Source organism: Gimesia aquarii (assembly GCF_007748175.1).
GTDB lineage: Bacteria > Planctomycetota > Planctomycetia > Planctomycetales > Planctomycetaceae > Gimesia > Gimesia aquarii_A.
The window spans coordinates 4024327-4081997 of sequence record NZ_CP037422.1 but is presented as its reverse complement, the minus strand read 5'-3'; the positions used below and the strand labels follow the sequence as shown (position 1 = coordinate 4081997).

The 57671-nt window shown below is 44.0% G+C and carries 30 protein-coding genes and 1 pseudogene (1 of these 31 running past the window's edge); 24 read left to right on the top strand and 7 right to left on the bottom strand.

Annotated elements, in window-relative coordinates; all coding sequences use genetic code 11:
* Positions 1 to 770, bottom strand: the beginning of a protein-coding gene (locus V202x_RS15615; RefSeq protein WP_145176746.1) for a DUF1549 and DUF1553 domain-containing protein. The gene continues 1741 nt to the left of window position 1, outside the view; only the first 770 of its 2511 coding nucleotides appear in the window; it begins with the start codon at positions 768 to 770; its stop codon lies off the left edge, out of view.
* Between the two features lie 306 nt (positions 771 to 1076).
* On the opposite strand from V202x_RS15615, the gene V202x_RS15610 reads away from it, so the two are divergent.
* Both V202x_RS15610 and V202x_RS15605 read left to right on the top strand, forming a co-directional pair.
* Positions 1077 to 2504 (top strand): DUF1501 domain-containing protein, encoded by a 1428-nt coding sequence (locus V202x_RS15610; RefSeq protein WP_145176742.1) that lies wholly within the window; start codon positions 1077 to 1079, stop codon positions 2502 to 2504.
* Between the two features lie 574 nt (positions 2505 to 3078).
* Positions 3079 to 7941 (top strand): glycosyl hydrolase family 8, encoded by a 4863-nt coding sequence (locus V202x_RS15605; RefSeq protein WP_145176739.1) that lies wholly within the window; start codon positions 3079 to 3081, stop codon positions 7939 to 7941.
* Positions 7942 to 8251: 310 nt separating this feature from the next.
* On the opposite strand, the gene V202x_RS15600 is transcribed toward V202x_RS15605, so the two are convergent.
* Positions 8252 to 11512, bottom strand: a complete 3261-nt coding sequence (locus tag V202x_RS15600; RefSeq protein WP_145176736.1) for a WD40 repeat domain-containing protein — start codon at positions 11510 to 11512, stop codon at positions 8252 to 8254.
* 641 nt (positions 11513 to 12153) lie between these two features.
* Here V202x_RS15600 and V202x_RS15595 point away from each other — a divergent pair.
* From V202x_RS15595 to V202x_RS15560, 8 genes are all read left to right on the top strand, one after another.
* Positions 12154 to 12927 (top strand): class I SAM-dependent methyltransferase, encoded by a 774-nt coding sequence (locus V202x_RS15595; protein WP_145176733.1) that lies wholly within the window; start codon positions 12154 to 12156, stop codon positions 12925 to 12927.
* 54 nt (positions 12928 to 12981) lie between these two features.
* Entirely contained in the window at positions 12982 to 14007 is a 1026-nt protein-coding gene (locus V202x_RS15590; protein ID WP_145176730.1) for a DUF1559 domain-containing protein, read from the top strand.
* Positions 14004 to 14870 (top strand): DUF1583 domain-containing protein, encoded by an 867-nt coding sequence (locus tag V202x_RS15585; RefSeq protein WP_197992906.1) that lies wholly within the window; start codon positions 14004 to 14006, stop codon positions 14868 to 14870. The genes V202x_RS15590 and V202x_RS15585 overlap by 4 nt, the downstream gene beginning before the upstream one ends.
* A gap of 101 nt (positions 14871 to 14971) precedes the next feature.
* Positions 14972 to 15838, top strand: a complete 867-nt coding sequence (locus V202x_RS15580) for a DUF1583 domain-containing protein (RefSeq protein WP_145176724.1) — start codon at positions 14972 to 14974, stop codon at positions 15836 to 15838.
* Between the two features lie 82 nt (positions 15839 to 15920).
* Positions 15921 to 17588 carry a hypothetical protein gene (locus tag V202x_RS15575; RefSeq protein WP_145176721.1) on the top strand — a complete coding sequence of 556 codons (1668 nt, stop codon included), beginning with the start codon at positions 15921 to 15923 and terminating at the stop codon, positions 17586 to 17588.
* 69 nt (positions 17589 to 17657) lie between these two features.
* Positions 17658 to 19088, top strand: a complete 1431-nt coding sequence (locus tag V202x_RS15570) for a lipopolysaccharide biosynthesis protein (RefSeq protein WP_145176718.1) — start codon at positions 17658 to 17660, stop codon at positions 19086 to 19088.
* A gap of 178 nt (positions 19089 to 19266) precedes the next feature.
* Entirely contained in the window at positions 19267 to 20316 is a 1050-nt protein-coding gene (locus tag V202x_RS15565) for a glycosyltransferase (protein ID WP_145176715.1), read from the top strand.
* A gap of 671 nt (positions 20317 to 20987) precedes the next feature.
* The gene (locus V202x_RS15560; protein ID WP_145176711.1) at positions 20988 to 22793 is read left to right on the top strand and encodes an ArnT family glycosyltransferase; all 1806 of its coding nucleotides are present in this window, start codon (positions 20988 to 20990) and stop codon (positions 22791 to 22793) included.
* Between the two features lie 89 nt (positions 22794 to 22882).
* Here V202x_RS15560 and V202x_RS15555 read toward each other — a convergent pair whose 3' ends face one another.
* Positions 22883 to 25033, bottom strand: coding sequence for a sulfatase (locus V202x_RS15555; RefSeq protein ID WP_145176708.1), 2151 nt, complete (start codon positions 25031 to 25033; stop codon positions 22883 to 22885).
* A gap of 832 nt (positions 25034 to 25865) precedes the next feature.
* Between V202x_RS15555 and V202x_RS15550 the strand changes: the two genes are divergently transcribed.
* The gene (locus V202x_RS15550; RefSeq protein ID WP_145176705.1) at positions 25866 to 26930 is read left to right on the top strand and encodes a DDE-type integrase/transposase/recombinase; all 1065 of its coding nucleotides are present in this window, start codon (positions 25866 to 25868) and stop codon (positions 26928 to 26930) included.
* Positions 26931 to 27286: 356 nt separating this feature from the next.
* Here the strand turns inward: V202x_RS15550 and V202x_RS15545 are convergent, their stop codons facing one another.
* Entirely contained in the window at positions 27287 to 32944 is a 5658-nt protein-coding gene (locus tag V202x_RS15545; RefSeq protein WP_197992905.1) for a DUF3320 domain-containing protein, read from the bottom strand.
* Positions 32945 to 33315: 371 nt separating this feature from the next.
* Between V202x_RS15545 and V202x_RS15540 the strand changes: the two genes are divergently transcribed.
* Entirely contained in the window at positions 33316 to 33645 is a 330-nt protein-coding gene (locus V202x_RS15540; RefSeq protein ID WP_145176699.1) for a hypothetical protein, read from the top strand.
* A 394-nt stretch (positions 33646 to 34039) separates the two neighbouring features.
* Here V202x_RS15540 and V202x_RS15535 read toward each other — a convergent pair whose 3' ends face one another.
* A complete protein-coding gene (locus V202x_RS15535; RefSeq protein ID WP_145176696.1) occupies positions 34040 to 35527 on the bottom strand; it encodes an EF-hand domain-containing protein in 1488 nt (495 codons plus the stop codon).
* Positions 35528 to 36026: 499 nt separating this feature from the next.
* Between V202x_RS15535 and V202x_RS15530 the strand changes: the two genes are divergently transcribed.
* The 12 genes from V202x_RS15530 to V202x_RS15480 all read left to right on the top strand — a co-directional run bounded on the left by V202x_RS15530 (position 36027) and on the right by V202x_RS15480 (position 56397).
* The gene (locus V202x_RS15530; protein WP_145176693.1) at positions 36027 to 37091 is read left to right on the top strand and encodes an integrase core domain-containing protein; all 1065 of its coding nucleotides are present in this window, start codon (positions 36027 to 36029) and stop codon (positions 37089 to 37091) included.
* An 826-nt stretch (positions 37092 to 37917) separates the two neighbouring features.
* Positions 37918 to 38250 (top strand): hypothetical protein, encoded by a 333-nt coding sequence (locus V202x_RS15525; protein WP_145176690.1) that lies wholly within the window; start codon positions 37918 to 37920, stop codon positions 38248 to 38250.
* Between the two features lie 105 nt (positions 38251 to 38355).
* Entirely contained in the window at positions 38356 to 41910 is a 3555-nt protein-coding gene (locus V202x_RS15520; RefSeq protein WP_232098522.1) for a glycosyltransferase, read from the top strand.
* A gap of 72 nt (positions 41911 to 41982) precedes the next feature.
* On the top strand, positions 41983 to 43755 hold the full coding sequence (locus V202x_RS15515; protein WP_145176687.1) for a glycosyltransferase family 2 protein: 1773 nt from the start codon (positions 41983 to 41985) through the stop codon (positions 43753 to 43755).
* 124 nt (positions 43756 to 43879) lie between these two features.
* The gene (locus V202x_RS15510; protein WP_197992904.1) at positions 43880 to 45085 is read left to right on the top strand and encodes a glycosyltransferase family 29 protein; all 1206 of its coding nucleotides are present in this window, start codon (positions 43880 to 43882) and stop codon (positions 45083 to 45085) included.
* Positions 45082 to 45906, top strand: a complete 825-nt coding sequence (locus tag V202x_RS15505) for a radical SAM protein (RefSeq protein WP_145176682.1) — start codon at positions 45082 to 45084, stop codon at positions 45904 to 45906. The genes V202x_RS15510 and V202x_RS15505 overlap by 4 nt, the downstream gene beginning before the upstream one ends.
* 137 nt (positions 45907 to 46043) lie before the next feature.
* A complete protein-coding gene (locus V202x_RS15500; protein WP_145176679.1) occupies positions 46044 to 46754 on the top strand; it encodes a hypothetical protein in 711 nt (236 codons plus the stop codon).
* A 58-nt stretch (positions 46755 to 46812) separates the two neighbouring features.
* A complete protein-coding gene (locus V202x_RS15495; RefSeq protein ID WP_145176676.1) occupies positions 46813 to 53004 on the top strand; it encodes an RHS repeat domain-containing protein in 6192 nt (2063 codons plus the stop codon).
* Between the two features lie 298 nt (positions 53005 to 53302).
* A complete protein-coding gene (locus tag V202x_RS15490) occupies positions 53303 to 54007 on the top strand; it encodes a hypothetical protein (protein ID WP_145176673.1) in 705 nt (234 codons plus the stop codon).
* Positions 54008 to 54027: 20 nt separating this feature from the next.
* On the top strand, positions 54028 to 54177 hold the full coding sequence (locus tag V202x_RS27560) for a hypothetical protein (RefSeq protein ID WP_197992903.1): 150 nt from the start codon (positions 54028 to 54030) through the stop codon (positions 54175 to 54177).
* Between the two features lie 256 nt (positions 54178 to 54433).
* A complete protein-coding gene (locus tag V202x_RS15485; protein WP_197992902.1) occupies positions 54434 to 55492 on the top strand; it encodes a leucine-rich repeat domain-containing protein in 1059 nt (352 codons plus the stop codon).
* Positions 55493 to 55680: 188 nt separating this feature from the next.
* A complete protein-coding gene (locus V202x_RS15480; protein ID WP_145176670.1) occupies positions 55681 to 56397 on the top strand; it encodes a hypothetical protein in 717 nt (238 codons plus the stop codon).
* Positions 56398 to 56683: 286 nt separating this feature from the next.
* On the opposite strand, the gene V202x_RS15475 is transcribed toward V202x_RS15480, so the two are convergent.
* Positions 56684 to 56890, bottom strand: a complete 207-nt coding sequence (locus V202x_RS15475) for a hypothetical protein (protein WP_145176667.1) — start codon at positions 56888 to 56890, stop codon at positions 56684 to 56686.
* Positions 56891 to 57130: 240 nt separating this feature from the next.
* Positions 57131 to 57671, bottom strand: a pseudogene (locus V202x_RS15470) (sodium:proton antiporter); the annotation flags it as partial.

The window sequence follows — 57671 nt, the reverse complement described above, 5'->3', positions numbered from 1 at the left end:
TATGCCATCACAATAAGCTGCTGTGTCGATTGTCTGGGGAGTACGCGATCTTTAGGGAAAAGTTCGAGTCGTTCCACAATCGGATCGTTGTCAGGATCGTATTTCATCCCTTCTTGAATCCAACGTTTAATCAGATTGTATTCTGCTCCATTTTTTTCAAATCGTTTTCCACCATTATGCGGAATACCTCCCGTGGCTTTACGGAGCAGTAAACTAGTTTCGGGTGCTGCTGGAGAAACGCGTCGTCCTTGTGATTCTTTGGTGATGAATTCAAAATCATTACGCGGTTCATAACCAAGCAATGAGAGACGGAAGTTATTTTTTCCAGCTGGTGTGCCATGGCAGGCACCACTATTGCAGCCGGCACGAGTTAGTTGAGGAATGACATCATTGTAAAAACTGACGGCCCGTTGTTTTTCAAATGAAGAAACTTGGACAGGAAAGACAAGGGGAGCGATTGAATTGAGCTGTGCGGTGATGGTTGCCTGCCCATTCGCAATTGGTGTCACGTAGCCTGTTTTACTAACACGAACAACTCCCTCTGGCTCAACATGATAGCGCACTTCACGAGTCACATCGCGAATGCCCCCTGATTTTTCTTTCAGAGTGATCAATAATTGCTGCCGCGCGTCCGGATCGTTGAAAACAATCGTTTTCGCCTGGTTTGGGAGAAAGCCTGCGAGCTGATCGGCATAGGTCAGCTGAGGGTTCAGAATCAATAGAGCCCCCAGACAGGGGATAAGCAATCGGATTGCGAATTTTGAATTCATGGATTTATTCACATTTTGGCAGGATCATTAAGGAGTCACGGATTCTTTTTTTAGAATGTGACCTTATGTATCGTATTTGGCTGGGAAAGAAAAACTCGAAACAAATAGTTTGAATTTGCCGTGAAGCTGTAGGATCTTTAAAAAATAGATTGTTTTGCTGTGAATATCAAAAATTAATCTTGGGAGATTGTTTAATTAAATTGAACTTGTGTTTCTATTCTAATCGATGGAGAATACATTACAATACGTTGATGTATTCTTATACGAAAAGCCATATGAGTTTTTTTGTCGATTGGGATGATTAGAATGAGTGTTAATTCCAATAATCGCCGCTGTGCGGGCCCTATGAAACGGCGAACGTTCCTTGAATTAGGGGGATCAAGCCTCTTAGGCTTAGGGATGGTTGATATTCTTCGTCAACAGGCAATCGCAAAGGCTGCCCGAGTTTCTTTAAATGATACTTCAGTGATATTCGTCTGGCTTCCCGGTGGTCCTCCCCATATGGAAACCTATGACATGAAGCCGGGCGCGCCGGCTGAATATCGGGGTGAACTAGGCCCGATCCACACAAATGTGCCCGGTCTCGATGTTTGTGAAATGTTACCACAACATGCCAAAGTAGCCGATAAATTTAATTTGATTCGTTCAATTCATCATGAGTTTGCCGATCATGGAGGCGGCCATAAGCGATTAATGACAGGTCGGGTTCCTGCGACACCGGTGGGAACTGTCAATGATGCACCTGCAGTCAGTAGCATTGTGAAAAAGATGTTACAAAAAAATGGCAATGAAATGCCGGTTTGTGTAAGTGAAGTCGATTCCTCTCGCGCCTCAATTGATACCTTTGCCATGGGGCCCGCTTATCTCGGTGCTTCAATGACTCCATTTATAGTGGCAGGAGATCCCAGTGCTCCTGATTTCAAAGTGCAAAACATCGGAGTCAAATCTTCGATGGAAGCCCGCCTGGACGATCGGATTGCCATGTTGAATGGCATTGATAATTTTCGGCGAGATGTTGACAAAAGCGGTTCGATGAAAGCAATGGACAGCTTCAATCGCCAGGCTGTCGATATGCTGACAAGTGAAAAAGTGCGTAACGCATTTGATCTCTCCAAGGAACCAAAAGAAATCCGCGATCGCTATGGTTGGAATGCTTATGGCCAGCGGGCTATTTTGGGACGACGACTCGTCGAATCTGGTGTGAGGTTTGTCACAATGGTTTGGGAGCATCCCTATCCTGGCAAAGGAACTCCCAAAACAGCTGCATATAACTGGGATTCTCACGCTGTCAATGCTCATCTGTTTAAAGACTGTGACTGGCGTTTACCACCTTATGACCAGGCTGTTTCAGCACTCATTGAAGATTTATATCAACGCGGACTGGACCGAAAGGTATTACTCGTAGTCACTGGCGAATTCGGACGAACTCCAAAAATCAATGTACAACGTGGAACACAAACGGGTGTGATGCAACCTGGTCGAGATCACTGGCCAAAGGCCATGTCTGTCCTTGTTTCCGGTGGTGGAATGCGAACCGGTCAAGTCATCGGCGCAACCAATCCCAGAGGTGAATATCCTGTTGAACGTCGAATGACCCCCAATGACCTTTGGGCCACCGTATATCGTCACCTGGGAGTTGATCATGAACATGTTTTACATGACCTCCAGGGGCGGCCCGTGGCGATCTTGCCCTTCGGCAAACCGATTCGTGAACTCTTGCCAACATCCGCCTGAATAACTGGTTAGAGACTTCTTTCTAACCTATACCCTGTGCCCAGTTTTGGTTCAAACAGACTCGCTTTCGGAGTAAAGCACGATCTTTTGTGGCAATTTGTGCGCATCTGATATTGATTCATGATTCTTAAAAAAGCTGCTTCAAGTGTGTGACCGATTCAGATGAAAGTCGTTTTCTTGAACCACACACTGAACGAAACAATCAGTCAATTCTGCTACTGATTCGTTGTTTTCCTGAAGAACGCATTCATTGCTCTCTTACCATCGGTTATCTGGTGCCTGCTTGGCAGTCCAAAAAAATAAGATGTGTAAAAAATCACATCTAGACACAGGGTACAGCTGCGTTGTTAAAATGAGAAAGTTCTGAGTTTGGAATGGTTCCAGACCCAACTCATATCAGAAACCATGGACATTGCTGTTTGACCTGGGCCGAAACAGCTTCCGCGCCAAGTTAATTCTGGGCACGTTAGTAGTAATCGGCCGCCTGTCTATCTTGCGGCTTTCTGCTCGCACCCGGTAATAGCAGTGTTACAGTGAGCCAAACGCGTTTCAGCATCATCTGGATCCTGATTTCGTGCCAACTCTATACTCTCCACACGCTGAATCTCAGCGTTATGGGGAATCACTGCCTTGGCACAGACTGAAAGGACTCTGCGTTCGCAGAGTTGATGAGATGAAACGACTTTACGTTAACCTTCTGCAATGGTTCGCTAAACGACACATCGCTCCCAGAAGCTCTCGCGCCCAGAACACACGACAAATCGAGTCGCTCGAAGTGCGAACAATGCTTGCGGCTCATCCGCTGGCTAACGCGCCTGATGTCCAATTTCAAGTCGAAAACGATTGGGGCTCAGGACGCACGGCTAGTTTGACTCTCACTAACGATGAAGCGACAGACTTCACAGACTGGCAACTCGAGTTTGATTATAGTGGCGAGATCCAGTCGCTCTGGAACGCTGAGGTCGAGAATCTCGGTGGCGGCCGTTATCGAATAACACCTCCAAATTGGGATAACACACTGGATGCTGGCGAGTCGTTGGCGATCGGCTTTGTTGCCGTTGGTAATCACAGTGAGCCAACAGGATTTGCTTTTCAGGGTAATGGGAGCCCGGGAGATCCCGACCCGGACCCGGATCCTGTAGAAGGGGCACCGAACAAGCCGAGTGTGAGCGTCCTTGCCGATTTCAATACGGGTGGTTTCCGTGTGACTCTGAATCTCTGGGCAGGAGATCCTGCCGATCATTGGAAATTATACGAGAATGGCGAACTGATTTACGAAGCCTCTTTGTCGGGAAGTTCGACTCCTCAAACAGATAGCCTGCTTATCACGAACAGAGACTATGGGGTTTTTCGGTATCAGGTCGAGGTCAGCAATGAGAGCGGCACAACTCTCAGCGATGAAATGGTCTATGTTGCTGGCGGTGCCAGTCCGATCGGCATTGAGGGAGTGGATGCGACCGAGCAAGCGCTGCAGGTCACCATTGACCAGGCGACTGTTGAATACACGCTCACTTCTTCCAGCGAATCCGCACAATTCAGCATTGCCACCAGCAACTCACGAGTGGTCCAGGCTGAAATTGTAAACGGTAATACGTTACGGATTACCGGCCTTGAAGCGGGACGGGCATCGATACGGATTACCGATGCCGAATCCGGCGAAGATCGCTTTATTGGGGTTCGCGTGCGCACAGAAAATGGTGAATTGCCGGGGTTACCAGACTATGTCACGATTGGTTCAGTAAGCGAAGATACCACAGGCGATCTGGCATTTTGGCAGGATTTCGATAGTAGCGATCCGTTGACGAACAAATATGTTGACTCGCGCTACATCTACCTCAACGGCGGTCCGATCAGTGGCTGGCGGAGTTGGGACCCGGACCGCGTGCATAGTTATCTCCGTGAAAGCCTCAAACTGGGAATGATTCCGCAATTTGTTTATTACAATATTCCCGATGCTGGCGAAAGCTATACGACGAATCTTGAGCATATCAACAGTCTGTCGTACATGGAAAACTATTTCCGTGATCTGAAATTTGTGCTGGATACCATCCGTACCGAAGCCGGTGACGAACTGGTGCAGATGATTCTGGAACCGGACTTCATCGGTTATCTGATGCAGAATGCGGATGCGCCAGCCAGTGCGATCTCTGCCATGACGAGCGCCGCTTATAGCAGTGGTGTGCTACAAGCGGGCGTCGATCCGCAGTTTGATAACTCGGCGGCAGGGCTCATTCAGGCAATCAATTACACGATTAGCAGTTACGCCCCGAATGTGGAGTTCGGCTGGCAGTTCAACCTCTGGGCTTCTCCCGGTATCGAAACACCAATCCCCATAACGGGAATTGTACATCTGACTGATACGCTGGGAATCAATGCGGGACGCGCAGCAATTGCCCGCGAAGCGGAACTAATTGCGCAGTATTACATGGATGCGGGAGTACTCAGCTACGGTGCGGACTTTATCTCTCTCGATAAATACGGATTAGATGCGGGGGCAGAGAACGGTGCGGCCAGCAACCCGGAAGCCAGCACATGGTTTTGGAACAACGATCACTGGCATAATTATTTACTGATTGTCCAGACCCTCACGGAAACGACGGATCGAGAAATGGTCCTCTGGCAGATCCCCGTTGGTCATATCAATAACAGCCTTGCGCAGAATCCCTACGATGCGAATGGAGTTTTTGATCCACTCACCAACACGACACGTCAATATGAAGACTCTGCTCCCACATTCTTCCTGGGAGATACCTTTACGGCAACCGGCGATCGTCTGGATTACTTCTCATCAAATGATTTCGGCGATGACAAGCTGACCGTTTCAGGCAATACTATCACCTGGGGTTCTCATATAGAAGAAGCACGTGCCGCCGGTGTGCGTCAGATTCTGTTTGGCGCCGGTGTGGGAATCAGCACCGATTCGATTGGCAGTGAACCCACAGACGATTACTGGTGGATTACCAAAGTGCAGGAATACTATCAAAATCCTGTTCCTCTGGATGTCGTTGTTGATCCTCCTGATGTAAAGCCTTTCGTCAGCATCAGTGGAGCGACTGTTGCCGAAGGGGATAGTGGATCGGTTCTGGCTACTTTGACGATCTCCCTTTCAGAGCCTGCGACTGAGGCAGTGACGGTCAACTACCAGACCTCCAATGGAACGGCCACCGCCGGCGAAGACTATGAAGCGGCCAGTGGGCAGGTTTCATTTGCCGTTGGAGAGACTTCGAAGACGGTCACCGTTCGCATCTTTGGAGACACAGACGTCGAACCTGATGAACAGTTCTATGTGACTCTGAGTAGCCCTGTGGGTGCCGTTCTCGACAACAGTCTTTCGGTTGCCACCAACACGATTACTAATGACGATGTTTCCTCGACCGAGACCGATGTGATGGTCACAACGCCATTCGAAACAGCCGTGACAATTCCCATTGGTACATCTACGGGAGGCGACCCAGACTTCGGCAGCCATGTGCAACAATATGTGAGTGGCACACTGTTTCCCAGTCAATACAGTCAAGAGCAACTCGACGCACTGGTCAGCAACTATTATGACCAATGGAAATCGGATTGGCTGCTTGTCGATCCCGGTGGCAACGGATACCGGGTTGCGATGGACTCACAAGGTCGTACCACATCCGAAGCGCAGGGATATGGCATGTTGATCCTGTCACACCTGGATGGTTATGATCCCAACGCCCAGGCGATTTTCGATGGTCTCTTCCGATATTCTCGTGCCAATCCGAGTGTGGGTAATCCAAATCTGATGGATTGGGCACAACCGGATCCTAACGGAAATAGTAGTGCCTTCGACGGAGACGCCGATATTGCCTATGCCCTGTTGGTGGCCGATGCCCAGTGGGGCAGTGATGGTGAGATCAACTACCTTCAGGAAGCGATCACGATCATCAACGCCATTTATGACTCGACCATTGGACCGGAAAGCCATCTGCCGATGTTAGGCGATTGGGTCAATCCCAATGGTAGCCAACACAGTCAATGGACCACTCGCACCAGCGATTTCATGTACGGTCACTTCCGCGCATTTGAAGCTGCCACACAGACCGGAGCCTGGAACGAAGTCATCGCTGCCACACAGGATGTGATGACGAAATTGCAGCAGCAATCAGGAACAGGGCTGGTTCCCGACTTTGTGATTGTTGATCCCGTGACCGGCTCTGTTTCTCCTGCTCCATCCGGGTTCCTGGAAGTCAATGATCAACATTACTGGTATAACGCGGGGCGCGTTCCCTGGAGACTTGGCACGGATGCCGTTTTGAGTGGCGATGCCGTCTCCGTGGCACAAGCGCAGATGTTGTCCGAGTTCTTTCAGCAATCTTCAGGTGGTAATCCCTCGCAGATTCTGGGGGGCTATGCTCTCAACGGAACACCTCTGAATAGCTGGAGCGATCCGTTCTTCCGCGCAGCGGTAGGCGTCTCTGCCATGACCGGCTCGGATGCGGCAGATCAGTCCTGGATGAACGCCGTCTTCGACAGTGTGGCCACCACGCATTCGAATTACTATGCAGATACTGTTTCCATGCTGACCATGTTGGTCATGTCGGGGAACTTTATCGATCCGTCGTCTACGGTGGGTGAGAGTGCAACACTGCAAACGTTCACGCAGCCTGATAATGGTCAGGTCGTTAACAATCAAGATGGCACACTCACCTACATGCCGAATACTGATTTCTCTGGAAACGACAGTTTTACTTATACGACGGTCGCAGAGTCAGGCAGTATCACAATCACGACGGTACACGTCACCGTGGAGCCTTTTGTTGTGGTTGTACCTGAGATCACCATTAACAATGTGACTGTTACAGAAGGTGACAGTGGTACTTCGCAAGCCGTGTTTATTGTCTCGCTGGATCAACCGACGACGGAGTTGGTTACTGTGCAGTTTGGCACACAGAACGGTGCCGCGATTGCTGGCCAGGACTATCAGGCTGTCAGCGGACAGTTGGTCTTTCAACCAGGAGAGATGACGAAAACGATCTCAGTATCGATTTTGGGAGATAGTGTGATTGAATCCAATGAGGAGTTCCGGGTTGTACTCAATCAAGTTGTTGGTGCCACGCTGGCATCGGCAACTGGTACCGGCACGATCCAGGATAACGATGCTCCGGCGCCCACAGCCCAAGTAGACTTTAATGTGGTAAATGCCTGGAACAGCGGGTTCCAGGGGGCGATCGAAATTAAAAACGAGAGCAATGAGTCTTTGGATGGTTGGACACTGGAGTTCACCTACGATGGCGAAATTACGGATATCTGGAATGCCGAAATCGTTTCTCGCGTCGGGAATACTTATGTGATTCGTGGTGCAGCCTGGAATCGAGATATTTCCGCCAACGGTACGACTTCGTTCGGCTTTATCGGTACAGCAAGCGGACTGCCGGATCCTTTGTCTGACTTCATGCTCAATGGAAGTCCGGTTTAAAGAGTCAGTTGAATTCACTTTAATAGGGAGCTCATGTAATGAGTAAAAAGTGTCTTACCGTATTGAATTAAAGTTCGAAATTCCAAGGAACAGCCGGAAGTTCGGACTAGCAAAGGCATAGTATTTGAACTAGTCGATTCGCTGAAATACGGAAGTGTGATTCTGCGCTGAAGACTGTTGAAATAAAGTTACATGGCTTATGAAAGATGATATGCGTAAACAAAAAATAATAAATAACTACTAAGACTCATCAAAAAGTGCGATTAAGAATCGTAGTGATGCCTAGATATTTTTGAAAAGCAGACCACTTTCACTTGCTACTTTCTGAATTAGATAAATGCCAAGTCTGTAATGATCCATTGATTCCGCTTGTGACGAACCAATTAGCGTCCCAGGCAGCTGCGACATCCTGAACGAGTGAGGTGGGTATCTGAAACTGGTTGCGAATCTTACCATTTTGAGTGTCGAGAACGAATCCTGAATTAGGAAACATGACACACGCTAGTAGGTGACCGTTGTCGAAGAATGTCATAGAGCGAATATTCTTATCATGTAAGACCTTGGCCCGGATGATCCATTTCTCTGTGTCCCAGATGCGGAGCACCTTGTCATATGATGCTGTGATGAGAAAACGTCCGTCTGGTGTCAGTAGCATATAAGTCGTCTGGCCTCGTATTCCATCTAATTGTTTTTTCTGTTTACCAGTGATGGCATTCCAGACACGAACTTGCCCTTGCAAATGCCACTGCTTCCAGTCACCAGTGGACGTGAGAATATGCTCTCCGTCTGGCATCCAAATAATACGAGTGACAGGTAGTTCCTGTTTCGGAATTGTGACTTCAGTTTTGAATCTTGGTAGAGTACGGATTAAGAGTGGTCCTGCCTCTTCCGATGAAGCGATACGTTTTTCGTTGGGTGAGAGCGCGACCGCTACGACCCTTGAACCGTGACCGTAACGTTTGGAAATCAGTTTCTGCTGCGGAAGATCCCATAGTTCAACGGCGCTGCTGTATCCACAAGTTGCGAGAAGATTGCCGGTCGACGTCATCGAACCGCGCGTCACGACACCAATACCACCCGTCAACGTTTTGACCGAACCTCCTGTTGTGGCATTCCAGATTTTGACTTTTTTATCTTTTCCACCACTAACAATTGATTTTCCATTAGGGGTTACCAAGACAAACTTCGCATCACCTTTATGTGCAGCGATTTCATGTTTCAGATGGACTGTCGGTAGCCAGGAAAATACATTACCCGTGTTTGATAAGACAAGCAGACGAGAATCTTCAGGTCTAACAGCCAGTGATACAGCAGGAATCGAAGTGTTAAGCGCGGAGTGTATTTTTGCTTCAGAACAATCAACTGTTACGATTTCAGAACCAGCTGAAACTAGAAGATATTGGCTTCCTGTTGAAAAACGCAATGCACCCACTTCCAAAAATGGATGTGTTTGGGAATCAAGTAAATTTGAATTGGAGTTAGAGCGGCGAAAAGCAGCTGTGGCTGGAACGGTTACTGTACCGGTTTTATTTACTTTGACTGAATCACTAGACTCACTGATATCCCAAAGGTTTACCTGCCCGTGAGAATCTACTACAGCCAGTTGATTTCCTACCGGAGCAAAGGCAACGGCTCTAATCACGGTTTTCTGTTTCTTTTGAGGTTTGGAGGATGTCAATATGTTTAATTTTTCGAGACTCGGCAAACGAATGAGTTGCAACTCTTTGGCTCCTGAGACTATAGCTGCCAATGTCCCCGCACTATTAATAGTGATCATGTCAACTCCGAGTTTTCCAACACTCACAGTTGTAACAACACGACCAGTCGAAAGATCAACGGCAACCAATTTTCCATCGGTCGTACCGGCAATGATTTTTTTTTGTTTTATTGCTAAAACGCTGATTGTTGATTTTACTGCATTAATGCGTAGAGCAGTCGAAGCAGCGTCTTTCAGGTTCCAGAGAGAGAGAACTCCATCTTGATATCCTGCAACGATTTGCTCTCCGCTCTCGTTTACTGCAAGAGACGTGATCTTCCCAGGAGGACCCCCAAGTCTGCGGCTCTTACGCCTTGATTCCAAATCAAGAACATCAATTTCACCGTCAATTCTAGGTAATACAGCGATGTGCCCGTCTGTCGAAAGTATAGACTTCTGAACTAGTGATGATGGACGAATTGAGTCTGTGGCGGGAAAGAGTCGCTTCTGCTCCGTCGCTGTTTCTACATCCCAGATGATCAGAGCGCCATCGTAGGCAGACGATGCCAGACGGCTGTTGTCTTGTGTAAATGACATCATCACTACCGGGGCTGTGTGCCCTTTCAGCGTGCCTAGTAATTTTCGCGTGACTGCTGACCAAATCATGATTTGCCCGGTGGTCGTCCCGCCTGCGACCAGATTTTTGTCAGGTGAGAAAACAACTGCATTAATCTTCATACTCTGAAGCGCGGCTTTCACATTGGAGTTTGTCTTGTTCACTGATTCCTCATCAGGTTTCGATTCAGGGGGGCGAATCGTTTTGGGCGCCGGTTCTGGAACCGTCTTTGTTGGTTCTGAACTCGGAAGCTCAAGACTCCCTATTTCTTTAGCAGTCGCTCCATCGAAGAGAGTCGCAGTTTGTTTCCCGTCCAGAGTAATAACGAGGCGACCATCGCGTGACGGATATTTCGGATAGCGAATTCCAATCTGGGGAAATATCGGATCGGGCATGAGCCGAGTCTTTCCGACCGTCCACCACTGGAGAGATCCATTGCTTCCACAAACTAGCAGTCGCATAGCATTGGATGTGAGCGTGGAACTCTGCTCACTCAGACCAATATCAAATGGTGTTTGTTCATGAACCCGAGTCCGAGTGATTATATTTCCTGAAGCGGTGTCCCAAACTCCAGCAGTTCTATCAAAACTCAGAGATACTAGTTGATCCCCATCTGCAGAATATCGCATGCGTCTAATATCACCAAGGTGACCGCTTAGGTGTAATTTACTCGTTCCATCACTTGAATTTATCAGAGTGATTTGGTCGTTTGAATTGGCAACTGCCAATTCACTTCCATCAGGTGAGACAGCCATTGAAGTCACACCATTGAGGATCCACTTCTCCCATAAAATCGAATCACCGATGATATTTTTAACGGAAAGACGCGTGTCTTTTTTTCGGTCTCCCTCAGCAATGACCAGTTTTTGGTTCCCATTCAGCCATTCAAACCAGATAACATTTCCATAATGTGAAAATACTTGTTGTCTGTTACCTCCCCATGAAAGTACCTTTTGAGTGTGAGAAGAAGCAGCGGGAAGTTGTTTTTTTATCGCTTCTGGTGGAAGCGGAATTAATGGAAGTGGATTTTCTTTCCACGGTAATTCCCTTAAATTCCTTGATGACTTGTCTGCAATCTTTACCGATTTGGACGGCTTAACTCTGTCAGATTCTTTCTTAGTCTTGACACTTTCTATCTGAGCTTCAGCGGATTCTGATAATAAAAACACTGATTGTTGATCCGCCTCTAAACTTGGTGACGACCATAAACTGAAAATCAGTATCAAAAAAGTAGAAGCTGACCAAAGAAAGTGATTCATAATGAAATCCTCGATGGTTATCTCTAGATTGAAAAATTTTTGGCGTTATTTAATCAATTCAATACTGCGATCACATAAAAAAATGTCTGAATCCACATTTGGTGATGTTTAATATTGCCTCCGATTATCCTGCCGGAATCAACCAGACAATTAATTTTGTGTACTAGTCCCGAATAGATCGTTGATAAAGAAGAATTACAGATATTCTGAAAATCGCAAATAAAGGATTTGATCATTTGTGATCTGATTGTATGATTATATCCAGAATGTACAAGAGATCTAAAGAAAAATGAGTATCTATGTCTCCTGACATCGAATGATAAGGATTTAATCATAACTTTTATTGGGATATTCAAAATAATAAGTAGAGCTTTGTTCTTTATGTAAACCAAAATCATGTATGAGATTATCAGAACGTGGTAACTCTTTTGAAATATAGATATTTAAAAGTTCCTCGACTCAAAACATATGGTGAAGTAATAATATTAGTCTGCCATCTTTTATCAGCACTTACTTTAGTTAGTGACTGGTATTTATCTGTATGGAGATTTTTATTGTCAGGCTAGTATGTTTTAGGGGGGCTCTATTCGAATAAATAAAGTAACAGCCTATCTTATTCTGGTTTGAGGTGTTCATATTTTATGACACAAAATTCATTGATAAACACATCTGAGATGATAAAAGTGGTGCCTGGAATTCCTGCTGAGTTTGAGGACTACATTGTCTCACGTCGGATTCGAATCATTTCTGACTTTCCTGGTTTCCTAGGAGACGAATTACGATTATTAGATGCCGGTTGTGGTAGTGGTTGTAGTCTGCTTCAACTTTGCAATTTTTTTAAAGATTGCCATGGCTTTGATGTAAATGAGGATTATATTCAACGTCTTCTAGAAGAAGTGGCAATCAGAAACATCGCAAATTGCTCTGCTTCAACAGGCGATCTTTGCAATTTAGAATTTGACTCAGAATCTGTTGATCGACTGATTAGTTTTGAAGTGATTGAACACTTACCAGATGAAAACGCAGGCGTAAAATCGATGTATCGGGTACTAAAACCTGGAGGATTAGCTGCTTTTTCAGTTCCTAATAAGTGGTGGGTTTTTGAAACGCATGGTGCCTACCTTCCTCTCCTTCGATGGGATCGAGTCCCTTTTTTTTCTTGGTTGCCAAAACCCATTCACGAGCGTTATGCAAAAGCGAGGATTTATACTAAGCAACGAATTGTAAAACTACTTGCAAGTGTAGGTTTCAAAGTCCTAAAAGTATCCTATGTTACTGCGCCAATGGATCGTTTAACGATAAAGCCCCTTCAAAAACTTGTGAAGAGTACAGTTCTTCGCAATGACACGACAAACATTCCAATGTTTTCAACCGCGATAATGGTCATTGCAGCAAAAGAAAATTCGAAAGCATAAACCTATGAAATCACTTTTTTAATCATTATCGCCAAAGAATTATGAGAGGTCACCATGCAAAGAGAGAAAGAAAAGAATTTTATTCATGGGGCAGGATTTACATTAATCGAATTACTAGTTGCCATCACTATTATTGCTTTGCTGATTGGAATTACGGTACCTGCAGTGCAAGCAGCGCGTGAATCTGCGAGAAAAATGCAATGCAATAATAATCTCAAACAAATCGGTATTGCTCTACATTCCTACCATGAGGCGCATAAAGTTTTACCATTTGGAGTTGGTCTTGACCATGATGGATCAGTGACTTCGTTAGGAACATTACAAGATCGAAGGTATTCCACTCACTCCATGTTGCTGCCGTATCTTGATCAGGTAAATGTTTATAATCTTTTAGATTTTAACGTTGCCCCCTTTACTCCATTTGTTAACGCCGGGAATGACGTGCAGGATCAGATTATTCCTCGCTTTAATGAAATAATAAATGGACCTGCTGCAATAGCTACGATACCAACATTTTTGTGTCCCAGCGATATCGATAATTTACAAAGTATTTGGGGGCATAATAATTACCGGTCTTGCAATGGAAGTAGCTGGTCGGGGCGAAATGGAAATGGAATGTTTGGCCAAATTAGTAGCGTTCAATTCAGTGATGTCACAGATGGCCTATCCAACACAGCTATGTTTAGTGAACGAGTCAAAGGAACCTGGAATAAATTACAACACGACTTAAAATCTGATTTATATGATTTGAATGGTGTCTGGACTGAGAACCAATTCAGGATTGCGTGTGGAGGTTTAACGCCTCAAACTGCACCCGCTTACATGCACGATATAGACGCGGGACAAACCTGGCTCGAAGGAAATATGAACTGGACGCGCTATAACCATACCTTAAATCCGAATCGAGTCAGCTGCAAAAATGGATTCACCTGGGATGGGGTTGTATTGCCCCCTTCCAGTCGTCACCCAGGCGGGGTGAATGTCCTTTTTGGTGATGGATCCGTTCGATTTATAAACGAGAACATAAGTCTCATTGTCTGGCAAGCTATGGGGACTATTTCGGGAGCGGAATCACTTTGACGAGTCGTAGATTAATACAACATATTCAAAAACAACTTACATTGCTGGTTTTATTTCTACTATTCCCGCTGCCATTAACAGGAGAAAGTCATCTCTCTGATACATACAGTGCTGATTTTCGAAGCAAGCAATTTGACAATGAAACACTTGTTCCTCTTAAGGCGGGTACAGTCAGGTTAATACTTCCGACTAACAAGGGAGTCTTGATGAAGAAGCCTGCAAAAGCGAACATCCCTGTAATCGGCTTTGGTACTCGTTTTCGAATTCATGGCGATTTTGAAATATCAGCATCTTATAAGATTCCATCGTGGACTCAACCTAAAAAAGGTTACGGCCAGGGGCCTAGCATTTATATCAGACTTAGTGATGAACCAGAAACAAGTGCATTAATCGGTAGATTACAACGCCCAAAAGAGGGTCACGTTTACAGCACGAGTCTTTCTAGAACAGTTGATGAAAAACGCAAGTATGACGTCAAATTATACAATACTAAGTTTAATTCAGGTGTACTGAGACTAACTCGCAATGACAAGACAATTTCGTTCTCTATTAAAGAGGAACAAAATAATGAATTTATAAAATTGCGCGAGGTCGAGTTTAGTGATGCCAACGTAGACCTGATTCGTATCGGACTTCAGCAGAGCGATACAGAGACACCGGTTCAAGTGATTTGGGAAACTTTAGATGTGAAAGCGGAGTCACTTCTTGATCTACCTTCAAAACTAGCGAAAGGAGAAAAACTGCATCAACCTAGTTACAATCCAATTCAAACAAAAACAAGTATCCCATTCTATTGGAGCATCATCTCCTGTGTCGCACTACTAATACTGGTAAGCGTCATGATCTGGTTTAAACGACGATAATTTTAAGAACAAGTTTCAGTGATCCCTTTTTCAATTAAAGATAGCAACCTTAGAGCCAGTCGCAATTTTAAAACATAAAAAAAGACATTTGTTAAATACTCATGGAAAATAATAACAATAGAAAGCTTATGTCAGTAAATATCAATTTCAAACATTTTAATTCCCTCATTCTGTTTTTTTTGTTAATCAGTAAAACGTCCCTTGCAGAAGAAAATCATATTCAGGACCAAATCACTCGGTTTGATTTTCTGGAAGAAAAATTTGATGATAAAACCTTGAAGCTTTATGGGAAACGCACTCATAGATTCATTCGGCCTACCAAAGAGGGGCTGAGAACGAAATTGTCTGACGAGGACAAGGTTGCTCCGATCGGGTTTGGTCCTCATTTTGAAATCCCCGGTGATTTTAGAATCACTGCAACATTTCAGATTATCACATTAGATACTCCATCATCGGGATATGGTGTGGGACCTGAAATTTATATTGGTGTTGAAGGAGGTACGTCAGCAACAATTGGCAGGATCTGTCGAAGTGATGGAAAAAATGTATATAAGGCCCATCGTGCAACAGGTACTGGAAAAGCAAGAAAACATTCAGTAAGAATGTTCGAGACAACTAATATGGAAGGACAGCTTAGGCTTGAGCGTAAAGGAGAAACCTTAATCTATTCTGTTGCTGAAAAAAATGATGCGTCTTTTCGAGAAATCCATAGGAATAAATTCTCTATTTTGCCCTTGAAAACATTACGTGTGGGAAGTTCTCAGGGAGATGCTAATGTTAATTTAGAGTTCCTATGGAAAGATCTGGAGATCGCCATTCTGCCTCCTACAAAAATGCCAGCTAATGTCAATGCTGACTTGGTAGTATATCTCTTAATTGCAATTGGAATACTTTTAGCCGTTGTCATATTTGGTTTCTGTTTCATACTGAAATCGAACTTACTCTCAAAAGTGAAAATCAAGAATTAGTAGAAAGTAATTTTTAACTGATTGCACATGAAGTTAATCAAAAGAACATCAGTTCTATTCAATCATTTTTGAAAGCATGTCGATGCGTATGAAAGTGTCTTGGTCAGTTTTTATTCTACTAATCCTTGCTGCCTTGGGCGTTCGAATCTATGGTGCGGATGCGCGAGGGCTATGGTTTGATGAGTCTCTTTCGTGGAAGCTACAATCATTTCCTGTTTCATTGTTGATTGAGCGGGCAGGGGAACCCACGATGCCTCATCCACCACTTTATTTTCTTACATTGCATTTCTGGTCACACATATTTGGTGATTCAGAGATTGCAATGAGAGGTTTGAGTATCTTTGCTGGTATTGCAACACTTCCTGTACTTTTTTTCTTCATGCAAGACTTACATTTACTAACATGGCAAAAGCAGACAGAAAAAACGGAACAATATAAATTTGCCGGATTCATAGCGGTTAGCTTAGTGGCGTTCAGTATTTTACACATTCATGCGGCCCAACAAGTACGCGGCTACACTTTAGCCGTATTTCTTTTAGCTTGTAGTAATATTTTCTTCATACGCCTACTAAGCCTCACAAAGTCTACTTGGAGTAATTGTGCTTTTTATGCAATTTCAGCAACTGCTCTGTGTTACACGCATAATCTAGGACTTTTTTCAGTAGCTGCGCAATGGGGGTTTGCCATTCTCTTCTTATGGCTCCCAGCATTGATTAAACGGCTTTACCATCATTTTAATTTCAAGAGGCAAAACCAAAATATAGGTTCTTTGGTAGACGATGGTCAGAGTACTCAAACATGTATCAATTCAAATGAAGAGAAAACAGTCTTAAATAAAATTCGTTTAAAATTTGTGACAGTTGCCGTTTTATTTGTACTACTCTACGGTCCCTGGTTTCTGAATGTTCAAAAGCAATCAACAAAACTAAAAAATTCCTGGTCTCGTCCATTTTCAGCACAAAAGTTCGCTAACGAAATGTTTGCATCGATTTTTCAAACATCTGCACAAAGGCCTTTAAAAGAAACCATTTTTCCTTGGTTTGTTGCAGTGAGCTTAATTTTTCTTTGGATAATACTTGCTACACGATTTGGTTGGCCTGGAGTTTATCTTTCCTTTATGGGAGCAATTCCAGTGATCTTGATGTGTATTTATTCTATTTACTCTAAGCGTAGTATCTTCGATGCTCGCTACTTGATTTTTGCTCAATTAAGTTGGTTAGCAGGAATTGCCTGGCTGACCTCTCGCATTCCACGTCGCTTAGAGAGAATACTTATTGGATTTGTGGTCGTTTCCTGGTTTATTCAATCTTGTTTTCTCAATTGGGATATGATTGGGAAAAATAATAAACCTGGGATGCGTGCAGCAATTCACTATATTTTGCAGAATAAAAAACCCAATGAACTGATTATTGCAGAAACTCCGTTTATTTTTTTTCTTGCGCAATACTATGCCAGAAATCAGACACCTGTTTTTCTAGCCAATGAGAGAAAAGATCGGTTTCTTGTTAATGGGGAGTCTCAATTATTGAATTCAGACATGATTACACCGGAAGAGGTAGCGTTAAAGAAACCTACTGGGATCTGGCTGATATCCAGTGATTCATACATGACGTTTTCAAAAAATAAGTTCCCAGCAGATTGCGTTGATTCAGAAATCATGATTTTGTCTACAAAAGATCCCTTAAGCTTTAAACAGGATTTATACTGGGAATCTCCAGTGGAATTGTATCATTATATCAGTACAAAATAATGTAGCGATTCCACTTTTCGACAAAAATAACGCTTCACACCAACTGAACAGGATAAGATCTAGCGTTAAATGAAAATTCAACCATTGAAGTCAGTTGGACTATTTGGGATTTCTCAATTATTTGCATTGGTAGCTGGGTTTTTCCTGCAATCACTGGTGGCCCGTTACTTACAGCCTGCTGAATATGGAAGTTTTGTTGTAGTATCGACAATTCTTCTTTCTTTATCGATGGCGCTTGTCAGTGCTATTCCAAAAGCACTAGCACGTTTTGTCAGCGTTGATCGAAATCAACTTCACAATATGTGGATCTCATTATGGACGGTTCAACTTCCTGCTTGTATTGCAATCGCTTTGCTATTTGGATGTCTAGCTCCCTATATTTCTTTACTTTTGCGTGATTTTGCCCTTCGGCCTCTCTTATTATTAATCACAGTTGAACTTGTAGTCAAAGCTGGTGTACTCGAACCTTCTTGGCTTTTACTTAATGGGGCTGGATATCATCGAATACAAGCGATTTTAATTGCAACTCATGGAGGTTTTCGAATTACTTGTGTGTGGGTGCTATTACTGGGAGGCACTGGCTTAATACGTTGTTTTATTGGATTGGCAGTAGCGGCAATATTAAGTGCCACTCTAAGTGGTGTTATTGTGAGTAGGTTAGCCAGAAAAAATGCTAAAAGTCCTAATAACATGAATAGGGACTTGTTACCAGAATTCATAAATTGGCTTCGGCTTGCACCGTTTGCAGAAGTCATTACCTCGTTACTTGCACCTTTAAATCTATGGATTTTAAAATCTTTCAGTACAGATGATATTAGTATCGGACTATTTGCAGCATGCTTCACTCTGGCTCATGCTATCATTCCATTAGGATTGGCAATTCCTCGTGGTACGTTCTCCACTTTTTCAAATTTGATTGCTAATAATAATGCTGAAGATGCGGCAGTTCTTTTACGCCAAATCTTAAGTGGAATTTTTATTTTAGGAGGCTTGGGAATTACGGCTGCATTCTGTTTGGGAGATACAATGATTACTCTGTTGTTTGGTGCAGATTTCCGAGGTTCAGGCTATATCTTGGGGGGATTAACGATTGGCATGCTTGGCATCACAATCATCTGGGTGCTAGGTGATGTATTCAATGCTTCAAACTTATTACGGCATCGATTTTATTCTATGATTGTAATTGGATGTCTAGGGTTGCTGTTTGCACTCACCTTGATACCGAATTACGGGATCGATGGTGTGATCTGGTCGATGATCATTACTGGAATCTCTGGGTGTATGATTCTTTTTTATGTTTTGAACATTAGACTGAATTCATTCTTTCCAATCATGTCTCTTATTCGGTCAATTTTTGCAAGTCTTCTCACACTATGGGTAGGAGCTGTGTTTATAGAAATTGAAGACATAAAAACGGTAATCATCGCTGGTGTTTTAACGGTGGCCATTTATCTTCTCTCACTAAAAATCTTAGGGGAGCTTAAATTTCACCTTAGATGAGAACCACAAAACAAAATTCAAAAAAAACTGAAAATTTGATTGAATTTTGTTGAACCTACAGTTTGCAAGTGTACTATAGCTTACATAGAACTAGGGGCACTAGTCACTACATGTACCCATTATTACTCTAGCGTATATGCATTTATGGATATATGTGCTTTAGTTAAAGGGGAAAGTGATGTCTTTTAGTAAATTACGTGCATCAGTAATTGTCCCTGTTTATAACAGATCAAGTGATCTCAAGGTTTTATTATCATCACTTATGCAACAATCAATTTCAGCTTCTAGGTTTGAAATTCTGATATGTGATGATGGTTCTACCGAGAATATTCAAACAATCGTTGAAGAATTTCAATCTCCAAGTAACCCTACCATAAAGTATTTCAAACAAGTCAACCAGGGGCCGGGAGCCGCTCGAAATTTGGGCTTATCACATTCTGTGGGCACAATCACCGCATTCACAGATTCTGATTGTATCCCAGACTCTGATTGGCTTGAGGAGTTAATCGTTCCTATTGAGTCGTCGAACGCAAGGATGACTGGTGGGTTGATTGACTTTCAAAATGCTGATTACCTGTCAGGACGCTGCATGAACTTTCTTATGTCCAGTATGATCGGTGCAGGGGGAGCACGTGACCCTCGGACAGCCATTCATATGAAGTATTTTCCTCGCACTAGTAATGTTGCCGTTGCAAGAGAGGTTGCTGTTGCAGCAGGTGGTTTCCCAGCACAGCGACATGGTGAAGATATTGAATTTGCAGATCGCGTTAGACAGCAAGGTGCTGAAATCTTATTTGTGCCCACAGCTAAAATCACTCATAACGAACAAAAAACACTAAAACAACTTTCGCGTGAAGCATATTTAAAAGGGTGTGCTAGAGTCAGATTAGCAAAGACCAGGGGAATGCATGAATTGATTCATGCTGCTCCTGCGCTATTGTGCTTATATATTATTCTGCTGACTCTGACGACAGTGATAGCACCAACTTTGACGTTCTGGTCTTCTCTTCCGGTGTTTGCATATCTATGTTTAATTTTTATTTTAGCGCTGCAAGCGGGAATTTGTCTGAACGAAGTACTGGCTGTCTTTGTAGTTTTCTCACAAGCTATTCTCATGCATATTTCTTATGGTTGTGGATATTTGGCTACACGATTAAAATTGTTTTTGGCTAGGTTAAAACTAAACTATTTCCCAACATCTTTATCGACTGAAAATAAAAAGGTCTAAGATGGCTGGGAACGCGATCATTGTTGCGACAATCTTTAATCAGAGCAAAATACAAATTGAGTAGGGCTCTGTAAAAGGTTCCAAGTGTTTGTGTTTGAATTAGGATACGCAGTTTTAACTCAATAATTATCAAGGTTTTCGTTTTGAGGGAGTGTGATTCGAGTTCATCTTGGAAAGTGCACATCATAAGTTCTTTGTCAGTTCTTTTTCTATTATCTCTCAGTTTAACGTTACGATAAATGCCTCTCAGCTTCTAGATACCAAGGCCACATCATCCAAAGCGGCTTCTTTTTTGGGCTTATTAGATAGGCACGGGTTTGTTTTCAGCAGCCTGCGGAGGTCATACCTAACACGAACTTCCATGACCCCGGACCGACTTTTTGGGGCATACCACCGGGTTCGAAAAACGCGGTCGAAAGCCAAGTCACACCAATGAGAGAGAATAGCCATTTAGGTGGAACCCAGCTGACAGCTGATTTCTGGATCGAATCAAAGAGGCTGAAGACTGTATTCCTATAATCTGTATGGATCCTAGTTCCAAGCTCATTTCGAAGAGTTTAGACTGGTGGGCTTACTTCAACAACGTTACTCTGAATTACAATCGGCTTAGAAAGTCAATCAATATTTCTTATATTGAATTGAGTTTTTAGATAGAGAGATCGAAATCGAGCATGCATCGAAATTCTTCAGCTCATCATACCATAATTTTAGTCTTCCTTTTTGCAGCAAATACAATTGCTGTCTCTTGGATAGGATTCCACTACAGCCCTGTCTTAGACGAAATGGGGCACCTCCCGGCTGGCATCTATAATTGGGAATATGGCCAATTTGACGTCTACCGAGTTAATCCACCGTTGGTGAGAATGGTCGCAGCAATCCCTGCTGTTTTGAGTTCTTCAAAACGGGATTGGAGTAGTTACAAAAAGGGGCTCACATCTCGTCCGGAGTGGAACCTGGGCAGAAACTTTATTGACATCAACCCTGATGATTGGGAGTGGTATTTCGTTTCTGCGCGATGGATGCTGATTCCATTCTTATTGCTCGGTGGCTATATTTGTTATCGCTGGTCAAGCGAATTGTATGGCAAAACTTCAGGTTTGATAGCGTTAACTCTCTGGTGTTTCTCACCGAATATTCTGGCTTGGGGAGCGACAATCACTCCTGATGCAACCGCAGCCACAATGGGGGTTCTAGCAGGCTATTGTTTCTGGAATTGGCTCCAAAAGTTTACCTGGCAACAGACCTTTATCGCAGGACTCACACTGGGGCTCGCTGAACTGACAAAATCCACTTGGATTGTGTTATTCGGTCTGTGGCCAGTTCTCTGGCTTACTTGGCAATGGATCAGCAGAGAAGAGTCTCGCGCAATTCCTAGATCAAGACAGATTAAACAATTGGTGACGATACTCCTTTTAGGACTGTATCTACTCAATCTTGGCTATGGTTTTTCTGGATCGTTCAAGCAATTGAAGTCGTTTCAATTTGCCAGTAGGACCTTAGCTGGGGAGGATTCGGTTGTTGATGACGGATCTGGTGGGAACCGCTTTTCTGAAAGTTGGCTAGGAGAGATTCCAATACCAGTTCCCCAAAATTATCTATCAGGCATTGACTTGCAAAAGCTAGATTTCGAAAAGGGAAAATGGTCGTATCTCAACGGCGAATGGAAAGACAGAGGGTGGTGGTACTACTACATTGTAGCTTTATTGTTGAAGGTCCCTTTGGGTACGTGGTTATTATTTCTTTGTGCATTTGGCATGACATATTGGAAGAGAAGAGAGTTTAGGTTTAACTGGAAGAACGAAATCGTATTACTCGCTCCAGCCATTGTGATTTTTGTGTTGGTTAGCTCTCAAACAGGATTTAGTCGATACTTAAGATATTTACTTCCCTGCTTCCCATTTGTCTTTATTTGGATAAGTAAAATTGGTTTGTTTTTAGAGAAGAAGCAGAACACAATCATAATGCCTCTGATTGTTGTTTTATCCCTAGTGTGGTCAGTCGGAAGTAGCTTGTATATTTACCCTCATAGTTTGGCTTATTTCAACGAATTAGCGGGAGGCCCGAAAGGTGGGCACCGTTACCTTATTGATGCAAATATCGATTGGGGCCAGAACCTTTTCTATTTGAAAGAATGGTACGATAACCATCCTGAAGCGAGACCATTTCATGTAGACTGTTTTATTTTTAACAAGTACAGCATTTATGGAATAGAATCTTCTTCGCCTCCACCGAAAATTAAACGAACAATTAATCTTAGTGAGCTCACTCAGGAAGAATTAAAACAAATTGGGCCGCTGCCTGGGTGGTATGCACTGAGTATCCATAAATTACATAACTTAAATGGTTCATATGAATATTTTTTACAACATTTCAAGCCAGTAAAGATCGTGGGATATTCAATCTATATCTATCATATCACCTTGGACGAAGCAAACCGTGTTCGGCGAAAGATTGGCTTGCCAGAAATCAAAGCGTAGTTGGTCTACTTTATCAGCATTTTAGATTCATTTGAGCAAAATGATTGGGCATTACTCGTCAGATATCAATTTACTCCTTTTTATTTCGATTACTCCAGTCCTTTGAAATCTTTGGGGGTGCGTGGTGGGTAAAACCAGCCATAATAGCTTGGAGTTTGGTAATACAGAAGTTGTTGCTTCCGCCATTGGAACAGTAGACTAGACATAGTCTTAGAGATTTTCGGTTTGCTTTGAACTAGATTTGTTTCTTCACCCGGATCTGAGATCAGATTGTGTAGTCGTGCTTGTTCCGTTCGTCTGTCATAGACAAACTTCCAACCATCTCCACTAATAATGGCATCAGACTCACTTAATGTTGACTGGGTATGAACGAATGCAAGACGGTGATTGACTGATGGTCTTTCGTTTGAAAGGATATCAATACCTTGAAAGCAGGGATGTGGTGGTATATCTAGTAATCCACAAACAGTAGGGACTACATCAATTGCCTGAGTGAGATAATCTACTTTTTGGGGAGGCAACAGACCTGGACAATCCATGACCAGAGCAACTCGAATCACTGGTTCATGGGGCTGTCCAGCATGTGCGGGGTACCCATTTTCATAAAATGCTTCACCTTGGTCGCCTATTACAACGATGATAGTCTTTTCACGAAGTCTTTTTTCTTCGAGAAACGAAACTAGTTTCCCAATTTGCTTGTCTATGTAGTGTAAGGAATTGTAGTAGGCATTCCGAACAATAGGAATTTTTTCCTGAGGATAAGATACAAATGAAGCATTGAAATCAAGTGTAGCCGGCTGAAACGGACCTTGTTGATTCCCCGGAATCTCATAAGGGAAATGCGAGGATTGCAGATTCATGCAGAGAACAAACGGCTCATTTTTTTTCTGTTGCTTGTCAATCCAATCGAGAGCATGTTGTGTTGTAATTGCATCATCGAGTTTTCCTGCAACATGTGCTCCCTTGGCATATCGAGAAAAACCGCGATCTTTTTCAGAAATATATGTTGGGCCATCATAGCTACGAGAGTCGAAAAAGACATCAAGGTTTGGGGTCTCCAAAAAATTAGCCATACGTCCCCAAGTTTCATTTTGTGACGAATAAATCGCTGTCGCATATCCATAATGTTTAAGCAAGTCATAAAGCATGACTTTCGGCCAAGGATCGGAGCGTGAATAATAATGGTGAGATTGTGAACGAAGCGGATAAAGTGAACTATAAAGGCAAGGGTCTGCGTAATTAGAATGAGTACTTTGTGCATAACAACGAGTAAAATGTTGCCCACTTCTTGCCAACTGATTCAGGTGAGGCATAACTTCCATTTCCTGCTCTTCCAGCAAAACAACATCATTCCGCAATGCTTCAATCGCTATAAAAATCACTGAATAACGGTCTTTCGAATCCCTTAGTGATTGATTTATCTCATATGGAATGGCTCGCTTAGGCCCCAATTCTAGTTCTGACAATTCACCTTCAAAGAGATCCTTTTCTTTCTCCTTATAAAAAGGTTTGATCGCAAATGTTAATATAGGACTCAGCCTGGTTTGCAGTTCAAAACTAGAACCTGGTTCTTCATTCTTCCACCATTCTTGTGAGGGTAGAAAATGAGCATTGTCACTCTCACTGACGAAAATAAGAGTACATACTAAGTCAAATGTTAAAAACACCGTTAGTAGCCCAACCCACGATGAGGGACTTTTTTTTCCTGATATGTCTGATGATCGATTCTGCTTACGGAATAAATAAATTCCGAGTAGCAACCCAACAAGGCAGAATACGGATGTTATAAGCAGCGAGATTTTTTCTGCCTGCCAAATGTAATGACCAATCATTAGCAGGTTGCTCGCTCCGAATACTAATGCATCAGCGTCAAGAAACGAACTCGTTCGCCAAAAGAAAATCCAACTGCTGATGTAGAAGAAAAGTAATACAACTAGAAAAATAGCTAGGATAGAAATGCTGGCCAATCGACCTAAGCTCTTCACATTTTGGTATTGTACTATTCTTACAGACCACCATAAAAACCAACTTACAGATGCCCATGTCAGTATTGATATGCTCACGAGGGCAAAAGACTCGAACCATAACAAATGAGAGTTATGCCAAAAACTACTATTGTGACTGGACAAAACTAAGAGTTCACAAATTGCAATAGAAAAAAAAAGAAAAGCCAATCTTCTATCAGGATACATCCAGCTCAAAGGCTTTGAGAGCATTCGAAAAATAGATACTATCTTCATCAATTTATTGTTCCAATTACGAAAAAGAATAAGAGACTACAAATATTGTTTCTCTATTACTTTCCTTTTTACATTCTAAAGTAAAGTAGTGATATTTTCTTCAGTTAATTGGGAAGAATTCTCGAATAGACTGAATAAAAGTCTGAGCTTCCGATAGCATCTCCGATTCTTAATGGTTGATGTGAGTGATTTATTGAAACAATCAAGTTGGAATGCTTAGCGAAGTTTATTGTTTTCGGCAAACAGCATCTGGATTGTCTGATCTTTGATTTCACCTCGTATTACAACACTTGTCTCTCGCACACTGCGAGGACCATCTTCAATCGATTCAAAAGATACCGGACGAGATTGAGAAATTGTCTCCACATGAAGTGTTACTAATTCCGCACATCGGTGGACAAGTAAAATCGTTTGAGCGGAAAACGGCTTAAAGTGGCCGGGGACGAGATTTCAATTGTTTAATCATACGCTTTGTGGTGCGCGATTGGCTGATATTTTTGACAGCGGACAGTGAATCACAATGTGCGACAGTCTTAGATGATTTGAATTCAGTACAATGTGTTTACCTGGAACGATTTTTATATCCAGACACCTTTTGGACCGCAGGGGGGGGATAAGTGGGGGGAATTCTTGAGCGAACCGACTAAAAGTTCGTGGCTCGAAGGCTTCTCCAAAGTTCTGACCAGGCAATCTATGGAATTTGAACGCGTTATTTGGATGTGGTTTCAAATCTCATGTTTTCCGGCTAATTTTTTGTTTTCTCTCAGCTGCCCAGCGGGGTAAAACGAATGTGAAACCGCTTCCATAATGACCACATACCGACAATACACCCATGAGCAGAATTTTCCACCCACTACTCGCTTTAATCGCCTCAGCCACCGATAACGAATTGGCCAAGTATGTCGAATATCTCAAACATGAGAATACGATTCTGCGTTCCAGACTACCCAAGCAAATTCATACGACTTACAACGAACGACAGATTTTATTGAAATACGGCAAGGTATTGGGACGAGGGATCGAGGAATTAATTTCAATTGTCAGCCCAGCGACATTTGCCCGGTGGGTTCGGGATGGGAAGAATGGCAGCCTCAAGCCCAAAAATCCTAAAGGTGGTAAACGGAAGCCTCAGGAGATTCGTGAGTTAGTCATCAAAATCGCCTTGGAAACTTGTTTCGGTTACACGCGTATTATTGGAGAGCTTCGGAAACTTGGTATCAAAAAGATTAGCCGACAGACCGTACGAAATATATTGAAGGAAGAAGGTATTGAACCTGGTCCAGATCGCACTTCCGACTCGTGGAATGAATTTCTCAAACGGCACGGTGAAACGCTTTGGGGTTGCGATTTCTTCTCAGTAAAATCAGTAACGACCAAAGGAATCCGTGATCTCTACGTGATGGTATTTCTCTGTTTGCAAACACGAGAAGCGATCGTTACCGAATCCACAGAACATCCCAATTCAGCCTGGGTATGTGAACAAGCTCTGAAATTCATTGAGCAGAGCAGGGGACGAGAAGTCAAACCAGCAATGATCATTCATGATCGGGATGGGAAATATACAAAGGAATTCACTGAGACTTTGCAGCAATCCGGCATTAAGACAAGTCCGCTTCTCATAGCATCTCCGAATCTGAATGGAAGATGTGAGCGATTCACTGAAACGATCAAGTTGGAATGTTTGGCGAAGTTTATTATTTTTGGTAAGCAACATTTAAATTATCTAAGTTCCGAATTCACCACTTACTACAACAGTTGTCGCTCGCACACAGCGAGGGACCATCTTCCACCGATTCAAAAGATACCGGACGAGATTGAGAAATTGTCACCTGATGAAGTGCAAATAATTTCACACATCGGTGGTTTGGTAAAATCGTTTGAACGAAAAGCAGCTTAAAGTGACCGGGAGCGAGATCTCAATTGTTCAACTGCACGTTCCGGTGCGCGATTGACTGATAATTTAGTGACCGCTGGCAGTGAATCACAACGTGCAACAGTCTTAGATGATTGGAATTCATCACAAAGTGTTTTTCTGGAACGATTTTGATATCCTGACACTTTTTGAACCGAACGGTGCTACGCAGTTCCATCAAGTAAATCCGCAGAAAGCGAAAACCATTGTAAACGTAGCGTAACTGGTAACGCAGGACCGGACTCTGCTTAACTGGACAAGATAAATGTCACAAACCGCGTTTCAAACTAGCACTTGAATATCTCTGTGGAAAACACAAGCCTGATTTTAAGTCAACAATCTCAAACTGATTTAGATTGATATTCCTGAATCGCCTCTTCAAACCTTTCTCGAGAAGATCCATTCAGGCGGCTGATTCCCATTTCGCGGGCGATTGACAAAGCCGGGTCAGATTCCAGTAACAGTTTTTTGTTGCGATCAATAAAGCCACACAATTCTGCGATAGTGATTTCATCTACTGGTCGTAGATTTTCTTGCTCATCCGGGAAGCGGTACTCGAGCATGGTAGCTGGTGCTTCCTGATTCCAGATAAAACGTCCTGTCGATTCATTCGTGTTGGTAGCAGTTTCCAGAAAAGAAAATACATGCTCCCGAATTTTCCTGCCAGTGCGTGCCCACCCATGCGCCCGGGCAATTTTTTGAGCTAAAACATCATCACGAATTGGCGCTTCCGTTTCCAGGATGGCATCGATCATAGATCGTAGTGTTTCCTGATAGGACGTTTCGTAAAATAAATCCGGTTCTGGGATAAAAGATGTCAGGTCCGTCTCACAATAAATATTCTGCTGATTATCCAGATTTGAGCTTGCGTCCTCTACCTGAGCTTCTTCGTTTTCTATTCCTGTCGAACCGAGTTCCAGTTTTTCTTCTGTTTGCTTATTCCGGCTCTGTTGCAGTAAATCCTGAAGTTGATTTTCAATTTTTGCAAGAGCCCCGTCCGGATCATACCACCAGTCAGGCGACCAGATTCGAAGTATTTCCCATCCCAGGTTTCGTAATACCTGCTCGCGAATTTTGTCACGGTCACGTGCTGTTGCAGATCGATGATAGGTTGCTCCATCACATTCAATTCCTGCCAGAAATGTTCCAGGTCGATCAGGATGGATTACTCCCAGATCTACCCGAAACTTTGAAACTCCAATTTGTGGTAAGACTTCCCAGCCTTTCTCTGATAATTTCGAAGCAACCGCTTCTTCAAATGGAGATTCAAACTCCCCCTTAGACTCAGCCGGACCCGACAAAAGAGCAGAACGTCCTTTCTGTGCATATTCCAGGAATGATTTTAAGTCACGTAACCCTTTGGATCTGGATGACTCTGCTTTCAGTTGTTCGGGTAGAAATGAAACATAGACCATTAGTTCCTGTCTTGCCCTGGTCACGGCCACATTCAATCGACGTTCCCCCCCTTCACGATTCAAGGCTCCGAAAGTTAATAGGACCTGATTTATCTTTCGACGTGCTTCGTCAGGACCATTGGTGATCGAAAACAGCATCACATCCCGCTCGTCCCCTTGAACATTTTCTAGGTTTTTTACCACCGTTGGTTCAATACGCGCATCTTCAAAAAACCATTCCAGTTCGGGGGAATCACGCAGTGACTGATCAAATAAATCTTGAATTAACGATTGTTGCTGACTATTAAAGGTAATCACTCCCAGCGTCGGTCGATTATCTTCAGGTAAATTAAGCCAGGACTTCATTCGGATGACGGCATCAGCAACAAGTGTTTCAGCCTCGATCCGGTTCGTTCGACTTTTGCCACGATCATAAATCGCATTCGGCAGATGTTTCATCGATACCGCTTGATCAGCAGTCACAGCAGAGGGGTATGTAAACAGTTTATTGTCATAATAGTTCCAGTTAGAAAAGGAAATGAGAGATTCATGTCGACTCCGATAGTGCCAGGTTAAATGATTCAGAGGCAATCCAGATGCAGTTGCCTCATCGAGAATACTTTCCAGGTCACGTTCGTGATCTTCCAGGTCGTCATCTTCTTCATCGTTCTCAACTCTACCAAAAAAGTTAGTAGGCGGTAATTGCTTAGGGTCTCCGACAATGATTGTCTGTCTTCCCCGAGCAATGGCACCGATGGCATCCCAGGTCGTAATCTGTGAAGCTTCGTCAAAAATCACCACATCAAACATTGCCTGTTCGGGCGGGAGATATTGTGCGATCGATAGTGGGGACATCAATAAGCAGGGTACCAGTTTTGAGAAGGTTTCCGGCATTCCAGAGATCACTTCCCGAATCGCCTTACTGGGTCTTTTTAATCGCATCTGATGCCTTAGCAATCCCAGTTCTGATTTCCTGGCAACGGAGTCTGGGTCAGGGAGATGATGGACACGTATTTTTTGCACCTGATTTGCAGCTTCGATTCTTGCAGTCTGATCTAAATCGCAAAAATCCCTGATGATCTCCTCATGCTGAAAACTTTGAAACTGACGCAGAATATCACTGCGGTCGATGGCTTTGGGTAACCACCAGCGAACAAAGGCGATTTCAAATGTCTGTCTTAAGTTTTCTGGTTGAATTTGTTCCTGCTCAAGTGAATCAATGAATACACCCAGTCCTGCGTTATCTGTTTTTTCTCTGACTTTCATCCAGGAAATCCACTTTCTCAACTCAACACGATGAGCCTCGATCCTCCCCAGAGTCGAAAGCGTGGACTGAAGAATATCGGAGTCCACTTTTGTAAATGGAGGCGCTCCGGCAATATGCTTGAACTCGTTACACGACTCAATGAAAGTCTGAATGGCTGTTATATAGTTCTGTGCGTTTACAAGAATCGGATGATCTTCGGAATCATCAATGAGAACTGGGGCCAGCCTGGATGAAACTAATTTCAGGGAGTTGGTCGTTTTTCCAAACGAGATGATTGTTTGACGGATACGTTCCGCATCTTCCAAAAAACGCTGAAAGTCTTCCGTATTGGTTTCAGGACCTTTCCAATGATGTGTGCGATCAGCAAGAGAATTACCGTTGATTTTTTCCAGGTATTTCTGCATGAGTTCAATCTGAGGGAGATCTTTTTCTGGATCAACGGTCCCCGAGGTTGCATAGGTCTGTAATAATTTACGGACCTGTTTTTTAGCAAAATAGGATAAGGGCCATAGCTTAGATTTTACCTGCCGCCACTGGTAATCCAGGTCTTTAACAGGGATTTGTTCGATCTCATCCTGTTTGTAAAATGCCTCTGTCGATTTCTGTGCCTTTTCGAACGCTTTCAGGTCTTTCGAGAGCTGTTTGATCTGAAGAGAGGCTCTGGCGAAATCCTTATCGAAAATAATACGATAGTTTTCCTGTGATGCGTCAGTGAGAGTTCCGGCGAGAATTCTTAACTCCTTAAAAAAATCCAGGGAAAAGCCTTCTGTCTCTTTCAAGCCAATCGCTGCCACAAATTCCTGCAAAGGCCCCTGCAGAGATGTCACAGCAGACCGAATCTGCGCGATACTGCTGAGTAATCTTTCTTCCCAAGCTGTGGACCATTCGGTCGTTTTGATCGATTGCAGTGCAGGGGCAGGGCTGATTGCCCCATATGTTAGCGCCAGCTCATCAATCATTTCGATCAGTTTTTCATACCTTGCTTTAGTGATCTGAAGGGAGCCTTCCCACTCAAGTCTGGGAGCTGTATGCTGTTTGAATTTGACTGCAATCCCCATTGCCTGATAGACACTCCAGCCACTCTCATCAATTTGATGCAGGGCACTCACATATTGATTCAAGGCATTGCGTTTGATTAATAGCTTCTCATTGACCTTGATCCAATCCGTTTTCGCAGCCTTTCTGTTGGCATTCCAGGATCTCTCCAGTTGATCCAGAAATTTGCGACGTTCTGCAGTTCGAGAGTGAAGTTCCAGGCAGATATCGCCTAATCCATGCTGGCACAGCCTGCGATAAACGACATCGAGGGCAGCGGTCTTTTCTGCGACAAACAGGACTGTTTTGTTTTCTGCCAGACATTGTGCAATCATGTTGGCAATGGTCTGGCTTTTACCGGTACCCGGAGGCCCGATCAAGACAAAGTCATGTCCTTCAGCGGCCGCCATAATTGCTGCCAATTGGGATGAATCAGCAGGTAAAGGATGAACCAGTTCAGCAGGCTGGTAGCGTTGATCAATTTCAGTCGATTTGGGGATCGACGTATATACTCCAGGTTCAAACGGCTTGTCTGGATTGTCTATCAAGTGGCAAACCACTCTGTTTTCTTTCAGATGAGTTGTCCGATCAACGAGATCTTTCCACATCAGATATTTAGCGAATGAAAAAGTTGATAACGAAATTTCATCAATCACTTCAAATCCGGGGATTTCGCGAACTGCTCTGCGCATCAGCTCCAGTACCTGGGGGACATCAATCCCCCGCTCATCTGTGGGGAGATCCGCTTCGAATTGAGAGAGATCTCGGTCGAAATCTTTTTTCAACAGTTGGATCAACGTTGAATTGAAACGAATTTCATCTTCATGGTGTCTCAGGTGGAAAGCAGATAAGGCACTTTTTCGAACCAGTTTAACAGGGATGAGCAATAAGGGAGCACGGTACGACTTTTCATCTTCGGGGGCCCGTTTCCATTTGAGAAAACCGACTGCGAGAAAAAGCGTGTTTGTTCCGCCTTCTGCTAAATCATTGCGTGCCGCACGGTAGAGATTGGTTAGACGATTATCGAGTTCTGTCTTGCTGAGCGTAGATGGAACTTCATGTCGTTCCAGGGCATCCTTTGCAAATTCAGCATCAATGTCTTCACCAGTTTCCTGATAGAACAGCCGCGCATCCCGGTCGCCCATCGGGTTGTGTTCGGGCAAAGAGATGATTTTCATCGACTTTTGATCTGACAGATGGTCTTCCAACAGAGAAACATCAGGAGAATAGAATGGAACGCTTTGTTTGGTGGCTCGGAAGTTTAACAGTCGATTGCGTAACGACAGATCCAGTAATTTCCGTTGCCAGCGGTCTATCCTCCCCTCAGGAGTTTTCGGTTTCTCATCGGTTTGTTCCGGCGGTAGATCTGTGAAGACAGGCGCCTTGGGTAGCGGTAATGCGAAATTCTCCTGTGTTTCTGGCGTTTCTTTTAATTGTGTATGATCATGGGATGCCAGTGGCCTGATCTGAGCCATGCGTGCCCGTGTAATATCAATCGCTGCTAGAAAGACCTCTTCCTGTGATGCGTGTGTCTTTACTTTGGCAGCATCAATGGCTGCCTGAAACTGGACAGGGGGGCGGCTTGTAATCAGTGTGGTTTCAAATGTGATCAGCTCTTTTGCAGATAGGCCTTTTCGAACCTCGGATGAATCTGTTTCAATAAGATTGTTGAAAGTCTGTTCGACTAACCAGAACCCAGTGAAGCAGTGCCCGTCTATGAGAATCAGTACGGGGTTCAGACCTACTGCTTCCAGGACCGCTGCAAACAGGAGACTGGAATCCAGGCAGGTTGCCAGACCATCGGATAGAATACTGCCTGGCCGGCGTGTCTTTTGTCCCACGAGTTCAAAGCTGCTCGGAGGATTGGTATAAGTCAGTCCCTCTGCCGCGATAGCAGACCAGATTGCTGCCCCCAACATGAAAGCACGCCCAGGATCACGTTGTTGATATCCGTCTAACGCTGATGAATGCCCGTGTTGCGCCAAGATATCACCGGCTTTTTTGAGGATTTTCGCAACAGCTGGATCATTGGGCATCACAAAGGCTGCCAGTAGTTCTGCCATCGAATGAAAGCCACCCCATTCTTCACGCGCCAATACGCGAATCTCTTCCACACGCTCCACAATGACTGAATCGCCGTTCCTAAGAGTGAAGCGAACTTCACCTCGCTCCGCTTCATTGAGTCCATTGAGGTATCCGGGATCCAGGTCGATTTTGAGATCACTGGCGGAAATACTGTTTCCGGGCGTGATACGTTCAAAAGTCCATTTCTTGGTGCGTCCAAAGCCCGGTTCTGTCTGCATGGTCAGCTCAATTGAGTTGAAAGTTTCACTTGTTGAATTTTCTATTTGGAGTGACCTCAGAACGGGAACGGAGTTCTGAAAAGAGGCATAATTTAAGCAATCAATGAGATCAACGTGAATCAGGACTTCATTTAGGTTGGAGCTGTTGGAAGAAGTTTCTTCTTCCTGATTTTGAGTCGGCATTTTCATGGAATCATTTGGGTTCATTGAGGGTACATAGGCAGGTATAGATTGTTCAGTATACAGGGCAATAATATGTGAATTTATCAACGAATCTTTCAGTAATCCAGCGAAATATTTGAATATTCTCTGTAATTCAAGAGCGGTAAGTAGGCGGAACACTGATCCGAATCCTGCGGATCTTGAATGGCGTGTCTCAGCTGAAAGAGAACGAACGGGTTCTGCGTGACCTGGGTATGGAAGGCCTGATCAACAAGATGGATCTGGCTGAACTTCAGGAATATGTTGAAAAAGCGATCGTGGAAGGTCAGTTCCAGATGGACAAGTTTAACGAAATTCTCACCTCGCTGGACAGCGCTGAAGGCGTGTACCAGGCAGAGGTAGACGATGCCGATACGCTTGCGATTCTGGACGCCATGAATCGGGCTTGCGAGTATGCTCCTCAGGAAGCAGTTACCGACATCGAAGAAAAAACGGAGACCTTTGATGATGAGGAAGAGCATTCCATCATGTCTCACTGAGAGAATGCTCTCTTTCAAAACGCCACGCTCGCACTCCTGCGGCGTGGCTTTTCTTTCACCTTCTACACACAGAATAATTAAGGACAGGAATTCAGATCATGGCTGTTGATATTAGTCGATTCCAGAGGTCAGTACTCAGCGATGCGATCCAGAAAGCGGAAGCATTACAGGTCCCCCGGTTCCGAAGACCGTAGTAGCTTTAACCATGCTTTGCTTATACTTAGAAAATGCGTATTAGTGGGGGAATTTTCGAACAGATTGATTAAGTATGGTAATGGTTGGCCGAAAATCGATTTTGTCAATGGAGTACAAAATCAAACTTTCCAAGAGTTTATTGTACGGCTGAATAAATTAGCCATAGAAGACACTCTTTTAACTGAGCGATGGAAAACACCTATCGAGTAAATAGTTTCATTTTTCGCACCAGAAAAACAAGTACTCCTGCCAGTAACAAAACATTTAATGCAAGGATAACCCACATCCCATCATCTTCCTCTGTTTCTTTAGAGAGGGAAGAACGAGATACTCTTGAACTACTAAAATTCTTTTTCTTTACGACAAGGTGAGGTGCCACTACCTCCCGGGCCGCTTCACTTTGGAATTCAGCTTGGTCCAACGAGTTGTCTTGATTTCTATCTGCCCTTCGAAACGCATCCTCAATGCGAATGAGCGTGGTCTCATAATGAAGTTTTTGTTTTTCGTTTGCATTCTCAGGAAGCTTAAGATCTTCGAGTATCTCTTCAAATGAAATGAGGCCATTTTGATCGCTGTCTCGCAGTCTAAAAACAATCTCAAGTGGAGCTTTAGCCTGATTTATCCGAAAGGTAAATTCATCCAAACTAAGTTTACCATCTTGATTCACATCAAACCGTTGAAAGTACTCTTGTGCCAAAGCCGCTCCAAATAAGTCTCTATCCCACTGAAACTCTGTAATACTGAGATAGCCATCATTATCTCGATCTGTCCGTAACTCTTGCCAGATAAGTGCTAAATTAGCAAAGGGGGTCTCGCGGTATTCCTGAAGAGAAAGAACAGTATCACCATTCAAATCAAATCCAGGAAACAAGAATTCTGTCACCGGTAGTTGCCAAGAGGGGGTGCCACTTAGAAGCTCTTCACGACTCAAACGACCATCAAAATCCGTGTCAAATGCCAGAAATGATCCCACCGGATCAATCCAGTGCGTCAGATCACTTTTCCATTCGGCCATTGTGAGCGTTCCGTTATCATTCTGGTCCATCTGTTTAAACAATTCAGGGGTTTGCGTGTTATCGCCAAATCCAAACTTAGCTAATTTTGCCTCTTCTAAGTCAATCAGATGATCGCCGTTCTTATCTACATAGTCAAAGAGCATTCCCGATATTATTAAGCCTGATGGTGCCCAGAGCAGTTCTCCCGTTGGGTAACGTAGACCGTAGGCAATTTCAAGAACTTGTTTTGCCTCTGATTGATCAAGAAAGTTATCACCATTTCTGTCCCAGTCTTCCCACTTAGTTAATGCCAATCCAGGAATGGAGCGAGAGAGGTTTGATGAGCTAAACTCTTCCTTGCTTAGTTTGGAATCGCTGTTAATATCCCATTCCTTCCAACTTACTTCTAGGTCTTGCATGTGTTTTGTCACACGGTGCATTATCGGATGATCTAATTTTCTATGATCTCGGGAAAGGATATTGAGATATTCTTCGTAACTCAGAGTTTCATCATCTTGCAGGTTAAACACAGTGAAATCACGTAAAGCTCGTGATTGTTGTTCTTTTGAAACAGTTGCCAGAAATTCATTTTTTGTGAGAAGTTGGTTATGATCTGCATCAAGAAAACGAAACTCATTCAGGAAAATCGGTTGTTTTGGTGCTTGTCGATTGATAAATTCCTGAAGGCTCAATTGCTCATCAATATTATGGTCCCAATGATAAAACTCACGCCTTGCGTGTTTTTGTTGCTCTCCTTCTAACTTTCCAAGATATTCAGCAAGCGTTAGTTGCCGGTTTTGATCGGTATCTTTTTCTTGAACTCATTTATGGAGTACTCGGGAGTCCCCCCCGGTTCCGAAGACCGTAATAGCTTTAACCATGCTTTGCTTATGCTTCGCAAAGGTCGGTTTTTCAAGGCCTTTTACTTCAACCACGCTTTGACAATGCTTTCCTTTTGCTTTGATAATGCGTATTAGTGGGGGGAATTCTCAAGTGGGCCGACTAAAGGTTCGAAGTTCGAAGGCTTCTTCAAAGTTCTGATCAGGCAATCTATGGTATTTAATCAGCTCATCTGAAAGTGGTTTAAAATCTCATGTTTTAGGGTTGAATTTTTGTTTTCTCTCAGCCTTCCAGTGGGGTAAAACGAATGTGTAACCGCTTCCACAATGACCACATACTTACAATACATCCATGAGCAAAATATTCCACCCACTATTGGTATTAATTGCCTCAGCTACCGATAATGAATTGGCGAAATATGTCGAATACCTCAAACATGAGAATGCGATTCTGCGTTCCAGACTGCCGAAGCAAATCCATACAACTTATGAAGAACGCCAAACTCTGTTGAAATATGGAAAGGTTCTTGGTCGAGCCATTGAGGAACTGATTTCAATAGTCAGTCCAGCGACATTTGTCCGGTGGGTTCGGAATGGCAAGAATGGCAGACCCAAGCCTAAAAATTCTAAAGGCGGTAAAAGGAAGCCTCAGGAGATTCGTGAGTTAGTCATCAAAATCGCCATTGAAACTGGTTTCGGTTACACCCGCATTATTGGAGAGCTTCGGAAACTGGGTATCAAAAAAATTAGCCGACAGACTGTACGAAATATCTTGAAGGAAGAGGGGATTGAACCCGGTCCTGACCGAACTTCAGACTCGTGGAACGAATTTCTTAAGAGGCACGGTGAAACTCTCTGGGGTTGTGACTTCTTCTCGGTCAAATCTGTGACGACCAAGGGAGTCCGTGATCTGTATGTGATGGTCTTTCTGTATTTACAAACACGAGAAGCAATTGTCACCGAATCCACCGAACATCCCAACTCAGCCTGGGTTTGTGAACAAACTCAGAAATTCATTGAGCGGAGCAGGGGGCGAGAAACTAAACCAACAATGATCATTCACGACCGGGATGGAAAATACACGAAAGAATTCACTGAGACGTTGCAGCAATCCGGTATCAAGACAAGTCCGCTTCCGATAGCATCTCCGAATCTGAATGGAAGATGTGAGCGATTCATTGAAACGATCAAGTTGGAATGCCTGGAAAAGTTTATCATTTTCGGCAAACAACATCTGGATCATCTGGTTTCCGATTTTACAAAGTACTACAACACGCGACGCTCGCACACAGCACGAGACCATCTCCCACCAATTCGAGAACTTCCAGAAGAAGTAGAGAAATTATCACTGGGTGAAGTCCAAGTAATTTCACACATTGGTGGTTTAGTAAAATCATTTGAGCGGAAAGCGGCTTAAAGTGGTCGGGGGCGAGATTTCAATTGTTCAACCGCACGCTTCGTGGTGCGCCATTAGCTGATATTCTTGTGGCCGCTGACAGTGAACCACAACGTGCGACAGTCTTAGAAGATTGTAATTTAGTGTGCTGTGTTACTAAAACAGCTTTTTGCCTGAATGCTTGATGAATCGAATGGTTCAGAACAAGCATCAAGGCATGATCCTGAAATGACTCTGATGTCAGAGTACTTTTTGAATTGTATATATTGAATCAGTAATTTTAGAGAACTATTGTAAATATTAATGATTTGATCATTATTTTTATAAAAATTTGTATATAGCAAATTTTTGTTTGCATTACTGTTATTAGTATAGTTAGCATGAACATAACGCAAGACATGGTCATTTTTGAGTTGATCAAGCGGCCACAACTCTTTGCGGGCTAATTTCCCCACGTCTTGAATTCAAATTCGGTTCAATTCTTTTGGTTTCCTCTCAGAAAGGACTTGAGATGGACGTGGTCTCTTCTGCATTCGTGCTGCGCACTTTGTATTTACCGACGCGCTTTCTGCAAGCGACATTATGGTTCTCCGTATTTATACGGCAATGTATTGCTCTGCTGCTGAACCTCTTGAAACACACACGTTCCTGCCAACTGTCTCAGTTTATCAGTGACGGCTTTGAGCCTCTGAGATTAATGGTGGTCAGTAGTGTTTTCGAGAACAATTCGCATGTCTGATTACTTTATCAGAGTCATGTAGTGTTCAAGCTGAAGTAATGCTTTTGCCAAAACTCTTGGTTTTATGTTGACCCATTGAAGCCCCTGCATAATCTAGTGAGTCGAACTATGGCAGCGAAAAAAGAACAACAAGGACCACCTCTGGGACGAAGAGTGATCAATTTAGCCAAAGCAGTTACCCGACATGTGAGAGATGGAGGGCAAAAGGTTAGTGATATTACATATCAACGACGTTTAGAAATTTGCCGGTCTTGTGCCTCCTGTGATCTTGGCAGAATGGTCTGCCTCGAAATGAATTGTGGTTGCAAACTGGCTCGCAAAGCCCGCTGGCGATCGGAGGTCTGTCCTCTTAATCGATGGCCAAGTTCTTCTGATGATTGTGTCTCTGGTGGAGAACGTCATGAAGAAACAGAAAACAGCATAGCGATGCATCCACCATAAGTGTATCGAAAATGTTGTACAAAACCGTTGATATCCAAGGTAATGTCTCAGAGTGGTTTTCTCCATATATCTAGCTCAAATAACGACACAAATGGAAAACTGAATATGTTGAATCGACAAGAAAAAATCGCAATTATATTCGATCACATCACCCGTCCTGAAACAACAGGATTGTATTGTTTACGTGCGTTGCAAGAGCTTGCGGATGTGACGCATTTTCACCCAGAGCAATTAGCAAATAGTGATTTTGCCTCATTTGATCTGGTATTACATATTGATGACGGATTGCGTTATCGACTTCCAACCTTCAAGTGTCGTAGTGCTTATTGGGCCATTGATACACACCTAGACTTTGATTGGGCGCTACAACGGTCACAATTGTTTGATTTTGTATTTACGGCTCAGCGGGATGGTGCGGATCAACTGCAACAAGCCGGAATTGAAAATGCGCAGTGGTTACCATTGGCCTGTGATCCTGAAATTCATGGTCGGAAGAAGGTTGCGGCTCAATACGATCTCAGTTTTGTGGGAAATTCTTTTCCAGGAGAGCGTGACAAGTTATTGAAACTTTTGTCAGAAAAATATCCCCATTCTTATTTTGGCCAAGCTGATTACCGCGAGATGTCAACCATTTACTCTGGGGCGAAAATCGTTTTCAATCGCAGTTTGAAGAATGATATCAACATGCGAGTCTTCGAAACGATCGCCAGCGGGGCATTGTTGATTACAAATGATTTGAGCGAGAATGGATTGTCCACGTTATTTCAGAACAAAAAGCATTTGGTTACGTATCGCGATGCAGACGAGTTAATCAAAGTCATTGATCATTATTTGAAGCATGCTGAGGAACGGAAACACATTGCTTCGGCCGGTTACACAGAGGTTCTAGCACATCATACCTATCGAAATCGGATGCAGGAGATTCTCAATACTGTCGAAGGAATGTCTGATAAATCTCCTACTTCAAAGTCGTTGGTCTCTCAGAGAGTTCTCTCTCCGGACTCAGCTGCACGTCCCTTCAAAAGTCGTTCCTATTTTGAATTTTCTCGTCCGGAAGTTCAGGCACTAGTCCCACTTTCTGCAAAACGAATCTTAGATATCGGCTGTGGGACCGGACGGCTGGGTGAAGGATTGAAAGAACGGCAGAAGTGTCATGTAACCGGAATTGAGTTAGATGAGACTGCCGCCAATCAAACCAAAAAACGATTGGACAAGGTCGTCATACAAAACGTTGCAGATGTCGATTTTCATTTTCCAGAGAATCAGTTTGACTGTATTGTTTGCGCGGACATCCTGGAACATCTACGCGAGCCGGGTGACCTACTCAAAAAAATACGAAGTTGGCTGAGCTCAGACGGTTCGCTTGTCATCAGTATTCCTAACGTGAGACACCATAGTGTGATCACATCATTATTAGCAGGTAATTGGACTTACGAATCTGCAGGATTGCTTGATGATGATCATGTCCGATTTTTTACCCGTAGAGAAATGGAAAAACTGCTTTTTCGCACTGGTTTTAATGTAGATCAAATACAGTCTGTTTGCGGTCCTGGGGATGAAGATCGCAAACAGAGTGGGGATGTCAGGCAGCTCAACATTTCAGGTTTACAGGTGACAGCAAAAACTGAGGCAGAGGCAAATGAGTTCTTTACTTACCAGTACCTCTTGCGAGCGGTTCCAGCTAAACGTCGTGAAGACAAACTTACATCGATCATTGTCGTCACTCATAATCAACTTTCTTACACGCACCAGTGTGTTGAGAGTATTCAGTTACGAACTGGTGAACCGTATGAGTTGATTTTTATCGATAACGGGTCGACTGACGGTACACCAGAATATCTGCAAAGCATCGCAGGCGCGACCGTCATTCTCAATGAAGAGAATCGTGGTTTCCCAGCTGCCGTCAACCAGGGAATTGAAGCAGCACAAGGAGACAACGTTCTTTTGCTCAACAATGATACCATTGTTACCACTGGCTGGTTACGTCACATGCTTGATGCGCTGGAAAGTGATAAAACAATTGGTTTAGTTGGTCCCTGTTCCAACAACATTAGCGGACCTCAGCAAGTGCCCGTTGATTACCTGCAACTCAACGAACTGGACGGTTTTGCCTGGGATCGAGGTAATGCATTGTCCGGTTCTGTGACCGATCTTGATCGGCTGGTAGGGTTTTGCATGTTAATCAAGCGTGAGGTGATCGAGCAAATTGGTAGATTCGATGAACAATTTGGCATGGGTAATTTTGAAGATGATGATTTCTGCCGCCGAGCTCAGGCAGTCGGCTTTCGGACGGTAGTGGCAGAAGCCTCTTTTATACATCATTTTGCCAGCGTGACTTTCAAAGCCACTGGAGTCAACTTCAGCAAATTGATGCAAGAAAACCAACAGAAGTATGAAAACAAGTGGGCAACTCAAAATACTACTCCAAATCAAGATCATTGCTCACGGCTTTCACTCTGTATGATCGTGCGAGATAACGAACGAACGATTCATGATGCCCTTAGTAGTATCAAACCGTGGGTTGATGAAATGATTGTGGTCGATACCGGTTCACGGGACCGCACTCCGGAAATCGCAGGAGAGCTTGGTGCCCAGGTATTTCATTTTCCCTGGTGCGATGATTTTTCCGCTGCCAGGAATAAGTCATTGAAACATGCCACCGGTGATTGGCTCTTCTGGATGGATTCCGACGATACCATCAGCGAAGAACAAGGCTGTAAACTGCGGGAACTTATTGATCGTTCGCATCAGGAAAATATTCTTGGTTATGTGATGCAAGTACATTGCCCGACCAATTCTGCAAACGGTCAGCATCAAGACATGACGGTAGTAGACCACATCAAGCTATTTCGCAATCGTCCTGATTTACAGTTTGAGCATCGAATTCATGAACAAATCATTCCTGCAATCCGTAGAGCAAACGGGGATGTTGCTTGGACAGATATTTTTGTTACGCACTCGGGCAGTGATCAAACGGAGCAGGGACAGCAACGCAAGTTGGAACGAGATTTCCGACTACTGCATCTCGATCTCGATGACCGTCCTGATCACCCCTTCGTCTTATTCAATCTTGGTATGACCTATGCCGATGCGAATCAGTACGAAACAGCAATTCGCCATTTGGAGCGTTGTCTGGAAGTTTCTTCACCACAGGAGTCTCATGTCCGGAAAGCATACGCGTTATTGGTCAGTTCCTTACAGCGACTTTCACGTCATTCAGATGGAGAGAAAATCTGTCAGCATGGGCTTGGTTTTTACCCTGACGACCCCGAGTTGCTGTTCCGAAGTGCCATGCTACACCATCATTTCGGTCGCTTGGACGAAGCAGAAACAGCTTATCGGTCAATACTTGACCACAACTCCGACCGCCATTTTTCTAGTACCGATCAAGGCATTTTCGGTTTCAAAACCTATCACAATCTCGCTGTTGTGTTAGCAGATAAAAAGCGTTGGCGGGAAGCTGCCAGTGTTTGGGAACAGATCACTCAAGAAGAACCAAATTTCATTCCCGCCTGGCGCGGATTGGCTGAGATGTACCAGCATCTTAAGGATGAAAAAGGAATGCTGAAATTGATGAATGCACTTAACCAACATCCACAGATTAATCAGGAAGATGTATTGGATGGTCCGTTGTCTGCTGCAACGCACTCAACGGCATGAAACATTTTATCGAATTATCAAAGACTCTAATTCGTTAACAAGAAATACCATACAAATGAGGGAAAGTAATTGATGTCAACTTTGATTTCATCAGCGAATAAAATATCACGTTTTCCCAGTTTTAGTTGTATTCATCGGGGAGATGTGATTGGTACAGCATCGGTACCACAGACTCGCCAAGGCAAACAAGTGCTCCCTGTGTATGAATGCCGTATTCACAAAAAATGTATTGCGAAAGGAAGTTTAAAGAAAAACGGCATCGCGAGTTGTGTCAATTGTAGAGACCGTAATAAGTCTTTAGCCCATTTGGCAAGACTTGAAGCGAACAATGCAGAGCAAACTCGCTATGACCTAGATGTCTTCGTGCCCTACTTTCGAAACCTGCACTTAGTTCCTCAAACAATTGACTCCATTCTCTGGCAAACAAATGTGAAACCCTTCGTTCATTTAGTCAATGACTGCTCACGAGAAGATGATGCGGAACTAAAGCGGCGATATGGTCATCTACTAAATATTCGATGGCATAAAACAAAAAAGAATAGCGGTCCTTATGCGATTGCCAATGGCCTTTTTTATCACATGGTTTCGGACGTTATTGGGATTGTCGATTCTGATGACATTATTCTGCCGACTCATTTTGAGAAAGCACTTTCTGCCTTGAAAGAAAATGAAGCTGATGTTTACGGTTCTTCGATGCAGCAATTTTTAAATCCTCTTGAAAATCATAACACAAGAAATGCAACAATTGTTGAGAGAGTGCCGGTAATTGATTCTGGTGCAAGACCGGATTGTATCCCTTACCCACGGATCATCAATGGAACAATGGTGATCAAAAAGAAAACGTTTCGCGATCTAAATGGTTTTGATGGCAGCATGTTCTGTGGAGCGGATACAGAATTTTCTCAACGGTTGCAGTTCCCGAGTGATTTCAATATCAAACTTCACATTTCGAAAGAGATTACTGCGTTGAGAAGGGTTTGCAGCAATAGTCTGTCCAATAGTGACACACGATTTGGCCTCAAGTCTTTTGAAAGAGATGCCGTTACAAAAGCCAGTGTGAAAAGATACAACCTCTGGAAGTCCCAGAAAAAAATCGATCCGACTGCATTTGGTAATTTACATGCTTGTAAAGATGTGTTTGAACAACTCCCGCCTGTGAGTTTTTTGCGAGAGGGCAGGAAGACGGCTTGTATCGCAACCATACCTCGACGTGTCTACGCACTTGAGGCGACTCTGAACTCGCTCATCGATCAAGTTGATTCGATTAAAATCTATTTAAACAATTTTAAACATATTCCCGATTTTTTGAAGAACGACAAAATTGAATTGATCTTTGGCGACAATCGTCGGAAAGGGTCCACCAAGTTTTTTTGGGCAGACAAAATTACGGGGTATATCTTTACTTGTGACGATGATTTGGTTTATCCCTCTGATTACGTCCAGGTAATGAGTACAGCCATTGACCGTTACAAATGCCTTGTCGGCGCTCATGGCAATATTTTGAAACCAGGCAAGATCACAAACTATTACAAAGATCGCACGGTTCTTGATGCCAGGAAAGCAGTACCCAAAGACACATTCGTCGATATTCTTGGAACAGGCGCGATCGCCTTTCACACGGATGACATCAAAATGTCTATGGATGACATGGACATGCCTGATATGGAAGATATTGCCATTTTCAAGCTGTCTTACAACCATTCCTACACAAAAGTTGTGGTCGCTCATCCTGAGGGCTGGTTTCAATCTTCTACCCATAACAACGATTTGGGTCTTTACGGAGATGCTGTTTTGGATGGCTCAAAAGAAACAGAGGTGATCAACGAACACAAGAATCATCGGTAGTGATGCAAGGGAAAATTCGGCAAAGACAGGGGACGTATTATACACGTTAATTTTTTTGTCTTGATACGAACTCTAAAACAAATGGAATCAGACATTTTTGTTCTACATGGATAGAGGCTCTTTGATGGATAGCATATCAGTCATCATCCCAGCCAGGGGAGGAAGCATGAGGATTCCCGGCAAAAACATGATCGACTGGAGAGGAAAACCTTTAATCCTATGGTCTATTGAGTATGCACAGCAGGAGGGGTTTCAACCGATTGTGATTACTGATTGTAGTGAGATTGCAGCATACTCATGCCAATGCGGTGCTGCTGTTCTCGACGAACCGACTGAGCTTACAGCACCAGAAGTTAAGATTATCAGTGTTGCCCAGTGGGCGGCTGAAAAATTGCAAACCCATTTGATTCTGTTGCAATGCACCTCTCCGATTCGTAGACCAGGCCTGATTAAAGAAGCAGTTGAAAAACTGAAACGCTCTGACAGTGTTTACGCAGGAGCGCGATTGCCATCGGAGTTTATGGTTGACAAAACCGGGAATATTTTCAACAGAGCTATGTCTGTCGATGGGACGCCACCGTTTAGCCAGGAGTTAAAAGACGATCCTCAGTGGTTGTTAACGGGGGCATTATTTGCGATGCGTTACCCTCAGATGATGGATCAATCTGATTGCCTTTTTGGTGATGTGGATGTGTTGGAAGTTGATTGGAAGGATACAGTCGATATTGACTGGCCGGAAGATATCGAAAGACCAAGCGTTGTTGTCGTGGGTAATGCATCAAATCTGAAAGATAGAAAAATTGGTTGGTTAATCGATGATCATGACGTCGTCGTGCGGAGTAACTTTTATCGAACAGAAGGGTTCGAAGAATCGGCGGGGTCGCGCACAACTCATTGGTCGATCGTCTGTGTACGTGGTGCTATCGATATTTTAGATGAATCAGGCCCTAAAGATTGCTCAGCTTACACAGAAGTGTGGCCAAGATATTCTGGTGACGAGTCTCTTTACGAAGAAACTTGCAAACGGCTTCACAATATCAAAAGCACGCAGAAGATTTGTGGTCACTATATTCTAAAAAACTTTGGTCGTTATAACACGGATCGACAACGCGTTGAGTGTCTGACTACCGGTGTGGTCACAATTGCCAATGCCGTTGATCGTTGGGGACCACCGGTTCATGTGGCAGGATTTGGTTCAGCAGATAAATTCGTATCCGGATACTATTACGATAAAGACCAGGTATTTAAAAAATATCATGATTACGAAACTGAGCGGTTGTTGTTGAATGAATGGGAAGCAGAAGGATACATTCGAAGGATTGATCAATGATAGAAATACCGAATTTGGAAATCCACGCAAGCTATGCTTGTAACTTGTCTTGTAAGAGTTGCTCACATTTTAGCGACCAGAGAATCGGTAAGAACGTTCCATTCGAAGAGATCGTTGATCAAATGATGCAGTGGAGCGGGCGTATTCAACCCAAAGTATTTTCAATATTAGGGGGAGAGCCTGCGCTCAATAAGCAATTGGTGCAAATCGTGCGCGAGTGCAGAAAACAGTGGCCGTTTTCTAAACTACGATTGATTTCAAATGGTTTTTTTCTGAAAAATCACCCGGGGCTTCCTCGCGTGTTGCAGCAGACAGGCTGTGAATTAGACATTTCAGTTCATCATGACGGAGCTGAATATACCGAAAAATTGATTCCTGTCAGAAAGCTGCTTGAAGAATGGAAAAAGCAATATAGTTTTAAATTAACATTTCGGCCCTCAGCGGCCAAATGGCGAACGACATTTGAGGGTTTTGGTTCTGAGATGGTGCCGTTCAACGATGGGAATCCGGAAGAAAGCTACAAAATCTGTGTGGCAAAACATTGTCCACAGATTCATGAAGGAAAAATTTGGAAGTGCCCTCAGCTGGCTTATTTAAATTTGATGGACCGCAAGTATCGTCTTCCTGCTGTCTGGGATCAATATTTGGCGTATCGACCTCTGCATCCGGAGTGCTCAGATGAAGAACTGGAAAAATTCTTCAAAACAAGAGTAGAAGCAGCATGTTCGATGTGCCCGGCACACCATCGGTATTTTAAGATTCCTTCGCCGTTGGTAAGAGAGAAAATGGCTCCCGTTGTTGCTGAGCCCAATTCACTTTGATTTAAGAGACAACACGAATTTTAAAGGACTTGGAACATATATGTGAGATTGAAAACCATGTTTTACAAACCGAAACGTTTGCACTGAGGCAGGAGTAATTAGGTGACTCAATTAGAAGGAGCGTTCAGGGGACATTGATGACAAGCGTATCACTGTGGGCAGTCGGGATGACCACCGCACCACGTAAACTTCCAACTTTGGAACAAAGTATTCATAGCCTGGCTGATGCTGGATGGAACGAACCTCGACTTTTTGTAGAACCAGAGACCGAGATTCCGGGGGCAGCTCAGTCTCTACCAATCTCTTTACGCGATGAGACTTTGGGGGCTTTCCCGAATTGGTATCTGGCCCTAACAGAACTGGTGTTACGCCAGCCTTTAGCAGAAGCCTATTTTCTGTGTCAGGACGATGTTTTATTTGCCAGTGGGCTGCGTGGATATCTGGAACAACGCCTTTGGCCTGCCCGAAAAGTCGGTGTCGTTTCGATTTATTGTCCAAGCCATTATGCAAATGAGAAATCGGAAGGGTTTCATCTCGAAAATCATGGGTGGGACAATTGGGGAGCACTCGCGTACATCTTTCCCAACTCTTCTGCCCGTAAATTCCTAAGTGACCTCCTGGTGTTGAATCACCGTGGTTTTGGGCCTGCTGAGGGGATGAGAAATATCGACTCCGTGGTAGGACTGTGGTGTCAGCGTTCCGAGCTGAATTACTTCGTACATACACCCAGCCTCGCACAACATATTGGTGATACATCAACGATTTGGATGCGTGGTTCTAACCGTGGGCGACGGCGTGCTCGCGAATTTTGTGAAAAAATTGATGTTACAGGGGTCGCGCAATACTGACGACCTAAAAAACGAATACATTATTTCAATTTACGATTTTTAATGAAGGATCATAATCATGTCGAATCAACAATGGCATTTACGAGTTTCAGATCAAATCCTCCTTTCCTTGGACCGTGTCACTCCCGCTGGCTGCGACGTAGCGGACGCATTCACGGGTGATTACATACTCGACCTCATTGAACGAAGTCCCAAACAATGTTGTTGGGAGATCAATTTCCCGAAGATGTGTGATTTAAATCGAGTCGACCTCTGGGTCTCACTGCAAAGCAATGGTCGTTTTGCAGCCCAGGTGAAAATGAATGGAGGAATTGATGGTCCTGTGTGGAGTGCGAACAACATTGAAGTATTCAGCGGAGTCCTCAAGCTCAGTATGGATACTAAAAAACAGTCTCAAGTGATTGCCGGTGCGCGTTGGCCGGACAGCATTGATGTTGAACCAATCACTGCCACAGCGTTACAAGAATCATTTTATATTCCTCTCACACCGGAACCAGAAAACAATCCGATGATGATGGGAGTCGGTGGTAGCAGCAGTGGGAGTGGTGGAAACTGTCCGTCCGTCACAGAAGTTGTTGTTGTCGAGAATGCCACTAAGCAAACTGAAACCAAATTTGCGGCAGTCCAGAATAATGAGGGAGTAAAATCAAAGTTGAATGCGGAATTAGGCTCTGGTTCCTGTTCTGAGATGAAGTGGAAGGTCGATTCCGTAGAAAAATCACCTGGCTGTGAAGTCGAAATCGATCTGGATACCCAAAAGGTAATTCCTCTGGAGATTTTGTGTGTGGAGGATGACAGCTCACTCTGGACGGGAACACTTGAAGTAACTGCCAATGTAACTGATTCTTGCCCCCCTGGAGGAACAACGGGCGAGGATGACACAGGCGATGACGATGCATGCGGCCCATGTGGATGTACTTCTTCAGGATGTGGTTGCAATCTCAACGGAGAGCCGCAGATTTCTCCCTATGATAACACGGTTATACAAGCCGGGGATGATTATAGTAATATACCTGCTGGCTCCTGTAATAGTGGTGTTTCTGGCACAGGCCCTAGTTCACCTGCCGCTTCTCCGCTTACTGGCAACTTGTTTGATACCTGGAGAACTCCCAAGTCAGGACCACAGGATGTTCAGCCAACTCTCAGGTATAATTCACTGCGGGCGAGCTACGAGAGTCCGTTTGGGTATGGTGTCGACAATTACCATTCCTCCCGAGTCAGTCCCGCTGGAACTTCGGCTGTGCTTAACAATGGTCTGGGGGGGACTTTTTTCTATACCGACAAAGATGTCAATGGTGATTATCTGGCCCCCAATAATGCTTCCAGTGCACTCCAGGAACTCTCCGGTGGTGGCTGGAAAGAGACTCCCGTCAACGGCTTTGAAAAACATTATAATGCCGATGGTTTGATGGAAAAAATCGTGAGTCCCACGGGAGATATCTGGACTTTCACACATGATGCAAACGATCTGCTCACGACGGCGGTTGCTCCCACTGGCAGAGTAGTGACCTACAGTTATGACAATAATAACAAGATACGAACAATTACCGATCCAGTAAATCGTGTCACAACTTATACAGTTGACCCCAGCGGCAATCTGACGGAAATCATCCGCCCTGACAGCACCAGCGTCGAGATGAATTACGATGCCAACCACCGGCTGACTGCCTATGTCGCGCCGAATGCGGATCGCACGACTTATACTTACGATACTGAAGGACGTGTCACGCACATCGAACGTCCAGCAGGAAACAATACGACACTGACTTATGCATCCGGGGCCAATGTTATTACCGATCCTGATGGTAATAGAACGACACTGATGTTTGACAGTGAAGGGAGACGTACAAAGAGAATCCTTCCTTCCGGCTCTACAACCGAATGGATCTGGGACACCGATGGTCTGGTGGCAATGGTTCACCCCAATGGAGCGCGAAATACGGTCACTTATAGCATGCAATCTAATCGAACCAAGCGAATGGGACAATTTACCGATGCTGGTGGTAACAGTTTTGATTATACTTATAATGCTGCGGGAAAGGTTTCAACTGTCGTTGACCAGGCAGGGCACCGGACAACGCTTACTTATGATGCAAATGGAAATCGAACTCAACTGGCTGATGCACTCGGAAATATTTACACAGCCGTGTATGATTCCTCCGGTCGAATTATTGCGAATGTCAATCCCCTTGGTCAACGAAACACCTATGTCTATGACACACTGGGAAATCTTTCCGCCCGAGTGACTCCCAATGGAAAACGCACAACCTACACCTATGATAGTGCGGGTCGTGTCGAGACAGAAACCTCTCCGGAAAATTTGGTGACGACTTATGTGCGTGATTGCCCTGCCTGCGATGAAGTCACTGCAGAAATAGATCCTGCTGGTAACCGAACCACTTACACTTATGATGACATGGGTCGTCGCACGTCAACCACAGATCCAGCCGGTAATACAACGACCACAATCTATGATACTGCTGGCAACGTCGAAGCAATGGTCGACCCTCTCGGAAATCGCACCACCTACAGCTATGATGGAAATAACAATCAAATCAGCGTCACCAATCCTGCGAATGAAATTAGCACCTCGGTCTATGATTCGGCTAACCGACTGACCGTTGATATTGATCCGGCAGCCCTCCGCACCACTTATGGTTATGATGTCAATGGAAATCAATTCAGCGTCACAGATCCGGCAGGTAACATCACGACCACTGTTTATGATAATCAGAATCGTGCTATTGCCACCATCGATCCATCAGGGAATCGTACGACATTTAGTTACGATTCGGTGGGTAATCAAGTCGCTACCGAGAATCCGCTCGGTGACATTGGCACCACTGTTTATGATGCCGAACGCCGTGTGGTTGCAACCGTTGATCCGCTAGGAAATCGAACGACGACAACGTATGGTGAAGCAGGGAATGTCACATCCAGAATCAACCCCTTAGGCAATATCTCAACCACCATCTACGATACCTTTGGTCGCGAAGAAGCGACCGTTGATCCGGAAGGCAACCGCACAACATTCGTTTATGACGCACAGAGCCAGTTGATTGCCACCATCAATCCTCTCGGAAATCGGACGACGAATATTTACGATGCTAATGGGCAAATCGAAGCTGTTATCAATCCACTGGGGAATCGAACCACAACAGTTTACGATTCCGCAGGGAGGGTGGAGGCAGTGGTGAACTCGTTGGGGAATCGAACCACAACTGTTTATGATTCTGCCGGACGCAATGTCGCCTCCATCGATCCATTGGGCAATCGTACCACATCGGTTTATGACAATTTAGGTCGTGTGGAAGCCACCATTGATCCCCTGGGTAATCGGACCACCACAGTTTTTGATTCGACAGGGCGGACTTCCGCCACGATTGATGCTCTCGGCAATCGCACCACATTTTTGTATGACTCAGCGGGGCGTAACGAATCAACGATTAACGCACTCGGAGATCGGACAACAACCGTGTACGACTCTGCCGGGAGAGAGGAAGCGATCATCAATGCGCTCAATGAAAGAACAACGACGGTTTATGATGCAGCCGGTCGAGTAGCAGCTACGATCAATACGGACGGTAATCGTTTAACAATGGTTTATGACGCGGCAGATCGTATCAAAGCAACCATCAATTATGAAAATCAGCGCACAACCACAGTTTACGATGCCGCCGGTCAGACGATTGCTACCATTGATCATGAAGGTAACCGATTTACAACGACCTTCGATGCTGCTGGTCAACCAGTGACGTCGGTTGATCCACAAAATAACGTGACAACAACAATATACGACGACAATGGTCAACCCACGGTGACCATTGACCCCTTCGGTAACCGTACCACGATTGTTTATGACGCGACCGGACAACCTGAAGTAAACATTGATCCGTTGGGGCACAGAACTACCACCACCTACGATGCTGCCACCCAACCGACGGCAGTGAAAAATGCACTCGGAAATGTAACAACCACAGTGTACGACGCCGTCGGTAACACAAGAGCGTTGGTTGATCCTCAGGGAAATCGCAACACGTTCCTGTATGATGCAGCCAATCGGGAAACCGAGCAGGAAGACCCGCTAAATCGTATCACAACATCCGCTTATGACGCCGCAGGTCGTCAGACATTACGAATTGATCCACGCGGTTTTCGGACGACGTACTCCTATGATGCAAACGACAATCTAACGGGGCGCGCGTATCCGGATAGTTCGCGAGCAACTTTTGTTTTTGACGCGCTCAATCAGATGACTACAGTGGAAGATAGTACGGGGCGTCTTACAACCGTTTATGACGCTATCTCCAGGAGAGTCTCGGTGACCGATCCTGCCAGTAAGACGATTACATATAGTTATGATGCTGAAGGAAATCGTTCGACAATGATCGATCCCGATGAAGGCCGGTTTACTTATACTTATAATCCGGATAATTTATTAATCACTCTGATCAATCCCCAAAACGATCGTACGACTTACTCGTATGACGAACAAAATCGGCAGATTGGAATTCAACGAGCCAATCTGACACGAACATCATTTAGCTATGATGCAAACAGTCAGATTGTCAATCTGGTGCATCGCAAGTCAGACAATTCAGTGATAGACAGTTTTGGTTACACTTATGATGCTGCCGGGAATCGTGTGTCGATCATAGAAGCGGACAATTCTCGCACGACTTATAGCTATGATGCAACGAATCAACTCACCAGCACGCATCGCACGGGAACCACTTCCTACAGTGCGACCTTTACCTACGATGCGTCCGGCAATCGGATCAAACACGAAAAAGATACCGTGTTAACACGCTTTGAATACGATGTGGCGAACCAGTTAACTGTTCAGATCGATGCAGCTGGGAGAACGACTTATACATTTGATGCGGCCGGAAATCAGCAAGTGGTTCTTGAACCAAGCATGAATCGCACTACGACGACTTGGAATTATGAAAATCAGCCTACTGTTTATGAGGCCCCTACCAATGCACTGGTAACAATGACTTACAATCCAGAAAATCGTCGGACTTCCAAAGAAACAGTTAGCTATAAGAATAACTTCATTTGGGATGTCGAAAGCGATAACGTACTGCTGGAAACCGATGATTTTAATGTTACACAAGTCGTTTACACAAATGACCCGTTTGAATTCGGTTATCTGGTTAGTCAACGTCGCAGCAACATCACGAATTGGTATCATTTCGATGCACTGGGTTCCACACGCGATCTGACGAACAGCTCGGAAACGATTACGGACAGTTATCTGTACGACGCCTGGGGCAACCAACTCACAACCACCGGCACTACCACTAACCCGTTCAGATGGACAGGAAACGTCGGCTACTACTACGATACAGAGTTGGAAAGCTACTACATCCGAGCCAGAGTCTACGAACCAACCATCGGAAGATGGCTCAGCACTGATCCGTTAGGGTTTGTTGATGGTTTCGGTTTGTATCTGGCTTACTTTATACCGAACGGTGTGGATCCGAGCGGGATGGTTTGTCAGTGTTGTAAATGGTGTGAAACCATAGAAGGTGATTATGACTGGGACCCTATTGCTAATCCATTCTTCGGAGGGGGAGGAACCATTACCCACTACTTTGTGCGGCCAAAGGGTTGTGGTACGAAAGAAGAATCAGTGCCATTTTCAGATTGTGGAAGGGGAGTAGGACGCTATTCGTGTTGTGACAATCCTGGCTATGCAAATACATTATTAGTGCAGTTGAATGTGTACCGTTGGAATGGTGCAGCTGAAAAAAAACACGCATCTGCTTCTGTAGAAATGGCCAACAAAATCTTTAAAAAATGCTGCATCAAATTTGATTGGTCTGGAACGCTCACGGATACAAAAAAGAATGCTGGTGGCTATAGACGCGAACTGCCACTATCAGCTGTCCTACCCGCCTTTCCCTCGGAGCACGAGATTCTTACGGAATTCAATAGAGACAAACAATTAGATGTACATTTTGTGCCAGGATTTTGGGATTTGTTAAACCGTGGAATCGATCTTCCGCAGGGAGTAGCTTATAAGATTGGCTCTGATCCCGTCGCTATCAAGACCGGTAAACCAGAATTAATGGCACACGAGATAGGTCACGCATTAGGACTATCTCACGAGTACGACGTAAACAATTTGATGCACCCATCGTCCGGGTCGAGCTATTGGTTTTTTCCTTACGAGAACAATTTGACCGCAAAACAGTGTAGTGACGCCCGAAAGATAGCAAAAGGAAAATACCAGGACAAATAATACAAATAAAGACATTCGAAGTCGGACTATTCAAACAAAACCAAAAGCCAAAGTGCCCGCTTGCAACAGAGCATAGTCACTGCGAGCCCATGGTGATCAAATTGGATAAAACGTGTTGCCATTGTAACGGTTCGCTGTCAAGGTATTCGTAATATTCTCATCGGATAGAAAGCGCGGTGCACATATGATTTTGAATCACATCAAAACCAAACGTTTTAGCGTGGTTTGGATATTGTGTTCATTGATCACTTTGTATGCATTGGAAATAAGGCATGTTCTCTTTGGGGATACTCAATTGATGAGCGACTTTGATGATACTCGCCTAAGCCTGTTTTGGCACGTCAGTGCATCGTGTTTATTTGGCCTTGTTCTCGCGCTTGTTACGCTGATGGCAATCGAAACCAAACGTTTTAGCGCGGTTTGGATATTGTGTTCATTGATCACTTTTTGCATTCTGTTGTTTTCATACCAGATTTATGCTTCGTATCCATCGGGCTTTGAAACTGTCGATGGCACATTGGGCCTTATACAAATCAGTTGCACATTGGGTGAATGGTATGAATTGGAAATAAGGCGTGTTCTTTTTGGGGATACTCCAATGCCGATTGCCTCTGATGATACTCGCCTGATCCTGTTTTGGCATGTCAGTGCATCGTGTTTATTTGGCCTTGTTCTCGCACCTGTTACGCTGATGGCAATCAAAACCAAACGTTTTAGCGCGGTTTGGATATTGTGTTCATTGATCACTTTTTGCATTCTGTTGTTTTCATACCAGATTTTTGTTTCGTTTCCAGGGGGCCTTGTAACTATCGCTTGCCCATTGGGTGAATGGTATGAATTGGAAATAAAGCGTGTTCTCTTTGGAGATGCTCCAAAGTTGATCACCTCTGATGATACTCTCCTGATCCTGTTTTGGCATGTCAGTGCATCGTGTTTAATTGGCCTTGTTCTCGCACTTGTTACACTGATGGCAATCAAACCTGCTAACAAAGAAAAAGAGTAACTAAAGAAGGTGTAGATAATATGAGTACCGAAAATTCCACGTACAACGGATGGGGCTTCAGTCCCCAGTGGAGTTTGCGAAAAAATCATGCCCGGCGCGCCGGGCATGATTACTTTAGATTTCTAACATTCCAACTGGCTCAAGGTTGGGGGCAAGGTCAAGAAACCTGAATTGTATATCAAGCTCTGGATTCGGTTAAAGGGGGCATGTCACATCCAAAGTGAGGCACAATCAAAACTGCGAATATTTTAAGAATACCAAGCGTGGTCGAATTTGTGGACCTGATGATGGAAAAGCATGTGGTAATTGTGGGGGTTTATGACTATTGCTTAGAAATAGTATATTGACAAAGCGGTGTTCGAATTCCAGAATTGAGTTTGAGCTTTTTTGTTCGGAGCATCTCATATTTCATCAGAAGGGCATTCTATGAAGAATATTTCCTCAATGAGCAATCATGGTATTTTCAATACTTTCATTTTCCTTCTGTTGTGTAGCGGATGTGGACAGACGGATGAACCTGCTACCGATTCGATCAAGGCACTTGGGGGAATAATTATTAGTGATGACATGGGCAATGTCATACGAGTCGATTTTTCTAGCAGCATGATCTATGACTTTTCTGACAGAACCATCAGTGATGCAGGACTTGTGCATCTTAAAGGGCTGACCAATCTGACCACATTGAACCTTGCAGGCACCAAGATCAGTGACGCAGGACTTGAGCATCTTAAAGAGCTGACCAGACTAACGACATTGGACCTTCGACACACCGACATCAGTGACGCAGGACTTGTGCATCTTGAAAAGCTAACCAATCTGACCACATTAGACCTTGGGTACACCAACATCAGTGATGCAGGACTTGTGCATCTCAAAGGGCTGACCAATCTGACCACATTGGACCTTGCAGGCACCAAAGTCAGTGATGCAGGACTTGTGCATCTTAAAGGGCTGACCAATCTGACCACATTGAACCTTGCAGGCACCAACATCAGTGGCGCAGGACTTGTGCATCTTAAAGAGCTGAGCAATCTGACGACACTGGACCTTTCAAGCACCAACATCACTGACTCAGGACTTGTGCATCTTAAAGGGCTGACCAATCTGACCACATTGGACCTTTACAACACCAAAATCAGTGATGCAGGACTTGTGCATCTTAAAGAACTGACCAATCTCACGATATTGTTCCTTGGGATGACCGACATCAGTGATGCAGGACTTGTGCATCTCAAAGGGCTGACCAATCTGACCAAATTGAACCTTGCAAACACCAAAATCAGTGATGCAGGACTTGTGCATCTTAAAGAGCTGACCAATCTGACCACATTGGACCTTTCAAGCACCAAAGTCAGTGATGCAGGACTTGTGCATCTTAAAGGGCTGACCAGACTAACTCTTTTATGGTTGTTAAAAACTAAAGTCACGGAAGAGGGAGTGATGAAATTGAATGCAGCAATACCCGATTGCTTGATTCATCATTGATTTTAATGCGACACAACTAGTTTATTTCAACGAACCGGTAGAATTCGGCTCGCTCATCTTCGGGCGATCTCATTACTGCTAAGAGATTTTAATACCGGTATCATTTTCTGCATTCACATGTAAATGAAGTCAATAATCTTAAATTTATAGTCTATCGATTAGCCCTAGATAATTTCGCAAAGGATTGAATGATGTCGAGCAATCAATGGCATTTGCAAAGAACTGGTAAAATATTATTAACAGGTGTTTGTTATGTTCATCGGCTTTTGGAAGAGCGTTTTGCAAATCCTGATCGCCGATTCATAAAGGATGTTCATCCAGATTTTGATGCAAGCAAAGTACTGTTTTTCAGCGAAGAGATTGCGCAACGATTTCTATTTACAGATTTTCATGGAAAACTATCTTCCATCAAAACGGAAGCAAATAATTTCCCCGAGTTGCTGGAACTTTATGAAGATCAGTGCGAAGCGATGTATTGTGTTGGCGCAACACAGATTCATAGCCTGGACGTTCCCAATATTCGGCCGGCAGACTTTAGTAAAATCAGCACATTCTGGTATTTTCTCTTCAATGATAATTGGAATCCGGTAACGACACGAAAATGGGAGGAGAAAAGAGATAAAGTTCTGCTTGCCCTCTTGGTAAGATTTCCTAAACTCAAGTTTATTTTTTACCAAGAACGCTGCAAGACATGGTGGAAGAAACACAATCTCCCCAGTGAAAGAATGGTTTATTGGAACATTGATTGGGGGATGTCAATTAGTGATTACGAAGATATTAAGCGCGAACTGGAAAAGAAAGGAATCAGGGGAGGACATCGTTTCCCCACAGAGGATAGCTATAATGATTTATGCGACCTGATTCTCTGCGATTTAGAGAAAAGTAAAGCTGTAAGTCTTGTCTGAATATAGCACCATAAGAACACCTTGCGATAAAACTTCAACAAAAGCGATCATAGATGCTCCCCATTCGGCTCCCTTGTTTCTGAAGATTGGGGCCACATTCAGTTGAGCTAACCCTAGAGCAAAAAAACGACGAACGTCTTGTTATTACGACCGAACACTAAAACCACCGGGCGTGTTGAAAAAGTCGGTTTGATATAATTGGAGCGAGGGGTGATTGATATTGCTCTGTGGAGAGGTTTGGCAGTATGAGCAAGTTCGCTTTGTTGTCCAATCTCCCTGTTTTCGATCATGAAGACGCCGATGCAAGGGATTGCATGTCTTTGAGCCCAGGACTAGGACGGTCATTGATCTGGAGTCGTTCATTCCACAAGATCACTTGCTCCGGCAGATTAATGACATTGTCGAACCGGTATTCATCCGCAAACTGACCACCGCTTGCTATGCAGAGGGACGAGGCCCTTCCCGTTCCGAAGACCGTAGTAGCTTTAACCATGCTTTGCTTATGCTTCACAAAGGCCTGTTTTTCAAGGCCATTTACTTCAACCACGCTTTGACAATGCTTTGCTGTTGCTTTGATAACGTGTATTCGTGGGGGGATAAGTAGGGGGAATTGACGACTGGACTGAAAATGGATCTAGCTTTCGATAGCTTCCATCACGATTGATTCAAGTGCACAATTTATTAAAGAGCCTCATCGCGCGGCTGAATAAATTGACCATATGAATTGACTTTTTTATGACAACCCAACAATTTTCCAGTTCGCTTTTGGTTGAAAATCTGGGCTGGGGGTGAAGACATGAATATTTTCATTGGGATCAATGGCGAACAACATCAAACGGGTTTCTCCTTGTTGCTCAAGATAATCATCGTATGAAAATTCTTCCGTCAATAAAGTTGTTTTGATTTCTGCACCATCGATTAAACGTTTTTCCAGATCTTCGTATGAAATCATATCATCAAATAGAATTCGCCCTCCGTATTTGAAACTCGATTTCTCTTCTGCTTTTCCATTTTGTGGTTGGTGATTGCGAATGCTATAAATAAACTTAGGCCCGAATTCCAATCGAAAGTATTGAGCGGCTAATGCGTTCAATTCAATATGCGACGACATTGCCAAAAGATGCCCTATACCAGTCAAATTCAGATGGCGCTCAGCGTGTTCTGAAACGGGGTTCCCCCAATAGGCATATAAGCCCTTCAACTTTGCTTTCGTGACAGAAGACCAGTCTTGATCTGTCAGTAATGTTCTAAAGCCGTTGTTCATTAATTCCTTA

Coding starts and splice junctions, on each gene's coding strand:
- V202x_RS15610 (WP_145176742.1), top strand. CDS start 1,077: ATGAGTGTTAATTCCAATAATCGCCGCTGTGCGGGCCCTATGAAACGG.
- V202x_RS15600 (WP_145176736.1), bottom strand. CDS start 11,512: ATGAATCACTTTCTTTGGTCAGCTTCTACTTTTTTGATACTGATTTTC.
- V202x_RS15595 (WP_145176733.1), top strand. CDS start 12,154: ATGACACAAAATTCATTGATAAACACATCTGAGATGATAAAAGTGGTG.
- V202x_RS15590 (WP_145176730.1), top strand. CDS start 12,982: ATGCAAAGAGAGAAAGAAAAGAATTTTATTCATGGGGCAGGATTTACA.
- V202x_RS15580 (WP_145176724.1), top strand. CDS start 14,972: ATGGAAAATAATAACAATAGAAAGCTTATGTCAGTAAATATCAATTTC.
- V202x_RS15575 (WP_145176721.1), top strand. CDS start 15,921: ATGCGTATGAAAGTGTCTTGGTCAGTTTTTATTCTACTAATCCTTGCT.
- V202x_RS15570 (WP_145176718.1), top strand. CDS start 17,658: ATGAAAATTCAACCATTGAAGTCAGTTGGACTATTTGGGATTTCTCAA.
- V202x_RS15565 (WP_145176715.1), top strand. CDS start 19,267: ATGTCTTTTAGTAAATTACGTGCATCAGTAATTGTCCCTGTTTATAAC.
- V202x_RS15560 (WP_145176711.1), top strand. CDS start 20,988: ATGCATCGAAATTCTTCAGCTCATCATACCATAATTTTAGTCTTCCTT.
- V202x_RS15555 (WP_145176708.1), bottom strand. CDS start 25,033: ATGAAGATAGTATCTATTTTTCGAATGCTCTCAAAGCCTTTGAGCTGG.
- V202x_RS15550 (WP_145176705.1), top strand. CDS start 25,866: ATGAGCAGAATTTTCCACCCACTACTCGCTTTAATCGCCTCAGCCACC.
- V202x_RS15545 (WP_197992905.1), bottom strand. CDS start 32,944: ATGCAGACAGAACCGGGCTTTGGACGCACCAAGAAATGGACTTTTGAA.
- V202x_RS15530 (WP_145176693.1), top strand. CDS start 36,027: ATGAGCAAAATATTCCACCCACTATTGGTATTAATTGCCTCAGCTACC.
- V202x_RS15525 (WP_145176690.1), top strand. CDS start 37,918: ATGGCAGCGAAAAAAGAACAACAAGGACCACCTCTGGGACGAAGAGTG.
- V202x_RS15520 (WP_232098522.1), top strand. CDS start 38,356: ATGTTGAATCGACAAGAAAAAATCGCAATTATATTCGATCACATCACC.
- V202x_RS15515 (WP_145176687.1), top strand. CDS start 41,983: ATGTCAACTTTGATTTCATCAGCGAATAAAATATCACGTTTTCCCAGT.
- V202x_RS15510 (WP_197992904.1), top strand. CDS start 43,880: ATGGATAGCATATCAGTCATCATCCCAGCCAGGGGAGGAAGCATGAGG.
- V202x_RS15505 (WP_145176682.1), top strand. CDS start 45,082: ATGATAGAAATACCGAATTTGGAAATCCACGCAAGCTATGCTTGTAAC.
- V202x_RS15500 (WP_145176679.1), top strand. CDS start 46,044: ATGACAAGCGTATCACTGTGGGCAGTCGGGATGACCACCGCACCACGT.
- V202x_RS15495 (WP_145176676.1), top strand. CDS start 46,813: ATGTCGAATCAACAATGGCATTTACGAGTTTCAGATCAAATCCTCCTT.
- V202x_RS15490 (WP_145176673.1), top strand. CDS start 53,303: ATGAGCGACTTTGATGATACTCGCCTAAGCCTGTTTTGGCACGTCAGT.
- V202x_RS27560 (WP_197992903.1), top strand. CDS start 54,028: ATGAGTACCGAAAATTCCACGTACAACGGATGGGGCTTCAGTCCCCAG.
- V202x_RS15485 (WP_197992902.1), top strand. CDS start 54,434: ATGAAGAATATTTCCTCAATGAGCAATCATGGTATTTTCAATACTTTC.
- V202x_RS15480 (WP_145176670.1), top strand. CDS start 55,681: ATGATGTCGAGCAATCAATGGCATTTGCAAAGAACTGGTAAAATATTA.
- V202x_RS15475 (WP_145176667.1), bottom strand. CDS start 56,890: ATGGTTAAAGCTACTACGGTCTTCGGAACGGGAAGGGCCTCGTCCCTC.